Source organism: Algibacillus agarilyticus (assembly GCF_003286125.1).
Taxonomy (GTDB): Bacteria; Pseudomonadota; Gammaproteobacteria; order Enterobacterales; family Alteromonadaceae; genus Algibacillus; species Algibacillus agarilyticus.
In genome coordinates, this window is the sequence record NZ_QMED01000009.1 from 1 (window position 1) to 57,671 (window position 57,671).

The 57,671-nt window shown below is 38.4% G+C and carries 40 protein-coding genes and 2 tRNA genes (1 of these 42 running past the window's edge); 29 read left to right on the forward strand and 13 right to left on the reverse strand.

Annotated features, from left to right (window positions below; all coding sequences use genetic code 11):
• From DPX34_RS08870 to DPX34_RS08890, 5 genes are all read right to left on the reverse strand, one after another.
• On the reverse strand, window positions 1-2,264 hold a 2,264-nt coding region (locus DPX34_RS08870), incomplete at its 3' end, for a hypothetical protein (protein WP_232824696.1).
• 380 nt (window positions 2,265-2,644) lie between these two features.
• A complete protein-coding gene (locus tag DPX34_RS08875) occupies window positions 2,645-3,814 on the reverse strand; it encodes a 3-phosphoglycerate dehydrogenase family protein (protein WP_111978059.1) in 1,170 nt (389 codons plus the stop codon).
• A gap of 120 nt (window positions 3,815-3,934) precedes the next feature.
• Window positions 3,935-5,056, reverse strand: coding sequence for a phosphoserine transaminase (locus tag DPX34_RS08880; RefSeq protein ID WP_111978060.1), 1,122 nt, complete (start codon window positions 5,054-5,056; stop codon window positions 3,935-3,937).
• Window positions 5,057-5,280: 224 nt separating this feature from the next.
• Window positions 5,281-5,775: a DUF6702 family protein gene (locus DPX34_RS08885; RefSeq protein WP_111978061.1), complete on the reverse strand. Its 495-nt coding sequence runs from the start codon at window positions 5,773-5,775 to the stop codon at window positions 5,281-5,283.
• A 39-nt stretch (window positions 5,776-5,814) separates the two neighbouring features.
• Window positions 5,815-8,082 carry a M1 family metallopeptidase gene (locus DPX34_RS08890; protein WP_198673661.1) on the reverse strand — a complete coding sequence of 756 codons (2,268 nt, stop codon included), beginning with the start codon at window positions 8,080-8,082 and terminating at the stop codon, window positions 5,815-5,817.
• 489 nt (window positions 8,083-8,571) lie between these two features.
• On the opposite strand from DPX34_RS08890, the gene DPX34_RS08895 reads away from it, so the two are divergent.
• The 3 genes from DPX34_RS08895 to DPX34_RS08905 all read left to right on the forward strand — a co-directional run bounded on the left by DPX34_RS08895 (window position 8,572) and on the right by DPX34_RS08905 (window position 11,694).
• Window positions 8,572-10,827 carry a putative bifunctional diguanylate cyclase/phosphodiesterase gene (locus DPX34_RS08895; RefSeq protein WP_111978063.1) on the forward strand — a complete coding sequence of 752 codons (2,256 nt, stop codon included), beginning with the start codon at window positions 8,572-8,574 and terminating at the stop codon, window positions 10,825-10,827.
• 114 nt (window positions 10,828-10,941) lie between these two features.
• Window positions 10,942-11,018 (forward strand) — tRNA-Pro (locus DPX34_RS08900).
• A 202-nt stretch (window positions 11,019-11,220) separates the two neighbouring features.
• Window positions 11,221-11,694: a YchJ family protein gene (locus DPX34_RS08905; RefSeq protein ID WP_111978064.1), complete on the forward strand. Its 474-nt coding sequence runs from the start codon at window positions 11,221-11,223 to the stop codon at window positions 11,692-11,694.
• Between the two features lie 80 nt (window positions 11,695-11,774).
• On the opposite strand, the gene DPX34_RS08910 is transcribed toward DPX34_RS08905, so the two are convergent.
• Window positions 11,775-12,326, reverse strand: a complete 552-nt coding sequence (locus DPX34_RS08910; protein WP_111978065.1) for a VC2046/SO_2500 family protein — start codon at window positions 12,324-12,326, stop codon at window positions 11,775-11,777.
• A 131-nt stretch (window positions 12,327-12,457) separates the two neighbouring features.
• Between DPX34_RS08910 and DPX34_RS08915 the strand changes: the two genes are divergently transcribed.
• The 3 genes from DPX34_RS08915 to DPX34_RS08925 all read left to right on the forward strand — a co-directional run bounded on the left by DPX34_RS08915 (window position 12,458) and on the right by DPX34_RS08925 (window position 15,328).
• Window positions 12,458-12,542, forward strand: a tRNA-Tyr gene (locus DPX34_RS08915).
• Between the two features lie 96 nt (window positions 12,543-12,638).
• On the forward strand, window positions 12,639-14,276 hold the full coding sequence (locus DPX34_RS08920; RefSeq protein WP_111978066.1) for a response regulator: 1,638 nt from the start codon (window positions 12,639-12,641) through the stop codon (window positions 14,274-14,276).
• Window positions 14,277-14,338: 62 nt separating this feature from the next.
• Window positions 14,339-15,328 (forward strand): ion channel, encoded by a 990-nt coding sequence (locus DPX34_RS08925; RefSeq protein ID WP_111978067.1) that lies wholly within the window; start codon window positions 14,339-14,341, stop codon window positions 15,326-15,328.
• A gap of 349 nt (window positions 15,329-15,677) precedes the next feature.
• Here the strand turns inward: DPX34_RS08925 and topA are convergent, their stop codons facing one another.
• Window positions 15,678-18,344, reverse strand: coding sequence for a type I DNA topoisomerase (topA, locus tag DPX34_RS08935; RefSeq protein WP_111978068.1), 2,667 nt, complete (start codon window positions 18,342-18,344; stop codon window positions 15,678-15,680).
• Between the two features lie 204 nt (window positions 18,345-18,548).
• Here topA and astB point away from each other — a divergent pair, with 204 nt between their 5' ends.
• Window positions 18,549-19,877 (forward strand): N-succinylarginine dihydrolase, encoded by a 1,329-nt coding sequence (gene astB / locus DPX34_RS08940; RefSeq protein WP_111978069.1) that lies wholly within the window; start codon window positions 18,549-18,551, stop codon window positions 19,875-19,877.
• 77 nt (window positions 19,878-19,954) lie between these two features.
• On the opposite strand, the gene DPX34_RS08945 is transcribed toward astB, so the two are convergent.
• A complete protein-coding gene (locus tag DPX34_RS08945) occupies window positions 19,955-24,010 on the reverse strand; it encodes a hypothetical protein (RefSeq protein WP_111978070.1) in 4,056 nt (1,351 codons plus the stop codon).
• A gap of 221 nt (window positions 24,011-24,231) precedes the next feature.
• On the opposite strand from DPX34_RS08945, the gene DPX34_RS08950 reads away from it, so the two are divergent.
• The gene (locus tag DPX34_RS08950; RefSeq protein ID WP_111978071.1) at window positions 24,232-25,533 is read left to right on the forward strand and encodes a dicarboxylate/amino acid:cation symporter; all 1,302 of its coding nucleotides are present in this window, start codon (window positions 24,232-24,234) and stop codon (window positions 25,531-25,533) included.
• 94 nt (window positions 25,534-25,627) lie between these two features.
• Here DPX34_RS08950 and trhO read toward each other — a convergent pair whose 3' ends face one another.
• A complete protein-coding gene (trhO, locus tag DPX34_RS08955) occupies window positions 25,628-26,551 on the reverse strand; it encodes an oxygen-dependent tRNA uridine(34) hydroxylase TrhO (RefSeq protein WP_111978072.1) in 924 nt (307 codons plus the stop codon).
• Window positions 26,552-26,702: 151 nt separating this feature from the next.
• Here trhO and DPX34_RS08960 point away from each other — a divergent pair, with 151 nt between their 5' ends.
• The gene (locus tag DPX34_RS08960; RefSeq protein ID WP_111978073.1) at window positions 26,703-27,935 is read left to right on the forward strand and encodes a glycosyltransferase; all 1,233 of its coding nucleotides are present in this window, start codon (window positions 26,703-26,705) and stop codon (window positions 27,933-27,935) included.
• A gap of 66 nt (window positions 27,936-28,001) precedes the next feature.
• Here the strand turns inward: DPX34_RS08960 and DPX34_RS21885 are convergent, their stop codons facing one another.
• From DPX34_RS21885 to DPX34_RS08970, 3 genes are read right to left on the reverse strand one after another with little or no spacing between them, the layout of a single operon-like run.
• Window positions 28,002-28,154: a DUF5989 family protein gene (locus DPX34_RS21885; RefSeq protein WP_198673662.1), complete on the reverse strand. Its 153-nt coding sequence runs from the start codon at window positions 28,152-28,154 to the stop codon at window positions 28,002-28,004.
• On the reverse strand, window positions 28,154-28,564 hold the full coding sequence (locus tag DPX34_RS08965) for an SxtJ family membrane protein (protein WP_111978074.1): 411 nt from the start codon (window positions 28,562-28,564) through the stop codon (window positions 28,154-28,156). The genes DPX34_RS21885 and DPX34_RS08965 overlap by 1 nt, the downstream gene beginning before the upstream one ends.
• 4 nt (window positions 28,565-28,568) lie before the next feature.
• Complete coding sequence (locus DPX34_RS08970) at window positions 28,569-30,443, reverse strand: carbamoyltransferase family protein (RefSeq protein WP_111978075.1); 1,875 nt, start codon at window positions 30,441-30,443, stop codon at window positions 28,569-28,571.
• 283 nt (window positions 30,444-30,726) lie between these two features.
• Here DPX34_RS08970 and DPX34_RS08975 point away from each other — a divergent pair, with 283 nt between their 5' ends.
• The 3 genes from DPX34_RS08975 to DPX34_RS08985 all read left to right on the forward strand — a co-directional run bounded on the left by DPX34_RS08975 (window position 30,727) and on the right by DPX34_RS08985 (window position 35,115).
• Window positions 30,727-32,595 (forward strand): SGNH/GDSL hydrolase family protein, encoded by a 1,869-nt coding sequence (locus tag DPX34_RS08975; protein ID WP_111978076.1) that lies wholly within the window; start codon window positions 30,727-30,729, stop codon window positions 32,593-32,595.
• A 3-nt stretch (window positions 32,596-32,598) separates the two neighbouring features.
• Window positions 32,599-34,413 (forward strand): tetratricopeptide repeat protein, encoded by a 1,815-nt coding sequence (locus DPX34_RS08980; RefSeq protein ID WP_111978077.1) that lies wholly within the window; start codon window positions 32,599-32,601, stop codon window positions 34,411-34,413.
• Between the two features lie 498 nt (window positions 34,414-34,911).
• A complete protein-coding gene (locus DPX34_RS08985) occupies window positions 34,912-35,115 on the forward strand; it encodes a hypothetical protein (RefSeq protein ID WP_438938513.1) in 204 nt (67 codons plus the stop codon).
• Window positions 35,116-35,117: 2 nt separating this feature from the next.
• Here the strand turns inward: DPX34_RS08985 and nosR are convergent, their stop codons facing one another.
• The gene (nosR, locus tag DPX34_RS08990; RefSeq protein ID WP_111978079.1) at window positions 35,118-36,401 is read right to left on the reverse strand and encodes a response regulator c-di-GMP phosphodiesterase, NosR family; all 1,284 of its coding nucleotides are present in this window, start codon (window positions 36,399-36,401) and stop codon (window positions 35,118-35,120) included.
• A 172-nt stretch (window positions 36,402-36,573) separates the two neighbouring features.
• Here nosR and DPX34_RS08995 point away from each other — a divergent pair, with 172 nt between their 5' ends.
• The 17 genes from DPX34_RS08995 to DPX34_RS09080 form a co-directional block, all read left to right on the forward strand.
• Window positions 36,574-37,116: a heme NO-binding domain-containing protein gene (locus tag DPX34_RS08995; RefSeq protein WP_157964673.1), complete on the forward strand. Its 543-nt coding sequence runs from the start codon at window positions 36,574-36,576 to the stop codon at window positions 37,114-37,116.
• Window positions 37,113-38,630 (forward strand): sensor histidine kinase, encoded by a 1,518-nt coding sequence (locus DPX34_RS09000; protein ID WP_111978081.1) that lies wholly within the window; start codon window positions 37,113-37,115, stop codon window positions 38,628-38,630. The genes DPX34_RS08995 and DPX34_RS09000 overlap by 4 nt, the downstream gene beginning before the upstream one ends.
• Window positions 38,631-38,959: 329 nt before the next feature.
• On the forward strand, window positions 38,960-41,050 hold the full coding sequence (locus tag DPX34_RS09005; protein ID WP_111978082.1) for an LruC domain-containing protein: 2,091 nt from the start codon (window positions 38,960-38,962) through the stop codon (window positions 41,048-41,050).
• A 14-nt stretch (window positions 41,051-41,064) separates the two neighbouring features.
• A complete protein-coding gene (locus DPX34_RS09010; protein WP_111978083.1) occupies window positions 41,065-41,616 on the forward strand; it encodes a hypothetical protein in 552 nt (183 codons plus the stop codon).
• Window positions 41,617-42,250: 634 nt separating this feature from the next.
• The gene (glmS, locus tag DPX34_RS09015) at window positions 42,251-44,080 is read left to right on the forward strand and encodes a glutamine--fructose-6-phosphate transaminase (isomerizing) (protein WP_111978084.1); all 1,830 of its coding nucleotides are present in this window, start codon (window positions 42,251-42,253) and stop codon (window positions 44,078-44,080) included.
• A 6-nt stretch (window positions 44,081-44,086) separates the two neighbouring features.
• Window positions 44,087-44,806 (forward strand): acyltransferase, encoded by a 720-nt coding sequence (locus DPX34_RS09020; protein ID WP_111978085.1) that lies wholly within the window; start codon window positions 44,087-44,089, stop codon window positions 44,804-44,806.
• Between the two features lie 40 nt (window positions 44,807-44,846).
• Complete coding sequence (locus tag DPX34_RS09025) at window positions 44,847-46,013, forward strand: glycosyltransferase (RefSeq protein ID WP_111978086.1); 1,167 nt, start codon at window positions 44,847-44,849, stop codon at window positions 46,011-46,013.
• Window positions 46,010-47,437, forward strand: a complete 1,428-nt coding sequence (locus DPX34_RS09030; protein ID WP_111978087.1) for a GumC family protein — start codon at window positions 46,010-46,012, stop codon at window positions 47,435-47,437. The genes DPX34_RS09025 and DPX34_RS09030 overlap by 4 nt, the downstream gene beginning before the upstream one ends.
• Window positions 47,438-47,446: 9 nt before the next feature.
• Window positions 47,447-48,559, forward strand: coding sequence for a glycosyltransferase (locus tag DPX34_RS09035; protein ID WP_111978088.1), 1,113 nt, complete (start codon window positions 47,447-47,449; stop codon window positions 48,557-48,559).
• Window positions 48,560-48,578: 19 nt separating this feature from the next.
• Window positions 48,579-49,784, forward strand: a complete 1,206-nt coding sequence (locus DPX34_RS09040; RefSeq protein WP_111978089.1) for a glycosyltransferase family 2 protein — start codon at window positions 48,579-48,581, stop codon at window positions 49,782-49,784.
• 21 nt (window positions 49,785-49,805) lie between these two features.
• Window positions 49,806-50,453, forward strand: coding sequence for a sugar transferase (locus DPX34_RS09045; protein WP_111978090.1), 648 nt, complete (start codon window positions 49,806-49,808; stop codon window positions 50,451-50,453).
• An 855-nt stretch (window positions 50,454-51,308) separates the two neighbouring features.
• Window positions 51,309-51,635, forward strand: coding sequence for an STAS domain-containing protein (locus tag DPX34_RS09055; RefSeq protein ID WP_111978092.1), 327 nt, complete (start codon window positions 51,309-51,311; stop codon window positions 51,633-51,635).
• Between the two features lie 9 nt (window positions 51,636-51,644).
• On the forward strand, window positions 51,645-52,514 hold the full coding sequence (locus tag DPX34_RS09060; RefSeq protein ID WP_198673663.1) for an OmpA family protein: 870 nt from the start codon (window positions 51,645-51,647) through the stop codon (window positions 52,512-52,514).
• An 8-nt stretch (window positions 52,515-52,522) separates the two neighbouring features.
• Window positions 52,523-54,670 (forward strand): SLBB domain-containing protein, encoded by a 2,148-nt coding sequence (locus DPX34_RS09065; RefSeq protein WP_111978093.1) that lies wholly within the window; start codon window positions 52,523-52,525, stop codon window positions 54,668-54,670.
• On the forward strand, window positions 54,670-55,413 hold the full coding sequence (locus DPX34_RS09070) for a P-loop NTPase family protein (RefSeq protein ID WP_111978094.1): 744 nt from the start codon (window positions 54,670-54,672) through the stop codon (window positions 55,411-55,413). The genes DPX34_RS09065 and DPX34_RS09070 overlap by 1 nt, the downstream gene beginning before the upstream one ends.
• A 13-nt stretch (window positions 55,414-55,426) precedes the next feature.
• Entirely contained in the window at window positions 55,427-57,574 is a 2,148-nt protein-coding gene (locus DPX34_RS09075; protein ID WP_198673664.1) for a response regulator, read from the forward strand.
• A 5-nt stretch (window positions 57,575-57,579) separates the two neighbouring features.
• Window positions 57,580-57,671, forward strand: the start of a protein-coding gene (locus DPX34_RS09080; protein ID WP_111978096.1) for a SpoIIE family protein phosphatase. Its footprint extends 1,462 nt past the window's final position; only the first 92 of its 1,554 coding nucleotides appear in the window; its start codon is at window positions 57,580-57,582; its stop codon lies beyond the right edge, outside the window.

Consider the following 57,671-nt stretch of genomic DNA (forward strand, 5'->3'; position numbering starts at 1 on the left):
GGGTTGACGGTATTGCCATCCGCATCAGTTACCGTATAAGTGCCATCCGCACTGTAGGTTTCGATGGTGCCATCCGGATAAGCAATACTGTAAGAGCCGTCTGCACTTTGCGTCGAGACCGTACCATCTGCACTCGTATAAGTACCATTACCTTGGCCATCCCATTCACCATGGCCGCCATCCGCATCCGTGTAACTTCCCGAACCATCAGCCGCCCACTCACCACTCGAACCATCTGCATTATAATAAGCACCATAGCCTTCAGCATCGCCGTAGCCATAACTGCCATCAGCGTTGTAATAACCATAACTACCATCAGCATTATTATAAGCGCCATTGCCTTGTGAATCCCACCAACCATTAGAACCGTCAGCATTGGAATAACTGCCATTACCCTGCGCATCCCAATTCGCATTAGAGCCATCCGGATACGAGTAACCACCACTTCCATCGGCATTGTATTGATACTCGGTTCCATCCGCGCCATGGTATTCATAAGACCCATCCGCTTTAAATGAATCACTTGACCCATCTGCGTATTGTGTTTCGACCATACCATCAGGATGAGTCGTGATCGTATTGCCGTAATCATCTGTTGCCGAGATTGAACCATCTGGGTTGACGGTATTGCCATCCGCATCAGTTACCGTATAAGTGCCATCCGCACTGTAGGTTTCGGTGGTGCCATCAGGATAAACAGTACTGTAAGAGCCGTCTGCACTTTGCGTCGAGACCGTACCATCTGCACTCGTATAAGTACCATTACCTTGACCATCCCATTCACCATGGCCACCATCCGCATCCGTGTAACTTCCCGAACCATCAGCCGCCCACACGCCACTCGAACCATCTGCATTATAATAAGCACCATTGCCTTCAGCATCGCCGTAGCCATAACTGCCATCCGCGCTGTAATAACCATAACTGCCATCAGCATTATTATAAGCGCCATTGCCTTGCGAATCCCACCAACCATTAGAACCGTCAGCATTGTAATAATTGCCATTACCCTGCGCATCCCAATTCGCATTAGAGCCATCCGGATACGAGTAACCACCACTGCCATCGGCATTGTATTGATACTCGGTTCCATCCGCACCATGGTATTCATAAGACCCATCCGCTTTAAATGAATCACTTGACCCATCTGCGTATTGCGTCTCGACCATACCATCAGGATGAGTCGTGATCGTATTGCCGTAATCATCCGTTGCCGAGATTGAACCATCTGGGTTGACGGTATTGCCATCCGCATCAGTTACAGTATAAGTACCATCCGCACTGTAGGTTTCGGTAGTTCCATCAGGATAAACCGTACTGTAAGAGCCGTCTGCACTTTGCGTCGAGACCGTACCATCTGCACTCGTATAAGTACCATTACCTTGACCATCCCATTCGCCATGGCCACCATCCGCATCCGTGTAACTTCCCGAACCATCAGCTGCCCAAGTCTCACTAGCACCATCAGGATAAGTCATGCTACCCGAACCATCAGCTGCCCAAGTCTCAACTCGGCCATCTTCGTATTCCACACTGCCAGAATCATTATTATCTTCTGAAAGTTCATTGTTCTCTATTTCAAACGCTGGTGCGGGAGGCGTTTCATCGCCACCAATTACAACCCCCTCTGGTGACGGTGGTGGCTCATTACCGTCCAATGACGGCAATGTCTCTGCTCCACTTAATTCACCTTCTGGAGGTGGCGGAGGCGGTTCGTCACCTTCCAGAGGTATCGGAGGTTCATCAGCTAATTCTTCTGATGGCTGCTCACCGCCATCTAACGGCGGTAATGTTTCAGCGCCACTTAATTCACCTCCAGGTGGAGACGGTGGCGGTTCATCACCTTCTGACGGTGGTGGTGGAGGCGGTTCATTAGCATCTAATGGGGGTAATGTATTAGCACCGCTTAATTCACCATTCTCAGGCTGTACTGTGAGGTCTTCAGTTTCCGGTGGCAGCGGTGGTTCATCACCTAATTCTTCTGATGGCTGCTCACCGCCATCTAACGGCGGTAATGTTTCAGCGCCACTTAATTCACCTCCTGGTGGCGGCGGTGGTGGCTCGTTTCCAGATAGATCATTGCTTTCTGGTGGCAGAGCTTCATTAGTCGGTGGCTCACTGTCTTCTGGTGGAGATGTAGTGTCTCCCACGCCTAAATCACCCGCGATCCCAGCTATCCCACCAGGAGCGATTCTATCTTCTAATTGTTCAATTTTAGTTGATATTTTTTTCTTTGATTTACCACTGCCATTTGAGCTTGCCATGCCAATTTCCTATTTTTTCATCGTCATTTAGTCAACACCCAAAGTGAGACGAAATACGATAAATAAATTAATAATAATTGAATCAATAAACCATTCAAAAACTATAGCAGCGATATTAAATAACAACCAACTGCAGCCTAATTTAAATACAATTAAAGCTGTTTTTTGTGACGCAGTAAAAAGATAACAGGGTTGGATCAAAGTGTAGTTTATCGAGAATAAGGCGTTGTGAATAAAAATGTAAAATATGTGAGGATGAATATAGTTAAGCGGTTAGTTTTGTATTCATTGTTTTATTGGGCGTTAAAAGGTAAAAAATACCCAAATAGATTGGGTATTTTTGCTCAGAATTCACAGCTAAGTCATAATATAAAATTTAATTAAACATGCCTAACGTGAAACACATGTTCAACATTCGAGACTGCATTTAATAACGCTTCGGTAGGCTCTTGCTCAATATCTAAAATGGTATAAGCAATGTCGTCTCGGCTCTTGTTAACTAAATCCAAAACGTTGATATTTAAGTCGGATAACACATTCAGTACCGTGCCTAACACTTTAGGGACGTTATCATTAGCAAAAGTGATACGGTAGCCTGTTGTGCGTTCCATCGTGATCGTCGGAAAGTTAACCGAATTAATAATATTACCGTTTTCAAGAAAATCAACGAGTTGTTGAGCGCCCATAATTGCGCAATTTTCTTCAGCTTCTTTAGTGCTTGCGCCCAAATGCGGGAATAAAATAGCGCTATCGTGTTTGATTAATGCCTCACTTGGAAAATCAGCAACATAGGTCTTTAATTGCCCCGAATCTAATGCCTTTATAACAGAGGACTCTTTGACTAATTCGCCACGAGCTAAATTGATTAAGTTTGCGCCCGGTTTCATTAACGCAAATGTCTCATCATTCAAAAATTCAAACGTTGAATCAACAACAGGAACATGTAATGTGATGTAATCAGAGTTAGCTAATAGAGAGTTTAAATTATCCGCTTTTTTAACTTGGCTTGATAAACGCCAAGCGGCTTCTACGCTTAACTTTGGATCAAAACCAATAACTTTCATTCCGAGTTCCAAGGCTAAATTAGCGACTTTTGCCCCAATGGCACCTAAGCCGACAACACCTAATGTTTTACCTTCTAATTCACATCCACCATATTGTTTTTTACCGGCTTCAACTTTTTTATGCAATAACGCGGCATCTTTCTCGTTTTCTAATGAGTCTACATAACGCATGCTCTGGGTAATACCTCGTGAACTTAACAGCAAACTAGCAAGAACAAGCTCTTTGACTGCATTTGCATTTGCGCCAGGGGTATTAAACACAACAATCCCCTGAGGGGTATAATCACCAACAGGAATATTATTAACACCCGCACCGGCTCTGGCAATAGCTAAAACCGAATCAGGCAATACCTCGTTATGTAATTTATGACTTCTTAATAATATGGCATCAGGTGATTCAATATCTGCAGCGACGGTATACGTTTCTTTTGGGAAATGGGCTAAACCGCGTTCTGATATGTTGTTATAGGTTTTTATTGTTTTCATTAGTGCTAATCCTTACGACTTTTATTATTTTTTATAATGAATTTTTACTTGTTGTTTTATAATTGAATACTTTTTATTAAGGTATAAAAAAACGGGAAATAAATTCCCGTTTTTATTTTATTATGCTGCGTTTACAACTTCGTTATAAGCCCAAGTTAACCAAGGTAATAACGCTTCAATATCCGCTTGCTCAACCGTAGCACCACACCAAACGCGTAAGCCTGCCGGCGCATCGCGATAAGCGCCAATATCAAAGGCAACTTGCTCGGTATCAAGTAATTTAATCATCGCTTTAACTTGAGCCGCTTCGGCTTTTAAAACAAAACAAACACTGGTATTTGAACAAATTTCAGGACGTTTCGCTAAAAAGTCAATCCAATCATTGTCAGCTACAAATTGATTAAAAACCGCTAAATTTGCAGCACTTTTTTCAACCGCCGCCGTTAAACCACCTATTTTATCAACCCAAGCTAATGCATCTAAATAATCTTCTACGCATAACATTGAAGGTGTATTAATTGTTTCACCTTTAAAAATACCGTCTATTAATTTTCCGCCTTTTGTTAAACGAAATATTTTAGGCATTGGCCAAGCCGGCGTATAAGATTCTAAACGCTCTACTGCTCTTGGACTTAAAATTAAAACACCGTGAGCACCTTCGCCACCTAAAACTTTTTGCCAACTAAACGTCGCTACATCAATTTTATCCCACTCCATATCCATCGCAAATACGGCACTCGTTGCATCACAAATGGTTAAACCTTCACGATCAGCACTGATCCAGTCAGCATTTTCTACTTTAACGCCAGACGTTGTACCATTCCAAGTGAAAATAGTATCGTTTTGCGGGTCGGCTTGACTAAAATCAGGCAACTCACCATATTCACCAGTGTAGCTATTAACATCATCTAATTTTAATTGTTTGACTACATCGGTTGCCCAACCTGAACCAAATGATTCCCAAGCAAAAATATCAACGCCACGCGGACCAAGCAAAGACCACATTGCCATCTCCATCGCACCAGTATCTGAACCAGGCACAATGCCAACTTTATAACCTTCAGGTAAGTTAAGCAGGCGGATCGTTTCATCAATTGCCAATTTCAATTGTTGCTTACCAATTGAACTACGATGTGAGCGACCTAAGCTTAAAGTGCTTAATGCCGATAAATCATAACCGGGGCGTTTGGTACAAGGGCCAGAAGAAAAATTCGGATTAGCCGGTTTAACACTTGGTTTCATTATATTTCCTTTTATTAAGCTCATGTAGTGTCATGAGCTTAGCTAGCTTTTAAATAAGAGAATAAATAGATCACTCAAACAAAACTTGTATATAAATATAAGTGAGAAAAACATTAACACACTATGCTGTTTTAAGTGTTCGAGCTTGGTTATTTAATAGTTAAAATTTGATGACAGATATTGCCTTAATTTATTTAAATGCTCAATAAGCACGTCGCTATAAATCAGGGCAATGGCCAAATTTTTTGTTTCAGTTTTTTACGTGTAAAGACCAGTGAATGATCTGCAGCATGTATTAATTTGACATGATTGATATAAGCGGGCTGCCAGCGTATTAATACATTATTTTGTAGATAAACCGTACTGGCATCTTTTAACGCCGCCGTAAAGTACAGCCACGCGCCTTCGTATTTAACTTCTTTACCTAACCAGCTTAATGCCAGTTTTTGTTTGTATTCATTGGTTAATAAAAAAGATTGTTTAAGGTAATTAAGCAAATATGTATCCGTTGTTTCATCGCCTTTTAAAACAAAAGTTTGTTGTTCAAGTTGGCTAATTGCGTTTTCTATATCTTCGGGGATGACTCTCAGTGCCACTTGTATATGTTTATTATCATCACTAAACGAGATTTCAGCATAACTAGCATGTTGCGGATGCGCTTTTACGATGTAAGTTAAGCCCATCAACAAACACATTAAACCAATCTTTATTTTTTTCACTTAACCGCCTTTATTCATGATGCGCATATAATTCGTTATTTATTTTTCAATACGTTGCATATGATTAGGTTGATTCGAATATTTAAATAATTCAAATTTGTGTTTAGTCACTTTATGTGGCCATGCATTATTACTCACATCGGTATCAGCGGTTTCTAGATGTGGATCAAATTCGATACTAATGATGGGCTGATCCGTTATGAATAATTTAGTGACTTTGCTGGCATCATAACGCCAAATTTCAGCGGGGATCATATATGACTCAACTTGCTGATCTTGGTAAGTTATTTTTAACGGTAATGGCATCACTAAACCACCGATATTTTTAAAATCAACGGCATAAAAGTGCTTTTCAATATTTAATAAAACACGTTCTTTATCTTCTAAACTTTTAATTAATGATTCATATTGCGCATAATCATAAGGGGTGACCGCAAACTCATCAAATTCGGTATAAAAATCTTTGAGTTCAGGGAACGCATCCACCCGCATTTTGTTATCAACATTATTTAATTGGCTGCGTGTTTTGGCTGATTCGGCTTTTGTGGCTCTTGCTCGGCCTTGCTCAATGTCAGGTTGCTGCGTATTTAAGGTATATTCACTAACACTTTCAATAGCGATATCAACATGATCTGTGCTGTAAAACCATCCACGCCAAAACCAATCGAGATCAACTCCAGATGCATCTTCCATTGTTCTGAAAAAATCAGCTGGCGTTGGACGTTTAAACTTCCATCGCTCGGCATACTCACGAAATGCATAATCAAACAGTTCTCGACCTAAAATACTCTCGCGTAATATGTTAAGTGCCGTTGCGGGTTTACCGTAGGCGTTATTTCCAAATTGATAAATTGATTCTGAATTCGTCATAATTGGAGTAACTCGACTGCTCGACATGTAGTGAGTTATTTTTTTAGGTTCGCCGCGACGTGAAGGATAATTGGGTTCCCATTCTTGCTCAGCAACAAACTGCAAAAAGGTAGTAAGCCCTTCATCCATCCAAGTCCATTGCCGTTCATCTGAATTAATGATCATCGGAAAATAATTATGTCCAACTTCATGAATAATCACCGAAATTAAACCGTATTTACTTCGAGCCCATGTATCATGCATTTTAGGTTGTTTAACATCCCAATAAGTTTTGTCAGCGTAGGGTCGTGGTTTGTTAAAACTAATCATTGGGTATTCCATGCCACCAACCGCACCATTTACCGAGATTGCGACAGGATACGGATAATCGAATGTATAACGAGAAAATACATCAATCGTATGCGCAATTGCGTGCGTTGAATATTGGCTCCACAGCGGCTCCGCTTCATTTGGATAAAAAGACATCGCTAATACGGTGTCTTTACCACTTTTAACCCCCATGCCGTCCCAGATAAATTTTCGTGAACTTGCCCAAGCAAAATCACGCACATTAGTCGCGTTAAAAATCCATGTTTTTTGTTGTTTACTTTTTTTAGTTTGATTTTGTAACGCTTCATCTGGGGTTACAATAAAAATAGGCTTTTTAGCTTTTTTAGCTTGTACAAAACGTTTTAATTGTTTTTTAGTTAAAACCTGCCGTACATTCTGTAATTCACCCGTCGCGGCAACAATATGATCGCTGGGTACGGTGATCTCAACATGGTAATCTCCGAGTTCAAGAGTGAACTCGCCATTGCCTAAAAATTGTTTATTATGCCACCCATCATAATCGGTATAAGCGACAACACGTGGGTAAAACTGCGCAATTTCATAGATATAATTATCTTCTTTTTTAAAATATTCATAACCACCTCGCCCCCACAACGTGGCATCATTGATATTATGTTGCCAACCAATATTAAATGAGAACGTTTCAAAAGGCTGTAACGGCTTAGGCAATTCGATTCGCATCAGCGTTTTATTAAGGGTGTATTCTAATTGACCTGCTTTATTTGAGACTTCAGTAATATCATAGCCGCCTAAAAAATCGTGTCGGGCCAATAAAACAGAAAGTGATTTATAAGGAAATTTGTCAAAATTAGGCGCCGTTTTAGTCAACATATCATCTGAATTAGGTTTGAAACGGTTTTGATCTAACTGAAGCCAAATATACTTTAAGTTATGTGGTGATAAGTTGTGGTAAGTGATAGTTTCATAACCTTGAATACGTTGTTTTTGATCATCCAGTTTAATTTTGATTCGATAATCAGCACGTTGTTGCCAATATTGTGGCCCTGGGGCACCACTAGCAAGTCTACTTTCATTCGGCGAGCGTAATAGATAATCTAATTGAGCAAATTTTTCGGGTCCGTTATCCATAGCCCAAGTTTGATTCATTATCATACTTAGACAAAACACACTCACCAATGTGTTTATGTATTTACGCATACTTATCCCTCAATTTGTTAATCAACAATTCACTAACCTAGATTGGTAAAACAGTGTTTAAATAACATAACAACACTTTATAACCATTAGGTTGTTGATTGCCTTATCTATTTCTAAGTAAATGATACAATCAAACGAGTTGAATAAAAACCTGAACCGACAAAGAATTAACTTTTTAATATCTTTTATGTAACAACAAACATTAAATCTGTTTGTTTTTTACACAATAATACTCGCGGTTATGTTTTATTTATTAATAAAGTGTTAATTCAATGCGGGTTTTATTGTAAAAAGACCATGACATAACTGGCAGAGCTTGCCACACATGATATAGTTAATTAGGCTTTATGCCTTAATTGGAGATAATGTGTGGTAATACGATTCATAACTTATGATACTGCGGTATTTAATTTAGATAAGGTCATTTGATAATAATTCATGCAATTTTTATTTAAATTTCAACTCACTATTATATGTTTTGTTGTTGGGCTCTCAATAACCGTTTTTACACATCAACAATTTAGTGTTGAAGAGGCTGATTTAATTGATCAAAGCTTAGCGTTGCAAACGCATAAAGTTGAGCGTGCTATCAAGCAATCAATCACAGGCCAAGTATTTACTTACAACTGGCTTGCAACACAATGGCTTAACTTTGGTCGCCCCACCGCCGACAGCTGGAATACACAAGTTTTACAAATAACAAACTCTCAAAAATTTGTAAAAACGATTTTATGGATAAACCCAAATAATGTCATTAAATGGGTCGAACCTTTCCAAACCAACGAACATTACTTAGGGATTGATTTGAAACAATACCCCGAAATAGCAATGACATTGGATGCAAGCCGTTTATACGGTAAGCAAACATCAAGCAATTTTCCAATTAAGCATAATGAAGATTATTTACACTTGATTACGCCTATCGGTATACATAATCAAAATCAAGGTTTTATCGATAGCGTAATCGACCCGGAAAAATTTCTACTTAAAATAGTCCGTAATACCATTGATGATGGGTATCAGCTCAATATTATTAACACAAAAACTGAACATGAAATACTGCAATTTTATGGCTCTAAGCCCGATAAAGCAGCACATCTAAAATCGGCCACAGTGACTATTTTTCAACATGAATGGCAAATTAATATTTGGCCAACCGAATACAAATTAAACCAACTCAAACGTAAAACATCACAGACTATTTTATTTGGCGGTATTTTAATTTCGTTTTTAGTGAGCTTTGTGACTTATTTATTAACAAAAAGCCGACACCAAGCTAAACAGGTAATCCAAACCAATATCGAACTGCAAAAAGAAATCACAGAGCGGGTAAAAGTAGAAGAGTCGCTGGCTTTTATGGTTGAGTACGACAACTTAACTAAATTGTTTAATCGCAGCGCAATCGAAAGGCATATTACTCAGTCGCTGTCCCAAAATGCTGACTCTAACGATCAAGAAGTCAATAAAATTAAACGTGTTTTAATATTACTCGATCTGGATAATTTCAGAGAAGTGAATAACGTGCTCGGGCATAACACGGGTGATAAATTAATCTTAAAAGTTGCACAAAGAATTAATCATCTATTACCGAAGGATAATAGCTTTTTAGCCCGCGTAGGCGGCGATGAATTTGCCGTTTACTTAGATGGACTGATCAGCGATGATGCCATTGAAGTCTATGCAAATAGAATATTAAAAGGCGTTGATTCTCGCTTTGTACTTGATGGATATGAACTGTATTTATCAGGCTCGATGGGAATAGCGGTTATAGATGAACACAGTATGTGTTATACCGATTTATACCGTAATGCTGATTCAGCCTTAAATCAAGCTAAAATAAAAGGTAAAAACTGCATTGAATACTATGATCCGCATGCCAGTGAAGATATTACCGAACGTTTAGAGCTACTCAAAAAGCTGCGTAAAGCGATTGAACGTCAAGAGTTTATTCTGTATTACCAACCTAAGGTCGATGTACACAACGGTAAGTGTATTGGTGCTGAAGCCCTCATTCGCTGGATCGATCCAGAATTAGGTTTAATTCCACCCGATAAATTTATTCCGATAGCAGAAGATACCGGCTTAATAGTACAAATTGGTGAATGGGTTTTAGATGAAGCCTGTCAACAATTAGCTCGCTGGCACAAACTCGGTTTTGATAATTTAAGTATAGCGATCAATTTATCGGGTCGACAATTGCAACAACCTGAATTAATTGAACAAGTTATTCATGCTCAAGTTAAAAATCAACTCTCTGCAACGGATATCGAGCTAGAGTTAACCGAACAAGTCTTTATAGAAAATATCGACGCGTCTAAAGAATTTATGCGCTTAATTCGTGAAAAAGGCTTTTCATTAAGTATTGATGATTTTGGGGTTGGTTATTCAAGCCTGTCATACTTAAAGCATTTTCCAGTAAATACTCTAAAAATAGATCGTTCTTTTATTAAAAACATTCCAGATGATATTGATGATGTTAATCTTGTTAAAACCATTATTAATTTAGCGCAAAATATGGATCTTAAAATTGTCGCGGAAGGGATAGAAAATATTCAGCAACTCGAATTTTTAGCCAGTCATGGCTGCCAAATAGCACAAGGATTTTTCTTTAGTAAACCGATACCAGGTGAAGAGTTCACTAAATTTTTACTTAGCATGCACGGAAATTTTGCCCCCTCTATTATGGGTGAGTAATCAGTATGTAATCAGTGAATAAAAAACAACCAGTTACGTAGTTTTCTGTTGTTTTTTTCTATTTATTAAAGGTTTAGCTTGCATTACACGTGTGTTTTATTATGATGCGCTTATCGGATTGTAGCGCAGCTTGGTAGCGCACCGGCATGGGGTGCCGGGGGTCGAGAGTTCGAATCTCTCCAATCCGACCATTCTCTTTTTACACCTTGTTAGTTCCATTCTTATTTTTACTCGACATCACTCGTTAGTTCATTAAAATAACCATTTGGCTTGTGCGCTCAAATACTAACAAAACTGATAGGCACGGCAAATAAAAAGTCCTGAGTGACAAACTCAATTTAACGATCCGACCAATGTGGCATAACCGCATTTATTTTACAGGATATATCGTGTATGTATTGCCCATGTAATAGCCAACTACCCTTCTCTCAATGTTGTGAGCTTGCTCATTTAAATCATGCGCACGTGCATTTGCCATCAGAATTAATGCGATCACGCTTCTCTGCTTATGCAGTAAAAAATTACTCTTTTATTCATGACACCTTGATAGAAAGCAAGCGTAACAAAAATGAGTTAAGTGAAATTAAATCGTTTGCCGATAGCGTAAAATTTATCGCTTTAACTATTATCGATACACACAATGAACAAAAAAATGACGATAAAGGTTATGTCACTTTTCAAGCTTGGTATCAAACACCCGATAACACATTTCATTGGATAAAAGAAAAATCAGAATTTGTTAAACAAGCATCACTTTGGTATTACGTGACCGGCGAAGTTGAAACCAATTCAATGCCAATAAAGTTAAATCGTAATGATCTTTGTTTATGCCAATCGGGTAAAAAATATAAGAAGTGTTGTCTGTAACATTGAAAAAGAAATATTGAAAAAGGAATGTGGTGAGAGAAAGCTAACAATTACTTAGTTTGAGCCGCATTAAGGCCAAATTAAAACAGTAAAGCGCGTGAACGTTCAGCGATCTCGCCTAGCTGAGAGATATCCGGTTGAGTGATATCAAAATCATCTGTTTCACTCATTGTTTCTTTCGTTATTTCTTTTGTTGTTTCTTTTATTGTTTCACTGGCTAAGATATCTAGCCGTCTTCTGGTGTGCATCGAACAATTATCAATAACATTATCTTCTATTTTTTTGGCATCGTTAAATTGACTAAGCGCATCGTTTACCATGCAGCGAGCTAGATTCATTGATGTTTGCCCGCCAAAATGCAAACCTTGGCTTATTTGACCCACCTTTTCATAATAACCATTATCTGCCTGTAAACGATGAGTGGGTTGTATACCTAACTCGCGTTTAAGGGCAAGTTCATCACGTGCTTCTTGATCGATGCTTTCTTTGTCTAATTGAAACTGAGCAAACTCTTGAGCCTGCTCAGTTAATAATGTCATTAATAATCTAAAATCAGCTCGGTCACTCTGTTTAAGTGAAGTGTTTAATTTTGATCCTAAGTGCAACTCATGAACAATTGTATTATTTTTCATCAATTTAGACGGCCTTAACAACAAAATCACTTATATTGATTAATATATCGCTTAAATTGCAAAAAACTTTAATTTATTTGATATTAGCTCTTTACACTGCCAGAAAATTTGATATTATGCGCGGCACTTGTGGAGGGGTTCCCGAGTGGCCAAAGGGATCAGACTGTAAATCTGACGGCTCCGCCTTCGCTGGTTCGAATCCAGCTCCCTCCACCACTTCTTTAGAGGTATTAGCAAGTATTAACTTGCTAATACCTGCTTTCAATTCGATACTAATACCAATCTAAAAAACATTACCACGGATATTTTTGCTTGCATTTAGCTGATAAAAAAATCTTAGTTGTTGATGATCAACGTCCATTCCAATTGATGCTTAAAGGCATTTTGCTTAGTCTAGGCGCACGCTTTGTTACTTTGGTATCTTCTGGTGAGTCAGCAATAAGCGCTTGTAAAAATAACGAGTTTGATTTCTTTTTTATTGATTATAATTTAGGGGCAACCGGTAAAAATGGACGGCAGTTATTAGAAGAAATAAAATGCCGAAAATTAATGAAACCCGATAGTTTATTTTTAATCGTTACGGGTGAAAGCCATCGGCCTATGGTTTTGGGCGCATTAGAAAATCAGCCAGATGATTATTTAATGAAACCCTTCTCACAAAACCTATTAAAAAAACGCTTAGAAAAGTCCTACACTAAAAAAGTATTTCATCGCGATATCTTTATCGCTCTGCAAGAAAATAATTTAACCCAAGCGATTACAGAATCACGTCGTTTGCTCGAAATAGGTTCTCGTTATCAAAATTACGGCATTCGTTTACTCAGCGAGCTTTTATGCAAAAATAAGCAATATAATGACGCTGAAAAAATATTAACGGCATCTCTTAAAAATAAACGATTAACTTGGTGTATTTTACAATTAGCACATGTTTATTATTTTCAAAAGAAATATGATAAAACAATAGAGCTCATCAATGAAGTCACCCTCGAATCACCTCTGCATGTTGAAGCGTACGATATTTTGGCTAAAGCCTATAATAAACAAGAAAAAACCAAACTCGCCTTTGACACCGTGACTAAAGCTTGTGAACTTTCACCTTATTCGATTAAACGCCAATACTTTTTAGCCGATATGGCGAGGCAATGTTCGCAATACGATGTAATAAAAAATTGTACTAAAACAATTTTAGATTTAAGTCGACGCGCATTTAATCAAAAACAACAACACGTTTTAAATTATGTTCGTTCTGCAGTGGATGCATCCGAGTTCGCCGAAGATAAAAACTCAAGTAACCGCTGCCAGCAAGAAGCGTCATTAGCGATACAACGTTGCAAAAATGAAGATGCTATTCGAAATAATTTTAAATATGATGATTTTGCTACCTTATGCAATGCGCGGATAGAAGCGCTTACCGGTCATCACTTTATTGCCAAAAAGCATTTTTACAATGTCGTTAAACAATATGGCGATACTGTCTCAGAACTACCAGTTGAAATGATGCCAGATGCCTTTACTTTACTCTTACAAATAGGCGATTTTGAACAAGCGGGTGAATTAATCGAACCACTTGAAAAATTGCAATCGGGTGATCCATATTTGGCTTCTTGCCTAGAACATAGAAAAGAATTAACTCAAGATAATAGAGAATCTTTCAATGTTCACAACACTGAAGGCATTAAAGCTTATACTGCGGGTCAATACGCGCAATCAATTGATTCTTTTGTTGATGCTTTACAATATGCACCTATGCATACCAGTGGCGCGTTAAACTTAATACAATCGATTATTAAACAACTCGATAGTCTTGAAAACGAAGACTACGACCTAGTTAAGTTACTTCATAAAACCACTCGGATTGTAGAAGGTATTAAATTACCGAATAAACAACACGACAAATACGATAAATTAAAACCTCAAATTAAAAAATATTCACCTAAATCAGTCTGTTAATTCGCAATTTCGCCAAGATACAGTAAAGTTAATATATAGAATAAAACAACCAAACTTTTAATATGAATCAAAACGAAAAATTTGGCAGTTGTAAATTTCATAGCGCCGATGGTTCTTATTGTACAGAAGTAGACATGGGGAACGGTTATTGTTTCTGGCATGACTCCAACTTTGATAAAACCGGTATGGACTTAACTGATAAGCTTGAGCGCTATGCAAAGTCAGGTGGACTCACTCAAGGTTTACAACTCAAACGGGCTAATTTAAGTGATATCAATTTAGTTAATCGCGGCAGCTCAGCCGGGTTTGATTTCTCAGGCTCTGATTTTTATCGAGCTAATCTGCGCGGTGCCCACCTATTTAACATCAAATTAAATGATGGCTCTTTAATGAAAGCCAATTTGTCTGAGGCTAATTTACATTGTGCTAAATTAGTTAATACCAATCTCCTTGGCATGAAGTTACATAATGCCAAAATAGATAATATGGAGATGGGCAAACAACTACAACAAGAGCAAATAGCACAATCAGCTGAAAAAAAAGGCAAATTGGATGTAGCTTGGGATAACTTTGAACAAGCAGAAGAGATATACCGTGATGTTCGAAAAGCCGCTGAAAACCAAGGCTTATTTGAATTAGCAGGTCATTGCATTCACAAAGAACTCACCATGCGCAGAATGCGCATGCCTAGGCTATCAGGCCGACGAGTTTTTTCTAAGCTCGTTGATCTATTTTGCGGTTATGGTGAAAGGCCATTAAACGTTATTCTATTTTCACTGGTATTAATCTTAACCTGCGCATTTTTGTATTTCAGTATCGGGGTTAATTTTTCAGGTGAAGTTATCCGATTTAGTCCATCCAACTCTTTTTTAACCAACCTGAATGATTTTTTTAGCGCGCTCTACTTTAGTGTAGTCACCTTTACGACACTGGGGTACGGTGATATTACCCCTTTAGGGATAGCCAGACTGGTGGCCGCTTTTGAGGCCTTTGTGGGCAGTTTTACTATTGCACTCTTCGTTGTGGTTTTTGTTAAGAAAATGACTCGATAATAACAAACAAAGAAAACGTTCAATTTTAAATGGCAGAATAAAAAAAAGCGAGCTAAATTTAGCTCGCTTTTTTTATGGGCAACACGTCAATTATACCAATTCATATAAATAAGTGATCTCTCAGAATACATCCAGCGGTTTTTGAACAAGGCGTCGGTGTACAGGAATGGTTGTTCCCTTTCAAATACCGATAACGCAGGTCAAAAGCCGCTGGGGCATTCCTTTCAGGCGAGTTTTAAATGCGCTTACTCTGTGTTGCTCGAACTAAAAAGAGCACCACTATTCTTTCATTTAAGCGCATTTAAGCGCTCGTTGAGTGGGCACTTATTATTACGGATTGGTATTACCACTACTCAGTATCTTTCTTTTTCTTTGCAACACGCTTTTTAGGCTTAGGTTTAGCTTCTTCTACCCACTCACCTTCACGATAAAATGCACTCCAGCCTGTTGCTTTGCCATCAACTTCACTCGCAATATATTGCGATTTAGTTTTACGGCTAAACTTCACAACCGATAAATTACCATCAGGATCTTTTTCAGGCCCGTCGGCTAAATAATAAAACTTACTTGAGATACGATCTCTGAAGCGTTTAAGTTCAGCTACTTTAGGCGCTCTGGTCTCACGAGATTTAGGGAACGTATGGGCAGCTAAAAAGATACCCGCAGCGCCATCACGAAGAACAAAATGGGCATCCGATTTTTCACACTCTAACTCAGGTAATTGCACAGGGTCTTCTTTAGGCGGCGCAGGTTGACCATTCGATAATAACTTACGAGTATTTTTACACTCTTCGTTAGTGCAGCCAAAATATTTACCAAAACGGCCACTCTTAAGCTGCATTTCAGATTCGCACTTGTCACATTCTAAAACGGGGCCGTCATAACCTTTAATTTTGAAGGTGCCTTTTTCAACTTCAATGCCTTCGCATAAAGGTGAATTACCGCAAACATGTAATTTACGCGTTTCATCAATTAAGTAGCTATCCATGGCTGTGCCACAAACATCACACCGTTTTTTAGCCATTAATGCATTGGTTTCAGCTTCATCGTCATTCGCATCAACGGCTTCTTCACCCGGAGTTAAATTTTTTGTATTAGTACAACGTTCTTTCGGCGGTAATTGGTAACCACTACAACCTAAGAATACACCGGTAGAAGCCGTACGAACCGTCATATGACGCTCACACTTATCACAGCTAATATCAGTTTCAATAGCTTGATTCGTTTTCATACCGCCTTCATCAGGTTCTTTTTCAGCCGTTTCAAGTTGTTGCGTGAATTCAGTATAGAACTCATTCAACAATGCTTTCCACTGCATCGAACCCTCAGCAATATCATCTAACCGCTTTTCCATGTTGGCAGTAAAATCGTAACTCATCAAATCAACGAAGTTTTCCATTAATCGGTCAGTAACAATCTCACCCATTTTTTCAGCATAAAAACGTTTTGTATCTAATCTTACATATCCACGATCTTGTATCGTCGATATAATAGAAGCGTAAGTTGAAGGACGCCCAATACCTTGTTTCTCAAGCTCTTTAACTAAAGCCGCTTCACTAAAACGCGCAGGTGGTTTAGTAAAATTCTGTTTTGGATTTAATTGTTCTAAAACTAAAGTTTCACCCGCTTTTACATCCGGTAATAATTGATCTTCAGCCCCTTTTTTAGAGACTGGCGGTTGCACTTTAGTCCAACCATCAAACACTAATACACGACCACGAGCTCTTAATTCAAATCGACTTGCACTCACGGTGATAGTCGAACTCGTATATTTAGCGGGTGTCATTTGACACGCAACAAACTGTCGCCAAATCAGATCATATAAGCGCTTGGCATCTTGTTCCATACTTTCAAGATGACCAGATAATACATTAACATTAGAAGGACGGATCGCTTCATGCGCTTCTTGTGCGCCTTCTTTACTGCCGTAAGAAATCGGATTTTCAGGGAAGTATTCTTTACCAAAGTTATCATCAATATAGGTACGCGCTGAAGCAACCGCTTCTGAACTCAAGTTAGTCGAGTCTGTACGCATATAGGTGATATGCCCGCCTTCATATAAACGCTGAGCTAACATCATGGTTTTTTTAACGCCAAAACCAAGACGTGTACTCGATGCTTGTTGAAGAGTTGATGTAATGAAAGGCGCAGACGGGCGACTTGAAGTCGGTTTATCTTCACGTTTATCAACAATAAGTTTAGCCGATTTGAGTTCAGCTAATGCAATATCAGTATCCGCTTTATTCGTTGGCCTAAAGGCTGAGCCATTTTCTTTGGCGACATTTAAACCAAGCGCAACCGACGACTCAGTAGTTGTATCCGCAGTGACTTCCCAAAACTCTTCAGGAACAAACGCTTTTACAGCGCGTTCACGCTCAACAACAAGCTTAACAGCAACAGATTGAACTCGTCCTGCCGATAAACCTCTAGCGAGTTTTTTCCAAAGTAATGGTGAAACCATAAAGCCAACAACACGATCAAGAAAACGGCGTGCTTGTTGTGCATTAACGCGATGTAAATTTAATTCAGTCGGGACAGAGAATGCTTGTTGGATCGCAGTTTGGGTTATTTCATTAAAAACCACACGTTTAAATTGCTCATCATCTCCGCCAATGAGTTCTTTCAAATGCCATGCAATCGCTTCTCCTTCTCTATCCAAATCCGTTGCGAGATAGATAGTGTCGGCATTTTTAGCTAGTTTTTGTAATTCGCTAACCACTTTTTCTTTACCGGGTAAGACTGCATATTCAGCATCCCAGTCATTTTCAGGGTCGATGCCCATACGCGCAAAAAGTGACTTTTTGTCTCTTTGCTTTTTATATTCAGCTTTGTCTTCAGGAGACATGCCTTTAGTCGCTTGGGCTAACGTTAAACCCGTTTTACCTTTATTGTTACTAGAGGTGGGCAAATCACGCACGTGACCCACGCTTGATTTAACGACAAAGTCATTACCGAGATATTTATTGATCGTTTTCGCTTTGGCTGGCGATTCGACTATAACTAAAGATTTTCCCATCTGTATTATTTTTCTGCTTAATAATTCAAGCCCAAAGGCTTTATTCAATACTTATTAGGTATATCTGCAAAATTGGACACTCGCAAGCTTTTTCTAATTTTAAGATCTAATTTTAAGATCTTGATACCGCTAGAAAAAAGGCTTATAGCGTATATAATTTTACGAATACCCTGCTTTTTTGTTCTATAAAATACGAGTCATAAAATGAAATATGTCGAAGTAAACTTTGATGGATTAGTTGGCCCAAGTCATAACTATGCAGGTTTATCTTTAGGTAATATCGCCTCAAAACAAAATGCAACGGCCGTTTCAAATCCAAAATTAGCGGCGTTACAGGGGCTAGATAAAATGCAATTATTACTCGACTTAGGCCTAACTCAAGGCGTTATTCCACCGCATATCAGACCCAATTTAGCACAGTTAAATGCACTCGGCTTTAACGGTTCGGTTTCACAACAACTTAAAAAGGCTTACTCCATTGCGCCGACAATACTAGCATCTTGTTACTCTGCGTCAAATATGTGGACAGCAAATGCAGCAACCGTAACCAGTAGCCTAGACGCAAAAGATAATAAAATACACTTCACGCCGGCAAATTTATTCAGTCAATTTCATCGCTCTATTGAGTCAGACGATACGGCAGCGTTGTTACAATTAATATTTAATCATGAAAAATATTTTGTTCACCATCCGCATTTACCCCATCACGCCTATTTTGCAGATGAAGGCGCCGCTAATCACACTAGATTAACCGAAGCTTACGATCAAACCGGCCTAAACTTATTTGTATATGGTTGTTCAGCCCAAAATAATCAACTAGCTAAACCCAATAAATTTCCCGCACGTCAAACACTAGAAGCTTGTCAGGCCATCGCCCGAATTCACCAATTATCAGATGACAACACCGTTTTTATTCAACAAAATCCGGATGTCATCGATCAAGGCGTTTTTCATAATGATGTCATCGCAGTGGGTAACCTTAATGTGCTTTTTTATCATGAGCAAGCATTTTGCAATACAAAACAAGTACTTGATGAAATAAACAGCAAATGGGCTAAATTAAGTACTAAAAAACTCCATTTGATAGAAGTGAAGAATAACGATGTAACGCTTAACAGCGCCATTAATAGCTATTTATTTAATACCCAGCTAATTCAATTAAATAATGGCGACACAGCGATGTTAGCGCCAACAGAATGCCAGTCGTTTACTGATGTTCAGTATTATTTGAATCAATTACAAAAAAAACAAACCCAAATTAAGCAAATATTATACAAGAACCTTAATCAAAGTATGCAAAATGGGGGCGGTCCTGCTTGCTTGCGTTTAAGAGTTAATTTAAGTGAGGCCGAACTCAGCGCTGTTAATCCACACTTTTTACTCACCCACAAAAAAATAGATCAACTCAAAGCGTTAGTTAACGAATATTACCCAACTCATTTAAATTTACAAACACTCAGTTCATTTGAAACATACCAACACATTCAACAAGCGAACCAAGCAATAAGCCGGTATTTCGGCTTAAACACTTAACCCAAATTCATGCACCCTAAAAACAAAAAACCACGCTAAATAGCGTGGTTTTTAATCTCAAATTGTTACGTTAATGATTAGCCATTATCTACAACGGTTACTTGTATAGCACTCTGAACACCACTTGGTGAAGTCACCGTAATGGTTAAAGGCGCACTACCAACACCATTTGCCTCTTCTTCGCGTTTCACACTTACAGAGAAACCGATCGGCCTAGCCGTACTCGTATTAGGGAAAGTGTAACTTGTTCCTCCTACCAACTCTCCATTAGCCGTTTCAAGGGTAACGGTTGTGCCTGCTGGCATCGGGTTATTATTTACATCAGTAATATAAACCGTAAATGTAGCTGATGAAGAACCCGTTGCCGTTGTTAAATCAACAGAGCTAATTTCCACATTGTTTTGAATAGCAATAAAGCTTGCGCTTGAACCTGACATAACAATCTCGCTTTGATCACGAATATGGACTAAGTTACGTGAGCAAACACCTCTTGCTTGTTCTGATTCGCTACACAATATACCTGAGAAAACACCGTCCTTTTTGTCAAATGTTTGATTGCTATTGTAATCAACAAATTCTTCATCATCGCCACCTAAACGACATAAAGAAGCATCGGTCTCAGCACCAGGAGCAGCAGTCACATTTGTAGAATCATCTAAACGTCCACAAAAATAGCCATCTAGGTTATGATCTAAAAACGCTTCGTCTAGGTCATCAAATTTTTCGCTTGCGGTATACACACCGTTACCATCTAAATCGGTAAAAGATTCACCGGCATCATAAACTTGATCACCATCCGCATCAATAAACGGTTCAGCACCTGTATAAAAACCATCACCATTGGAATCAACAAATGATTCTTCACCAACGGCATACGCTAAAATGGTGACTCGACCAGCTCTTGGATGCGCAAGCGGCACAGAAGAGCCATTGACTACACAAGGTTTATTGTTAGCTGCTGGCTCACCAGCATCAGCAAAACCATTAAAATTAGTATCACAGATGCCATTAGCTAAGCTATTACCCGCTAAGCCAGTATCGCCACCCGGTCGAGGGTTACTACTGGTCCACACAACCGAACAAGCACCATCTGACGTTACACATGAAGGGTCAATATCTGCACCTTCAGTTACAAATGTAACGGCGGTACCATCTGGAACAGGGTTATTATAGTGATCAGATAAGCGCACCGTCACATTGTCTTCTTGGTTATTTATGTTCCAAGCTTCAGGGTTTAACGTTTCGACCGAAAGCGTAATACTGTTTGAATCAGCAAGCCCCGTTGAAACCGTTAAGATATCCGACACACTGCGAACTCGTAAACTCGTCTCTGTGCTGTCATCTGCACATGTTCCATCCGATTTAGCTAATGAAGCAATCACACGAACAGGCGTTGGTACACTGCCACCTTTCACTACAACTTTAGCCGTACCGTCTGTTAAAGTAAAAGCAGAAGAAGGGCTAATCGATATCCCACCTACATCCGTCGTTAAGGCAAAACAAAGCTTTTCAGCTGCTGCTGGATTATTACCCGAATCAAGCGCTTTAAAAATGACATCAGCTTGTTCAGTACGGCCAGTGCCTGGGAACGTAATAATGCGAGCGCCTGCATCTCCATCAACACTAATCGACTCGAACTCAATTGATGTGGTCGCGGCTTCAGCATTATCAATTTGAGCTGTCGCATTTAATGAAACAGAACCGGCTGAAGCAGAAGCTGAAATTATATCAATGCCAGGGCAACCATCAGAACGATAAACGGCGGTAGCTTGACCTGCTACAGCAGTTACTTCATTATCAATAACGGCTCTAGGCGGTGTTTCAGATGCGCATGATGAGCTAAAGGTTACCGTGATTGGATCTTGATATAAATTGTCATTATCGTCTTGATTAATCACGCTGACTTTTAAAATAGCGGTTGAGTTAACGGCTAGCTTCTCATTAGCACCTAGACCCGTATCAATTTGATCAGCTACAAAAGTAGCACCATCCATTCTACCCATCGCGATACGGGCTGCACCAATTTCAAAATTAGCGTTTTGCGTTTTACCATTAGCTGCAACCGACACAGCTCCCGCACCAGAGCCTTCACCAGCCAAGACTCGTAATACCGCTAACCCATCTGAGTTAGTTAATACCGTGCCATTTGTCGGGCTTAACGTACCAATGCTAGTTGAAGATGAAACTAAAATATTAGAAACAGCTTCCGTCGAATTTTCTCGGGTTACTTTAATAACTAAACTGCCAGGGCTGGTTAATGAAATATTTGAAGTTGAACTACACGTAGCAGGGATATTACTCGGATCAGTAATTGTACAGCCGTATAAAGTTAAAGTAATATCAACAGGGTTCTCATCAACAGCTTCATCACCTTGTGAAGAAAAAGAAACGGAAGCAGTTTTATCTTGATAAGCGGCAGTGGCCGTACCGGCACCTTTAACAATACCCGGTGAAATATCTAACCTCGCTTCACCTAGATCATTCGTTAATGCTGTGCCACTAGCAGGGAATATTTCACCAAGGCTTGTAGTAAAATTAATAACTCGATTAACCACAGCCTCACCAGATCCGTTCACTAACGTAGCGATTAAAACACCATTTCGGCTTTCATTAACTGACAAATCCGATATTTCAGTAACCGGATCCCCTACATCAACGGCTTGGAATAATTTAAGTGATAAAGTTAAAACCTCAGGTTCATTGCCTAAATCGGCTACATAATCAATTGTCGAATTTAAACCAACGATGTTATCAACACTCACTGTAAATGTTTCATCTCCACCAGGTTCACCTAATTCAAATAATGCAATACCGCTAGCATTAGTCACAACGCGTTGATTATTCAAACCGCTACTAATGTCGATAGAGAAATTAGCAGCAGGCATTGAATCACGTAAATTAGTTAAGCTCGCTTTTAATACATAATGTTCAGCATCACCCACTATAATATTGTCTGAAATAACACAAGTCGATAATGTGGGATCATTTGCCGCAACCCAAGCTGCAGGGCAACGATTTAGAGTAGAAGATAGACGCTTGCTAAATTGACTAACATCAGCAGGTAAATTGGTATTAATAGAACCATAAGTCGCGGTTAACGTTTCAGTTGAATTAGTTGCATTACCAGTAACTTCAAATATGGCTTTACCTGAAGTATTTGTTAATAACTCGCCAATAAATGGGCTAAACGTAACGCTACCACCAGTACTAGATAAATTAACAACCGCATTAGCAACAGGCTGTAAATTTTCGGTAACTAAAATTTCAACATATGATTTTTCATCACCCAAAACCTTGTTACTTTCAATACAGTTTGTAAAACCATCAGCTAAAACCCACCCCGTTGTTGGACAACTATAGAGCTTTGCCGTTACAACAACATTAGTTTGATTAACGGTTTCAATAACAGAGGTAAATACAGCATTTTGATTTAACGTAATATCATCGATACTGATTGTTGCAATGACACGTCCTGCACCTTCTTGTGTGCCTGGATTGAGCGTAATTGTTGCTTTGCCTTCGTTATCAGTTGCAATATTACCTGCCGCCGGAACTAAAGCGCCTGTCAATTCAGTACTAAACGATATTATTGAGTTTTCAACTGGCTCGCCACCTTCAGTTAAAGTCGCGACAACCGTTATTTTATTGCTTTCAGATGTAACACGCTCAGCACTAGTCGTTAACTCTGCTCCAGCCGTATTAAACATTTGTAATTCTAAACTGTAGTCCCCCGTATCAACGGTATCAACAATAATAGATTCAAAATTAATATCTGTTGTTATCGTTTCACCATCAGGAATAGTATATGAAGCCGTTAAAGTACCCGCGCCGGCTGTAGTACCCGGCAATAAGTTTACACTTGCAAGGCCCGTACTGTTGGTAGCGGCTGTGCCAGATGCGGGAGAAACCGTACCCAATCCAGATGTAGTAAAAGTAACCACCTCATTAATTAATGGTGCGTTATTACGTGTTAACGTAACCGATGCCATTAGCGGATTATCAGCAGACGTTCTTGGCACACTATCTGTATTAGCTTCGCCACCCGTTAACACTAATTCAATTTTGTAAGAGCCGGTATCTGACTCCTCACCACCTAATGTTCCACCGCCACCACAGGCAGTTAAAAAAAGCATGAATATAGACGCCAACCAATAAAGTCGAAGATTGGGCATGTTGCACTCCATCGTTATAATTATAATCCGCGTTATTGTAACAACAACGTCAGTAATTGAGGTAATAAAGGGCAACTATAATGCTTCAACGTATATAATAAAAGTCTGGAATGTGCTTTTTTAACAAATACATGACATCCTACTGTAAAATATTCGTAAAATAATGATTTGAAGGGAGAATCATTTTGAAAATTAACACCAGTTCACTCACGTTTAAAATTTTTATGGCCATGGTGCTTGGCCTATTTGTTGGTTTATTATTAAGGCTTGGCGTTAGTGAAACCACCGATTTAGTCATCCCACTTGGGTTATTCGATTTCTCAGTCAAAGCCGTTATTGTTGATGGTTTTTTACATGCCGGTGGTCAAATATTTATCAATTCACTCAAAATGTTGGTTGTGCCATTAGTTTTTGTTTCTTTAGTGTGTGGGACCTGCTCATTAAGTGATCCTCAAAAATTAGGCCGTTTAGGCGGTAAAAGCGTTTTATTATATGTAGCCACAACAGCCATCGCTATTACAATCGCATTAACAATGGCTATTATTTTACAACCCGGTGTCGGTATCGATGCTCAGCCACAGTCTGGTTTTGTGGCCAAAGAAGCCCCCGCTCTGGTTGATGTATTTATTAATATTATGCCAACTAACCCCATCTCTTCGATGGCTAAAGGTAACATGCTGCAAATTATTGTATTTGCGTTGTTATTTGGTATCGCGGTCGCTTTGCTGGGAAAAGAAGGTAACCGTATCGTCACTTTCTTTGAAGATATAAACAAAGTCATCATGAAGATTGTATCAATCTTAATGAATTTAGCGCCATACGGGGTTTTCTGCTTAATGGCTAAATTGTTTACTTACATCGATTTAGGCGCTATTGGCGCACTCGCTAAATATTTTTTACTTGTTGTTGTGGTATTAATAATCCACGCGACGGTTACTTACAGCTTGATACTTAAAGCGTTTACGGGTTTAAGTCCTGTTATTTTCTTAACCAAGATGCGTGAAGCCGCGATGTTTGCATTTGGTACAGCCAGTAGTAGTGCAACGCTACCGGTTACACTTAACACCGCGACCAAAAAATTAGGCGCACATAATTCAACGGCGTCATTCACTGTGCCACTGGGGTCAACAATCAATATGGATGGGACCGCCATCATGCAAGGGGTTGCGACGGTATTTATCGCTCAATTTTTTGCGGTTGATCTAACATTAAATGATTATTTAATGGTAGTTATAACGGCGACGTTAGCCTCTATTGGCACTGCAGGTGTGCCGGGAGTGGGTTTAATTATGTTGGCCATGGTATTACAACAAGTTAATTTACCGGTTGAAGGCATTGCACTTATCATTGGGGTAGACAGGTTGCTCGATATGATCAGAACAGCGGTTAATGTAACCGGCGATTGTATGGTGACATGCGTAATAGCTAAATCAGAAAATGAATTAGATGAAACCGTCTTTAATGATACCAGCGCGACTAAATAATTAATTATCAAAACTAAAAAACCGGATGAAGCTAAAGCTTAATCCGGTTTTTTATTATGAGTTACAGTATTAATTCAAGATGCGATTACCGGTTTTATAAACCCACATCCGTTTTATCACCAATGTGCTGAGCACCACGTTCTTTAGCTAAATTGACTTGTTTTTCGCGTTCAATAAATCGAGCTTTGTCTTCATCGGTTGTTTTATCAATGCAATGATGGCAACTTACGCCTTTTACATATTCCGATTTTAATTTTTCTTCTTCCGTTATCGGCATGCGACAAGCATAACATTGGTCATATATACTTTTTTCAAGATCGTGGTTAACGGCAACACGCTGGTCAAAAACGAAACAATCACCCTGCCATTTACTCTCTTCTTTTGGCACTTCTTCTAGGTATTTCAATATACCACCATGCAAGTGATAAACCTCTTCAAAGCCCTGCTCTTTTAAGTAGGCCGTTGATTTTTCGCAACGAATACCGCCGGTGCAATACATCGCTACTTTTTTATGTTTCTCTGGATCAAGGTTATTTTTAACGTACTCTGGAAACTCTCTAAAATTAGTCGTTTTAGGGTCAATGGCATTTTCAAATGTGCCAATTTGAACTTCATAATCATTACGGGTATCAACTAATACGACTTCAGGGTCGTCTATTAAAGCATTCCAATCTTTAGGGGCTACATACGTTCCAACCACTTTGTTAGGGTCAATGCCTTCAACACCCATCGTCACAATTTCACGTTTTAACTTAACTTTAGTGCGATAAAAAGGTTGTTCTTCATGAATTGATTCTTTGTGATCAATTTCAGCTAAACGAGGATCCGTTTTTAACCACGCCAACACATTATCGATACCCGCACGTGGGCCAGAAATCGTACCGTTAATACCTTCACTTGCCAGTAAAAGCGTACCTTTAACCTCGTTTTCAACCATTACGTCATGTAAAGGCTGACGTAATGCTTCAAAATTTTCTAACCGGGTGAACTTATATAACGCTGCAACAATATAACTCATATATACCTCTTGTGGGTTGGATCGTAAATCCAATACAGTTTTAAACGGATAAGTAAAGCAACTAAAATTGCTTTTGAGCGCGCATTATACTGATTTTAGTTTTAACTAAAAGTACAATGGCTGATTGAAATATTGCCATTTGATTTAGATCATGAAAAAAATACTTATTATTGGTTGGGTTTGGCCTGAACCAAAATCAAGCGCAGCAGGTTACAACATGCAAGGCTTGTTAAGCACATTACAAGAACAAAGTTGGGAAATTACTTTTGCCAGCGCCGCTCAAGTAACCGATCACACTCTCGATTTAGCCAGCTTAGGCATTAACACTCAAACGATCCAAGTTAATTGCAGTCAATTTGATGAGTTCATTCTTGAGTTACAACCCGACATCGTCATTTTTGATCGTTTCATGATGGAAGAACAGTATGCGTGGCGAGTCGAAAAACATCTGCCCAATACCCTGCGTATTTTAAACAGTGAAGATTTACACAGCTTAAGAGATGCGCGCCAACAACACTTTAAACACCATAAACAAATAGATCCTGATCTTAACGATCCCGCATTTTTTGATACTGATTTGGCCAAACGTGAAATCGCGGCAATCTACCGTTCTGATCTCACTTTTATTATATCTGAAAATGAAATTCAATTTTTGACTGACAAATTTAATATTCAATCTGATTATTTATTACACATGCCTTTTATGCTTGAGCCTTTAAACTCAGGCTTACCCAGCTTTAATGAACGCATTGACTTTGTCACCATCGGCAACTTCAGACATCCACCTAATTGGGATGCCGTATTATGGTTAAAACAAGAAATATGGCCTTTGATCCGAAAGAAATTACCAAAAGCACAATTACATATTTATGGTGCTTATACGCCCCCTAAAGCCACACAGTTAAATAACCCCAAAGAAGGTTTTTTAGTTAAAGGCTGGGCAGAAGATGCCTACGAAGTCATTAAATCAGCTAAAGTCTGTTTAGCACCTTTACGTTTTGGTGCAGGCATAAAAGGAAAGATAGCCGATTCAATGATCTGTGGCACACCGAACGTGACCACCTCAATTGGTGCCGAAGGCATGTCTCATCAATTACCTTGGTCAGGCTATATAAGTAATGAAGCGGCAACATTTGCTGAGCATGCCGTTCAACTCTATTCAAGTGAAGCGGATTGGTTAAAAAAACAAGGTAACGGGTTTGATATTGTGCAACAACTTTTTGCCCCAGAGCCCATAAAGCAACGTTTAATTACAACAATAAATCAACTCAGCCAAAATTTAATCGCACACCGCCAAGCTAATTTTATTGGTGGTATGTTGAATCATCACCTGCATAAAAGTACAAAATATATGTCGCAATGGATCGAAGCTAAAAATAAGTAGTATTCAATTTTAGGGCGTGCTGAAATCATTTCGTTCACGCCCTCAATTCAATAAACCCACTCACCTTTAAAATAAGGTATAAATAAAGGTCGCTAAAGCAGATTGTTGAGTCATCACCACTAATGCCCCTAGCAAGGCAAGCACAATAATAATAGGTAAAAGCCACAGCTTTTTACGCATTTTTAAAAATGCGAATAAATCAGTTAAAAATTCCAACATTAAAAGGGGTTCTCCAATCGATTTTTATCCATTTTGTCTTCTCGTTTAATATAGTGCGAGGTACATTGACCCTTTTGAGGGCGCTTATAGTGTAACTTTCCCCGCCGGCGCATAATAAAACCAAACGGCATAATCATTAAAAAGAAAGTCCCACCCAATATAATCCGCGTATTTATCCAGCCTAATATGCCCGCAATAAACATCCAAAAGCGATAAATATAATAAATTTGTTGAGGTGAAACGACATATAACACCGCGAATAATGCGCTGATGACTAGCGGCCATAAAGCATAAGCAAAGTTAAAAAGCCAAGGAATAATCACACTAAAAAACAGCGGAAAAGCCCACATCATCATTAATGCAAAAGATTTAAGTTCTGTAATATTTTCTTTTTCAATTAATTTAACCATTGGTTTAATCCATTTCAAATTCGATAGCTTTGGCCGCATCAATCGCTGATTGCGGCTGCTCTGTTTTACGCAGCATAATATTTCCCATCACTAAATAATCCATCTCAGTCGCTAAAAAACAGCGAATAGCATCTTCAGGGCTGCATACTGGCGGCTCACCTCTTACATTAAACGATGTATTTATAAGCACACTGGTACCGGTTTTTTGTTTAAACGCCGACAGCAGCTGATGTAATTTAGGATTAGTTTGCTTATGCACCGTTTGTAAACGAGCTGAATAATCAACATGTGTGATCGCGGGTAAGGTAGAGCGAGCTTGGTTCAATTTATCAATACCAAACAAATCATCATTGGTTGCTATTCGCAAGTCATCTTTTATATCCGCAACGAGTAACATATACGGGCTACTCACATCTTGTTTAAAGTATTGGTTTATATCTTCGGCTAACACAATTGGCGCAAAAGGCCTAAAAGATTCGCGATATTTAATTTTTAAATTCATGGTTGCTTGCATCGCTTGATTGCGAGCATCACCAATAATTGAACGATTACCCAATGCGCGAGGACCAAACTCCATCCGCCCTTGAAACCACCCAATCACATTACCGGCTTCTATCCAAGAAGCCGTATCAACTAACAGCTCATTTGTATGTTCACTCGAATATCGATGATATGGTAACGCTCTACCTAATGCTTTTTCAGCCTCTAAAAAAGTAATAATGTCTTCATCTGTATACTCGCAGCCTAAATAGGCTCCTTGCATTAAATCATCACTACTTTCAGTTGCATTTTGTGATCGCTCACCTTCAAAATAATGATGCCAAACTAAAAGCGCGGCTCCTAAAGCGCCGCCCGCATCACCTGCTGCCGGTTGTATCCAAATATGATCAAAAGCACTTTCACGTAAAATACGGCCGTTAGCGACACAATTAAGCGCAACACCACCTGCCAAACATAAGTTTTTGCTTGGCGTTAAAGTCGCTAAATGATTCACAATTTTTAATACAATCTCTTCCGTCACAACCTGTATAGAGCGAGCCAAATCCATTTCTTTTTGACTCACTTCTGTTTTATCGTCACGAGGTTCACCGCCAAACAAGGCATGAAATTTAGCACTGGTCATGGTTAAACCCGTGGCGAAATTAAAATACGACATATCAAGCGCGAAGCTACCATCAGCTTGCACTTCAATTAAATGGTCTAAGATTAAATCGACGTATTTAGGCTCACCATAGGGTGCTAAACCCATCAGCTTGTATTCACCTGAGTTAACTTTAAAACCGGTATAATAAGTAAAGGCAGAATAAAGTAAGCCTAATGAATGAGGAAAATTAATTTCCCAAATCGGGGTTAACTTGTTTTTTTGACCTTGCCAAGCCGTAGACGTAGCCCACTCACCTACACCATCTAAACAAAGCACGGCGGCATCTTGATAAGGGCTCGGAAAAAAAGCCGACGCGGCATGTGATAAATGATGCTCGCTAAATAATAGCGTGGGCATTTTGGCTTTTTTATCAAGTCCGGCTAACTCGCGCAGCGCTCGACGCAACACCGTTTTTAAATAAAGCTTTTCTTTGAGCCACACAGGCATGGCATTAATAAACGATTTAACACCGCGTGGAGCGTTAGCTAAATAGGTTTCAAGCAAACGTTCAAATTTTAATAACGGTTTATCATAAAAAATAATGGCATCAAGATCAGTTAGTTTACAATTCGCAGTATCTAAACAATATTGAATAGCTTGGGCAGGAAAATCTGGATCATGTTTTTTACGGCTAAAGCGCTCTTCTTGCGCGGCCGCAACAATTACACCGTCATCGACTACGGCGGCTGCACTATCATGATAATAAGCAGAAATGCCTAAAATACGTTTTGCCATTAAAAATCCTCGGCAGTTACTTTAAATCTAACACTCTATTTATCAAGTAAAGCACATAAAAGATGAACTAAAAGTTAAATTGATGAATTCATTAAATAAATTGGGCAAATATGCATACTGTTTCTACACTAAAGGTGCTGAATCGAATAAACCCATAACAGATTACTAAAATAATCAAATGCAACAAGCTTGTTTGCTATTAATACGTATTCATAAAAAATAGCGAAGCAAAAGTAAACGCAATCAGTTATAACAAACGATTAACAACTTAAGCTTTTAAATTATGTCCGTATCTACAACGCCGAAATCAAAACGTTTTAGCTTTTATGTTATTGCGATCTTATTACCTTTTATCTTATTAGCACTATTTGAAATCAGTTTACGTGTTGTTGGGTACGGTAAAAACATTCCTTTATTTATACCGGCTCAAGGGTTTGCAGGGTATATGCAACCTAACCCTAATATTATCCATCGATATTTTGCTGACCCAAGCATTGCACCTTCTGTAAGCCCTGATACGGTTTTATTTAAGCAGCAAAAACCCAAAGATAGCTTCAGGATTGTGGTTCAAGGCGGGTCGACAGCCGCGGGGTTTCCTTATGGTCGTTGGGCCTCATTGCAAGGTATGCTCGATCAACGCTTTAAATTGCTTTATCCAAACAAAAATATTGAAGTGATTAATACCGCGATGGCTGCCGTTAATACCTACACACTTTTAGATTTTGTTGAAGAGATAATCGAAATCCAACCTGATTTAATCTTGATTTATTCTGGCCACAATGAATATGTTGGCATTATGGGAATAGGTTCTGCATTTGCGGCTAAAGGCGGATACGCAGCCACCTTAATCTATCTAAAACTCAAATCGTTCAAGGTATATCAGTGGGTTGAATCAATGTATTTTAAGTTGTTTACCTCACTCAACCCGATGAGTGATAATAAACGCAGCCTAATGTCAAAAGTCGCAAAAGAAAAAAATATCGGATTAAATAGCGCTTTATATCAAGCTGGCGTCGAGCAATTCCAAAATAATTTATCGCTTATTTTAGCCGAGTATCAAACGGCAAAAATTCCGGTGATGTTAAGCACACTAACCAGCAATGAACAAGATCAAACGCCGTTTTCAACCATAGGGACAACTGACTGGCCGCAATTTATCAATCAACAATTGCCGATAACGTCTTTAACGTCGCTCGAAGCTCAAGTAAAAAATACACCTTCTGCTGCAAATTATTATCAATTAGGTTTAAAGCAATTCGCCCTGAATCAATTTGATTTAGCGCAACAATCATTTCAACTCGCCAAAGATTATGATCAATTGCGCTTTAGAGCGCCTAGTGAATTTAATCACATTATTAAAAAACTGAGTAAAGAATATCATGCGACCTTAGTCGATACAGACGCGTTTTTTAGAGCGGATTCAACTCATGGCATAATCAGTAACCAACACATGCTAGAACATTTACACCCCAATATTCGGGGCTATTTTCTATTAGCAGAGGCCTTTGTTACGGCATTGCAAACACATAATTTTATCGACGAAAAACCAGAAAAAATAACAACTGAACAAGCGTGGAAACATGCCCCTGTTAGCCAAGTTGATCAAGCTTATGGTCAATTTAAAATAGATCACCTAACGAGCGATTATCCTTTCACCACTCAAGTTAAAAAAATCACGCCACCCACCCCAAATAGTTTTTTTAACCAAAAACTGGTTGATAGAATTAATGGCAAAGATTGGCTTACCATTCATACAGAATTGATGGCGCATTACCAACAAACAAATAATTTGTCGCAAGCCAGTTTGATTGCCGGTTTATTAAGCGATACCTTAACCAATAATCATGCTGCCGCATACAAAGCCGGCCAATTATATTTTAAGCAAAAACAGTTACTGCAAGCTCGGTTTTATTACCGCAAAGCCATCGCGTTAGCACCAGAAAAAATAAACTACCAACTAAATTTAGCGCATTGTTACTTTTTATTAAACGAGTTCGAACTTAGCGAATCGTTACTCAAAAACGTATTAATACTTGACCCAGACAATACAAAAGCGCCCTACTTTTTACAACATGTTCAACAAGCAAAACGCGCCACAAACACTCTCGACCCAAACACTCTCGACCCAAACAATGATAAAAATAAAGGATAAAACATGAATCGAGTCTGGATATTTAGGTTAATTGCTATTGCCATTCCATTTCTATTTTTTGCCATGTTAGAAGGTGGCTTGCGCTTAGCTAATTACGGTAGAGACGTCACTTTATTTATCGAGAACCCTCAAGCGCCTGAATTTTTATTACCTCGACCCGATGTCGTAAAACGCTATTTTGCTGAAGGTGTAGAAACCCCTAATGTAACCATCGAAGCTAATTTTTTTAGCAAACAAAAATCAGATGATGCTTTACGTTTAGTCGTGCAAGGCGGCTCAACCGCGGCGGGTTTTCCATTTGGTATTGGTGCATCAATAGCCGGCATGCTCGATTACCGATTAAAACAAACGTTTCCTGATCGTGATGTTGAAGTCATCAGCACCGCCCTATCTGCCGTCAACAGCTACACAGTATTAGATTTTGCCGACGAAATTATTGCGCAACAACCCGACGCGGTTTTAATCTACGCAGGGCATAATGAATATTTAGGTATTTTAGGTGTCGGTTCAGCCTATACCGCGGCGAACTCTCAAGCCGCAACACTCATGTATTTAAAACTTAAAAACTTAAAAATTTTTCAACTACTTCAAAACACTTATGCGCATTATAAAGGCCAAACCAAGCCGAGTCATAATCAAACCTCGCGCACCTTTATGTCAAAGGTCGCTAAACATAAAAATATTCCATTAAATTCAGCGCTTTATGAACAAGGTTTGACCCAATTCGAAACCAATATGCAATTGCTGCTAAAAAAATATCAAGCGGCGAACATTCCCGTTTTTATTAGTACGATAGCCAGTAATTTAGCCGATCAAAAGCCGTTTTCATCGGCCGCGTTAAACAAACAAGGTCAGGTTTGGTTAACTAAATTGCGTAACTACACGTTATTAACACATGATGAACTTGAACAAGCTCAAACCGTAGCAAGACAACAACAAAGTGCCGATCTATTTTATGCACTCGGTCAAATAACCTATGCAAAATCACAATACCCACAAGCCAAAACTTATTTTGAACAAGCACGTGATCACGATTTATTGCGTTTTAGAGCGCCAACTGCAATAAATGAACAAATAAAGCAACTTACAAAACAGCCTAACGTGACACTCGTCGATGCAGAACAAGCACTGACCAAACAAGCGATAAATGGCATCATCGGTCGTAAACTTATGCTAGAACATTTACATCCTACAATCGATGGTTACTTTTACATTGCAGATAGTTTTTATCAATCGTTACAACAATCCCCCGTGATCGACGACTTTCCGACACCGATTTCGACGGCACAAGCTAAGGCCGACTTACCCATTTTTGAGGCTGAAATATATTGGGGCAAAGCTAAAGTAGCGGGGTTAATGGCCGATTATCCATTCACTGATAAACCTCATTCACCCAAGCTTCCACCGCAATTAACCTGGCAGGACCAACTAGGTTATAAAGCGTATAAAAAACAGCTAGGCTGGATCCAGATAGCACAAGAGACCGCAAAACGATCGCAAAAATCAGATCCCATAACGTTTAATAAAGCCTTAAAATTATTAGCTGATGCCGTGCCTAACGACAGCAATTACAACTACCAAGCTGGCACTCAATTAATTCAAGCTCGTCGAGCTTCAGAAGCTTTGCGCTACTTAAAACGAGCAGTTGAGCAAAAACCCAAAGAGCCTAATTACCGTTTAGCTTTAGCACATGCTTACGCCATGCAGCAACGATTTAAAGAATCACTCCATTGGCTAAACAGCGTGCTCAAAATCGATAAACATAACAAGATGGCGTTATCGGCTATTGCTCAAGTAAATCAAGCCATGAATCAATAATCGACACTTAACTAAAAAAATAATAAAGCGTTCAGAAAACTATAGTCAAAGCGATCGGGTTTTAAGCGCAGGTTTCTCGTTCCAGACGAAACCTCAGTACTTACATGTGATTGGGGCGCGTAAGCGCTGACAATGAACCATAAAACCTGAGCGAGAAGAGTATAAATACACGGGTAATTGTATAAGGCTTTGGTTGATGCATTACGCAGATAAAAAATATAGGCTTACTTTAAGCATGGATATCAATAAAATAAGAAAGCATATTCAATCAAGACACCCCTAAACCTATTGTAAACACGTGTTATCATCTAACCGCTCTGAAAAACCTACGCTCATGTGTAAACGTTTTATCAGAGGCCTAATAAAGAGTCGCATTCGCATAGTAAAGCCTCTCTATTTGTAATATTTAAGTGTGTCTATCTACGTTTAGATAACTTAAATTTAAAGGCTTTATTTTTAACACCTAACGGACAACCTTGAAATTAGCGGTGAAAATTGATGACAAGTAGTATGATATTGTGGAGTGTGGTGTTCGGTAGTATCGGGTTTGCTTACTTCATGTATGGTAAAAAACAAAGAAAAGTCGTGCCGCTCATTTCAGGGCTCGTATTATGTATATACCCTTATTTTATGCCCAATAGTTTAATACTCGTTATTGTGGGTATTGCCCTACTCGCAACGCCCTATTTTATAAAACGTTAATATTAGTGCACAAAAATATTAAAGATATAATTCCAATCTCTTTCGAATTTTTTTAATTTATCAATTGTATTCTCGGTCAATTCACTGTCTTTAGTTAATAGCACGGTACCTTGTTTACTTAATAAATCTCTCGACAAGATCATCCCGGGCTCTAAAAAAGCAACCGCGGTACAAGAATCTAAATGATACTCTTGTGTATCAGTAATAAGCGCTAATGTATCAATATAAGCATTAAAAACCTCGGGATCATAACGTAGCTTAGCATAAGAAGATAAATGCACTAATGCTTGTTCTTTAGACATTTCTTTACCCGTAGTGCGCCCAATTAGCAACTTATCATAATCATTCACTATGGCTAAAACTCTTGATGCTATAGGTATAGCATCTTTAGCTAGGTGATCAGGAAATCCAGTTCCATCAAACCATTCATATTGATGCTTTATTGAAATCGATATCGACAATAAGTTGGGGACTTTAGCCAGTATTTCAGCTCCTTTTATCGCATGAGCATACTTGCGCTGTAAATCCGCTCTACCTAAATCATTTTCGATTTGATTCAACAGTGTATCTTCTAACGAAACTTTACCAATTTCATGCATTAAGCCGGCTAAATAACACAAAGTAACAGTCGATTTATTTAACCCCATACGCTCTGCCAATAAACGACAATGCGAAGCAACACGTTTTACATGTCCTGTATTATCGTCGGTCACATCTTCGATGATTAAGTTAATCATCTCAATCACATCTTGAAACATATTTCTATGCTGGTTTTGAGCCTTTTTTAAACCAGTGGCGAGCTTTTGCAACTTAGCCGTACGCAATGCGACTTTTTGCTCAAGCACTTTATTATTATATTGTAACAACTTGTTTTTTTCTTTTAATTGTCGCTCTAAACAATACACTGATTGTTTTAATTGATATTGCTCCGCTGCTTGGCCAACAATTGTTTTTAATTCAATATTTTGCCACGGTTTGGCAATGTAATTAGAGATTTTTCCCAAATTGATTGCTTTAGACGTATCCTCCATATCGGAGAAGCCCGTCAATAACAAACGAGGTGTATCAGGTTTCAAACTCAAGGCCTGTTGTAAAAATTCAGCGCCAGACATGATTGGCATTTTCATATCAGAAATAATAACCGCAAATTCAGAAACCCTTAAGGCATCTAGCGCATCTTGCGGGCGTGTAAAACAACTGACGGCATAATCTTTACGAAACAAACGATAAAGTGCATCAAGAACAGGTTGTTCATCATCAACAATTAATAACTTTAATGCACTCATAGTTCATCCACATATCTTAAAAAACATTAATATTGAGTTTACTCTATCATTTACAAATAAGAATAACGCTCAAACTAATAAAATTAATTTTTCTTTTATTAGTTTACGTAAGTTTACGCATTTTAGGCTAATCTATTGTTTAATAATATGAAATAAATCGAGGATGACCAATATGAAAGGTATTGTTTTTAATGTACTGCAAGAGTTTGTTGAACAAAATGTGAGTTATATTGCCTGGGATAATGCCATTTCAACACTATCGTTACCGTCTAACGGAGTTTATATTTCGGCGGATAATTATAATGACGAAGAATTATTTTCATTAGTTGGTTACTTTTGCGAACACTTAACGTTAGAACCTAGCGTCTTAGTTCGCCAATTTGGTGAATTTTTATTTGCCTCATTAATTGAAATGGCACCTGCAGAAGCACAAAATGCGACAGATTTACGTACATTTTTAAATATGGTTGAACACCTTATTCATGTAGAAGTGCTCAAATTATACCATGATGCCAATTTACCATCTTTTGATTATCCCAAAGCAAACGACAATGAATTAATCATGATCTATCGATCTCCACGCAAATTATGTTTTCTATCAGAAGGTCTTATTTTATCAGCTGCTAAGCACTTTAAAGAGCAAGTAAAAGTAACACAAAGCCAATGTATGCACCAAGGTGCTGATTGCTGCCAAATTCATGTTGAATTCTTATGAGTAACGAATCAGATGCGCAAATAAAAGCGCTAGAAAACATACTCAAACGTGAACGTGAAGCCAGAAAAAAAGTTGAAAAAAAATTAGAAACCTTTTCGCGTGAAATATACGAATCAAATGAACAACTACGCGCTCAAACCGCGCAAGCCGAAGACAAACAAACTCAGCTTTCTTTTTTAACCGGGCTCGCCGCAGAGACATGGAAAAAAGATAATTTCACCGAAATAATCTCTAATTATTTAGAGCGCTGCAGTGATTTTTTGTTTTACCCCGTCTGCGTTTTTTTACAATTAGAAGTCGATTACAAAGTTAATTACTTGCAAATAGTGCAATCAAAAAATATTGATAATCCGACTTATCAAACAGTAAATAATAAAGCGATCATACATTTATTTTCACAACTAGACGGATTCAAATTACGCGATGCTTTTCAACAAAGTCCAGAAAGCCAATTATTAAATTTAACCAACTACATGGATAACACCATGAAAGTAACCAAACTGCCCTTTTGCTTTTTATATGCAGTTCCATTGTATTATTTACAACAATCAGGTGAAAACAACATAGGTTTGGCTTGTTTCTTTTATCGTGATGATAAAAATATTAGTATTAATAAATTACAAACTATCGAATCATCACGTTCAACGCTCACCTTAGCAATTGAGCGAAAAAGAGCCGATAAAAAATTACAGCGACAAATCAAAGAATTAGAAGAAATCAACAACACACTCGAAAAAACACAACAACAACTTGTCGAAACGGAAAAACTTGCGTCATTAGGTATGTTATCTGCAGGTGTAGCCCACGAAATAAATAACCCAGTTGGTTACGTGAAAAGTAATTTAGAAACCATGCAGGAATACTTAGAAAGCTTAAAGCGAGTCTTAACTCCTTTAAACAACCAAGACACATTAGATCAAAAAGCGTTACTGGATCTCTGGGAAAAAGAAGAAGGGCAATTTTTATTGAACGATAGCGAAAGTATTCTAAGTTCATCATTAACCGGGTTGGAACGTATAAAAGAAATTGTATCGGCTCTACGCGCTTTTTCACGCATGGATAATCATGATTTAGAGCCTGTCGACATCAATGTGATTATAAAAAACGCCTTAAAAATGTTACAAAATGAACTTAAATATGATTACGAAATACTTACTGAATTACGAGCAGATAAGCAAATTTTAGGCAGTGAAGGTCAGCTACAGCAGGTTTTAATCAACTTATTAGTTAATGCAAAACATGCCATGCCAATGGGTGGTAAAATAACAATAAGCTCATATGCTGATAAAGCTCGCGTAGTCGTTAAAGTAAAAGATGAAGGTTGTGGGATCTCGCCTGAAAATCTAAAAGATATTTTTAATCCCTTTTTTACAACTAAACCGCCTGGTGAAGGCACTGGTTTAGGGCTATCTATCTCGTACAGCATATTAAAACAACATCACGCTAAAGTAGATGTGAATAGTGAAATTGATAGTGGAACCGAATTTACAATGTCATTTTTCGCCTTTGAATAAGTGACCTTAAAATCGGATGATAAATCGATACCTACTCTGTGCTAACCTAAGTCTATACCCAAATCTTTTCAAAATGCCCGTTCAGCGCCTCGGTGGGGTTTAAAAATTCTATAAACAATCCAGCTTGATTAGCTCTCTTAATCAGAGTTGAAATTAAATCACCTCAAAATGCGTTGTGCCATAATGCAAAAAACGTCCGTTTGCATTATGCGAATATAACGTTCAAAAAACACACCTAAATATCTTAACCTATTGTATTTAAATAACTTATAAAAATTGGCCTGCTATTTGTAACATCCCAATATACGTTAATTAAAGAGAACATCATTATGGTTAATAAAATATCTATTTGCCTCGCATTTAGCTTAGCGATAAACGCATTACCCTCCTTTGCCGCACCATTCGAAGAATGCCCTTCAAAAGCATTTTTAATACAAAAGCCCGATTCTATAACAAAAACCTTTGGTGTTGATTTAGTCACGGGTTCGTATTCCACTTTAGCCGAAAACATGCAAGCACAAACATCGTTTAATGCCGTCGGGTTTAATGATCATGATGAATACCTATATGGTTGGGATCATGCAACCAGCTCACTCGCTCGAGTCGGTAACGATTATTTGCTCCAAGCAATAACCATAAATAAAGATGTACAATCCAAATCAGCCGGCAACTTTGTTGCGGGCGATGTTTCTTCTATCGACAACATTTGGTACGGGTATCGTAAAGACAAAGGCCTTTTTAAAGTCTACTTAGAGGGCCAAAACATTAATCAAATGGAATACATCGAAGGCAGCGCAGAACGAGCTTTACATAATTTAACTGATTTGGCCTTTCATCCTACCGACGGCTTTATTTATGCAGTAACCAATGGTACAAGCAGTAAGCTATTGCGTATTGACGCAGAAACCGGAGAAATAACCGAATTAGGTACAATTTATGAAGGCGTAAAAGCCACATTCGGAGCACAATTTTTTGATGCTTCTGGGGCTTTATATGCCAGCAACAATAACAATGGGTATGTTTATAAAATAGATATTGATAATGTCAGCATCACAACAGATGTATTCGCTTATGGACCAAAATCGTCATTAAACGACGGAGCACGTTGTGCAAATGCGCCTGTAGAAATATCTGAAGCAATTGATTTTGGTGATGCACCTGCAAGTTATGGTTCAGCTTTTGAAGACAATGGAGCACGACATAGCTTGTCGAGTGATTTGCGACTAGGTTCGCTCGTGAGCACGAGCAATGCTGATGATGGCATTCAAATGCCGACAGGATTTGAATCAGGTAATCAAAGCATCATTACAAGCGAAGTATCAGGTTTATCAGGACAGCCTGCTTATTTAAATGGCTGGGTAGATTGGGATCAAGACGGTGCATTTGAAGCTGACGAGCAAGCGATAAACAACTTAAATGTTTCAAACAATAACAATATTGTGGTTGATGTACCGGCTTGGGCATCTGAAGGTGAAACATGGGCACGCTTTAGATTAAGCACAACAGAAAATATCGGTCCAACAGGGGGCGTTAGCGATGGAGAAGTAGAAGATTATCAAGTCACCGTAACGCAAGCAGGTGTCACACTCAACTACTATCCCAGCTCAGCGAGTTATACCACCTTCGCCTATGAAGATTTATACCCCAAAATGGGCGATTACGATATGAATGACGTGGTTATGCAAATGCAATACATAGAGCACATTCAAAACAATCAAGTCATCAAACTACAAATTAAAGGCCGGCTCACCGCAATAGGGGCAAGCTATCACAATGGCTTTGCAATACAACTAAAAGGCGTTGATACAACCGATATTCGCGAAAATTCAATCATTTGGAAAATTAATAATGAATCACAAACAACCAGCCCATTAAAGACAACACAACAAGCGATAATTGAATTCACTGACGATTTAAATAATTACGCGCCTTTGCAAACCGGTTGTTTGTATTTTAGAACCGAACTCAATTGTACCAATACCAATATGACAACTTGGGAAATTGATATTCCTTTTGCCAATCCAATTGACGAAAATAACATGCCTGAATTTCCGTACGACCCTTTTATATTTGCCACTCCGGGGTTATACCATGGTGATGAAGCCAACAACTTACTTGGAAAAAAACCAGGTCATTCATTAGAAATACACTTGAAAAATCAAGCCCCAACCGAATTATTTGATACCGCTTTTTATGGATATTCAGATGATGTATCAAACCCTAGCGACAACGTCTATTTTGTATCAGAAAACGGAATGGGCTGGGCAATTGAAGTACCGTATAACTGGAAACATCCATTAGCAGGTAAACGTTTAGATGATGCTTATCCAGAGTTCACACAATTCGCAGCGGATAGAACAGGTAAATCAAAACCGGCTTGGTATTTAAATGTAAACACAAGCAATGTATACGAAGATTAAGAGAGGCATAAACCATGAATACATTAAAAGCATTAATTACAATTAATACGCTATGCATTATATTAATAGGCTGTGGTGGCGGTGGATCGGAAACGAGTTCAGAAGGAAACTCAAAAGTCAGCACAACGGTTACTAAAACAACAGTGACCCAAGCACCAATCCCCCAAGAAAACACTGAAAATGTTAATTCTGAAAAAGAAAAACTCGAAACAACTGAACTCATTGTTCAATCTAAAAATACAAGGATTGAAGACATTAATGTCGAACCAAATAATACATTAAGTGCAACTTTTGAACTCACCGTCTCGATTTCAGGTGTAAGCGACAAAGTCTACGTGTCACTGTGTGATGAATTTACAGAGCAACAGAACACGTACTCAGTCCAATACGATTCGTGTTTATTTCGCACACCCGTATCAAGCTCTAGTTATTCACGCACTCTAAAAATAGCGAATCATAATACCGACTTAGTATTAGCCGTATGGCATTATGATGGCCGGGCGCCCCAGTTTATCAGATGGATTAAATCAAACGAACTTGCCAATAACTTAAATATAGCATTATAAATGCCAAATCAATTTTACTCGGAAAACCCATCACACTAAATGGGTTTTTCCGTCAATATGCAAATCGCAATATATTGTATACCTTCAATGCAAGTTACATTAGCCTTTATCCAATCACAATTTTCAGATTTCGAGCCAAAACGCCTGCAAAACCATACTAGACTCAAGCCACTTGAGTCTAGTATGGTTAAATTTAAGATTAAATTATCAATTTCGATAAACGCTTTAAAATACCGTTTGCTACGAATCAATACTTAGACATCGCTTCCACCCTTTGGCTTAATTTTATGTTTATATCATTTCGTTAATACGGCCTTACTCTCGTTAATAAGTAATATTGAAATTATTAGCGCTGCATTTAAACGATCAATATTTGCTCAAGCATTTACCTATTAGCGTTACAACATAGTGCCACCGTACTAATCTTTAATTTAAAATATCACGCCTTAATTTACGTATAATCAATTTGCGTTTTGTTATTTGCAATTCGCTTTGCAAATAACAAAGCGCAAATTAATTACCGTTTAAAAAAAACAAAAAAAATACAACTAACATTATGATTTAAAACAATTTAACCAAACTGGCATAGTCTTCGCTACATACCTTGTGAATCTAATTATTAAGGTGAATTATTATGTGTGGGATCTATGCAGCAGTTAGCAACAAATCAATACTTAGCGAATTAATTAATGGTTTAGATAATCTTTCTTATCGTGGGTATGACTCAGCAGGCATCGCTATAATGAATGGCGAACACATTGAACGTAGACGAGCTCAAGGCAAGATAGACAAACTATCTCATTTGCTTTCAACTAATCCACTCGATGGCCAAATTGGTATTGCGCATACACGATGGGCGACTCATGGTTTACCTAACGTGCAAAATGCGCATCCACACATGACGCCAAAAGTAGCCGTGGTTCACAACGGTATTATCGAAAATTACCCCGCATTACGAACTCTTTTACAAAACGCAGGCTATCAATTTGAAAGTGAAACCGATAGCGAAACAATCCCATTGTTAATCACTTTATATTTAGATAAAGGATTAACGCCAGAGCTCGCAATGATCAAGGCTCTGCAGCAACTTGAAGGCAGTTTCGCCTTAGCGGCCATATTTAAACAGTACCCTCTTGAATTATTTGCAGCTCGCCAGGGGAGCCCGTTAATTGTTGGTCAGTCTGTTGATGGGTTTTCATTATCGTCAGATCAAAATGCTATGCCAGAGCAAACCTTAAATACGTGTAATCTTGAAGATGGTGATTTAGCTCGGATTACACAACAACAATTAACGGTAACTAATTTATCAGGCGACCAAATACAGCGCAATTTAATTGCAAGACAATCCCAAGCTAATGACACAAGCAAAAATGGTTTCGCTCATTTTATGCTTAAAGAAATACATGAGCAGCCAAGCGTATTTAAAAGTACATTTGCACATTACCTTGAACATTCAAACACACAGCAATCTCAACAATTTAAGAAAATTAACAGTTTAACTAACAAAATAAGTCGTTTAACAATTGTGGCTTGTGGTACATCTTATTATGCGGGTATGGTCGCTAAATATTGGATTGAATCGATTGCTGGCGTGCCAGTTGATTTAGATGTGGCATCTGAATATCGCTATCGTAAAGCGCCAATCCAAAGACAAGCAGCTGCACTTTTTATTTCTCAAAGTGGTGAAACCGCCGATACACTAGCCGCGTTACGTCATGCTAAAAGCCAAGGTCAAGCTTGTTTCTCTATTGTTAATGTTACTAACAGTACAATGGCGAATGAAAGTGATGTGGTATTACCTATTTTGGCAGGACGAGAAATAGGTGTCGCTTCAACCAAAGCGTTTACGGCACAACTCGCGGCATTAATTTCAGTGACCTTAGTTTTAGCCAGAGAAAACAAACTCGTCACCTCAACGCAAGAAAACGAGTTTATTAAGCATTTAAACCAAGTTGATACACTCATAAACCAGGTGCTAAGCCATCAAAAAAACATCAAAGCGATTGCGAAAACGATCAGTCTAGCCAGTAACGCTTTATATATGGGTAGAGGTTCTGCTTTTCCACTGGCATTAGAAGGCGCATTAAAACTTAAAGAAATTAGTTATATACATGCTGAAGCTTACCCTGCTGGTGAGTTAAAACATGGTCCTATTGCGTTAGTTGATGAAAGTATGCCCATTATTGTTGTGGCGCCAAATGATGAGCTTTTCAGTAAAACATTGTCAAACCTACGTGAAGTGGCTTCTCGCGGTGCGAAAATTTGCTTGTTAAGTGATGAAAATGGCATTACACAAGCAAAAGATTTCATAACGCATCACATCACCTTACCAACAGTACCTGAAGCCTTACAACCGATTATTTACAATATACCTTTGCAGTTGTTGGCCTATTACACAGCAGTTGAACGAAAAACAGATGTAGATCAACCGCGCAATTTAGCTAAATCAGTAACCGTGGAGTAATGAACAATGATGCTTTCGATTCAACAAACTAAAAAATGGCTAAAAACCAGTAATACACCTTTTGCAAAATGCATTTTGCATTTTGCAAAATCGGTTATTTTATTTGATTTTCCAGCCCCTAAAACACCGTTTAAATTAATTTATGCAAGCCATATTACGCTTAAAAATATGTTCAGTAGCGTGATACGTATTTTATATTGGACACCTTTGTTTAAAAGCCAAACGGTAAAAACAGGTAAACATTTATATCTATATGGTGGCTTACCCTATTTATCAGGCGCGATAGAACTATCGTTTGGAGACAATTGTCGTGTTTCGGGTCAAAGCACATTTAGCGGCCGTATTCATGGGTTATACCCTGCACAGCTCAACGTTGGTAACAATGTAGACATTGGTTGGATGACAACAATAGCCAGTGGTAGCAAGGTGAATATCGGTAATAACGTACGCATTGCAGGTCGCGCTTTTTTAGCGGGTTACCCCGGACACCCAATTGACCCTATCGATAGAGCAAAAGGCTTGCCGGAACTGGACGAGCAAGTGGGTGAAATAAATATTAAGGATGATGTGTGGTTAGCGACCGGTGTTTCCATTATGGCAGGAGTTACGATCGGAAGAGGCACGATCGTTGCAGCAGGAAGTGTAGTGACTCATGACCTACCGGATTTTGTTTTAGCCGGTGGCGTGCCCGCTAAAATAATCAAATCACTGCCGAATCCCGTTTAAGCACGATTTCGATTTAACCTCAAACACATAGGAGAATATCATGACTAAAAAGCATCTGATCGTATTTGGTGAAGACTGGGGTGGGTTACCAAGCAGTACACAACATTTCATAAAACATTTAGCCTCTGATCATAAAATAATCTGGGTTAACTCAATTGGCTTGCGCCAACCAAACTTCACATTATCAGATGTAAAACGGGTTGGATTAAAAATAGGCGCTCTTTTATTTAAGAATATTTTAAAAACACATACTCAATGTAACGAAACAGGCGATAAAAATCCTTTTAAAGAAAATATCACATTCATAAACCCCATCACGATACCAGCGCCTAAATCAAAATTAATGCGCTGGTTAGCCCGTGGGTTACTAAAATTGCAAATTTTACCACAAGCTAAAAAGCAAAACTTTGAACAACCTATATTATGGCTTTCATTAGCCACAGCAGTCGATATGGTCGGTCATTTAAATGAATCAAAAGTGATTTATTATTGTGGCGATGACTTCTCTTCATTAGCAGGCGTCGATCATAAGACCGTACAACAAAGAGAGATAGAGTTAACACAAAAAGCAGATTTAATTGTTACCGCTAGCCAAACTTTAAAAGAGCGATTTCCGGCACATAAAACGCATTGTATTGAGCATGGTGTCGATATTGATTTATTTTCGACACCGACTATCAAAGCCGATGATTTACCCAAAGGAAATCGTCCTATCGCGGGCTTTTATGGCAGTATAAATACTTGGTTCGATATTGATTTATTAGTTAAAACAGCTAAAGCATTACCCAATTGGGATTTTGTTATTATCGGTCAAGTTCATATCGATGTAAGACGCTTAAAATTACTTAATCATGTTACATTTTTAGGGCCAAAACCTCACTCTACGTTACCGCGTTATAGCCAACATTGGACCGTTTCAATTTTGCCATTTGTGCTAAATGAGCAAATAGATGCGTGCAACCCACTTAAAATTACCGAGTATTTAGCCGCAGGTAGCCCAGTTATTTCGACCCGCTATAAAGCGGCCGAACATTACATGGGGTTTATTCACTTAATTGATAATCACCGTGACATGATTAAAGCCTTAAATGCAATCGCACAAGAACCCGCTTTACCGCCACTAAAGCGCAGTTTGCAAGCAAGAGTCAAACAACAGTCTTGGTATGAACAATCAAACAAACTCAATTTGTTGTTGGATGCGCTATGAATAAATTAAGTTATCAATTTTATTTTTTGCTGGCGGGCGCTTGGCGTCAGCGCTACATCATTGTTTTGCCAATGCTATTGCTCCCAATAATCGGTGCGTTCATTAGCTCAACAACCGGTAAGCAGTATCAAGCGCATACCAGCATGTTGATCCAAGAAACCGCCAAGATGAACCCGTTTTTAGAAGATTTAGCCGTTTCAACCATGCTGAAAGACCGGATGGCTGCGCTGAATACCCTATTACACAGCCGTCATATTTTACAAATGGTCGCCGAAGAAAGAGGCTTATTAAATGCCGAAACGACGGATATGCAACGAGATCAAGTTGTTGCTGAATTATCAAATCGATTAACCATGGCGATGGCAGGTAAAGATTTAATAAATATCCAACTAAAAGCCAATACCCCTGTCGGTATGAAAGAAACTCTCGAATCCGTTAGTCGGCATTTTGTTGATGTTTTATTAGCGCCAGAACGTTCGTCAATTAAAGATTCATCTTTGTTTTTAGCTGAGCACCTTGATGAAAGACGCGCAGAACTAAATACATCAGAAGCGGCATTAGCAAAATTTCGGAGTGAAAATGCTTTCGCATTACCCAATATGCATGCCAGCAACGTAACGAGGTTAGCTGAATTAAAAAAAGAACTCGCCGCAAGACAAGCTGAACTCGCCGGTAAAAAAAGAACGCTAGGCTCAATTAATCAACAGCTCTCAAGTACAAATCCGGTGATTGGTAGAATCGAAGAACAAATGATTCGATTACGAGGTGAATTGGCATTATTAAACACACGTTATACCGATAAGCACAGCCAAGTCATTGCAGCTCAACGTAAATTAAGACGTTTAGAAGCCGAAAGACAAGCCATTATGCAAAGCGCAACCGACAACATTAATACCGAGCAACTATGGGATATCGCCAGTAACACGCAAACTCAACCGGATGGAAATCAGCCTTTATTAATTAGTCAGCTTGAAATATTACAAGCAACAAGCAGTCGAGTACAAAGTTTAGATGAAGAGGGTAAATGGTTAATCAGTATGATTAACGACTTAGAGCCCAAAATTGCAGCTTATGGCCAACAAGAGCATAAATTAAAAAAATTAGAACGCGACATAACCGTGAAACAAGATTTATATGACGAGTTATTAAAACGCTATGAAATGGCACAAGTAACAGGTTCGTTAAGTAAATTTGAAGAAAACAAACGCATAAAAGTCATAGACCGTCCTTTTACGCCAACAACACCGATTAATTTACCACTTATATTATTTGTAATTGGTGGTTTTTTTGGTGGTTTATTCTTGGGTTGTGGCTTAGCCATCATGTTTGAAATGGCTGATTCGACCATACGACGTAAAGACGAATTAGAAGAATTAACCACACTACCTGTGTTATCACGCTTACCCAGTTTATCTAAATATTAGGAGCTAACAATGAAAACGACATTTCAAGTTGTACAAAAATTAAGCCCAGGAGGAATTGAAACAATGGCGCTTGATTTTGCTCAGCAAGCAACCCCCACAGAACAACACTTTATTGTTAGCTTAGAAGGCACATTACCAGCGTTAATTCATCATTGGCCTAGATTAAAACAAATTCAACATAAAATTATCTGTCTTGATAAGCCAGCGGGGATCAGCTTAAAAACAATCCAGCGTTTAGTTAAATTGATAAAAAAAATGAACGTTACCTGTATTCATACTCATCATATTGGTCCTTTACTTTATGGTAGCCTTGCCGCCAAATTAGCCGGTGTGCGTTGCATAATGCACACTGAGCACGATGCGTGGCACCTCGAGAATAAAAAAAATCGTTGGCTGCAACGGTTAATTATGAATATAACCCGCCCTATCTTCATCGCTGATTCTCAACTGGTTGCCGACAATGCAGCTCGATTTTTAGGCAATTATAAAATGCATGTTATTTATAATGGGATTAACACAGAAAAATTCCAACTAGGCGATCAAAAAAAGGCTCGAACAGTAATGAAACTGCCGCTGAATGTCACATTAATTGGTAATGCAGGCCGGTTAGAAGATGTAAAAGGGCAACGTGTATTAATTGAAGCGCTGATAAATTTGCCCTCTCATATTCATTTGGCCATTGCCGGGATAGGTTCGAATGAACAAAAATTAAAAGCACTAACTAAGCAATTAAAGCTAAGCAACCGAGTCCATTTTTTAGGTTTAATTGATAATATGCCAGCTTTTTATCAAAGTTTAGATGTGTTTTGCTTACCTTCATTTAAAGAAGGTTTTCCGTTATCGGCTTTAGAAGCCCAAGCTTGCGGTATCGCTGCCGTATTAACAAACACAGGTGCAAGCACGGAAGCGTTATGTCATCAATACGGTGAAATAGTTGATACGGGTGACAATATTGGTATGGCAAATGCAATTGCTAAGGTATGTGAGCGAATTAATCCTGTTAACCCGCATAACGGTTTGCAACCTGATTCGCATAACGCAATGATTCGCAATTTTGTAAAAACATTTGCAGATAGCGAACTAATGTTAAAAGCCTACAATGAGTTAAAGAATTCAACGTAGGCACCATAAAAGGTGATCTATGACGTCTATAATTTCGCTAATCACATTAAGCATGATGATATTAATTATTTATCATCATGCTATCTACCCTGCTTTATTGAGGAGGTTAGCTCAACATAAAAAAGACAAAAGAAGCGATATCGCTACAGCGATAAAAACGGATTTTAAGCGCTGTTATGAGGTTAATTCAGACGACGAATATTTACCTGAAATAACCTTAATATTACCCGCATTCAACGAAGAAGAAACAATTGCGGCCAAGATGGCAAACTTAGCTTGCTTAGATTATCCCGCAGAAAAATTATTTATAGTTATAGGTTGTGATGGTTGTACTGATAACACATTGCCTATTTTACTGCATTGTTTAGAACAGCCTGAATTAAAACACCTTAATGTTAAAGTTAATAATTTTGAACAGAACCGAGGAAAAATAGCGGTTATTAATGAGCTTATTAATCAATCAACAAGCCCAATTGTGGGTTTAAGTGATATATCAGCTTTGTTATCAATTGATGCACTTAGCCAAGCGGCTATTCAATTTACCGACCCTACGATCGGGGTTTTGACCAGTCAATATCAATTAACACCGGGCTGTTCGACGGGTGAAAAAAGTTACTGGCAATATCAAAGTTCAATTAAATACTGTGAAGCTGCGCTTGGCGCGACAATGGGGGTACACGGTGCGTTATATTTTTTTAGACGAACACTTTTTACCCCTTTAGCTTCGGACACCATTAACGATGATTTCATGATTCCTATGCAAATAGTGCAACAAGGCTATCAAGCGGCATATAACACAGAAATTAACGCTTTAGAGCTCGAAGTAGCAGATACCTCGCTTGATCATCTGCGTAGACGCCGTATTGCAGCCGGCAATTTACAACAACTTTGGCGATTAAAAGCGATGTTAATTGATAGAAAACAGATTGCGGTCGCTTTTAATTTTCTGTCCGGCAAGGCATTGCGCTGTTTAATGCCTTTTCTCTTCATTTTAACCTTCATCGCTTCGGCTTGGTTAAGTATTAATTCACCGTTATTTATGGGCTTGTTTATTTTACAAATTATTGGCTATGTAATGTGTATTTTTAGTTGTCTTTATGCCGACAAAATACACTCAGAACTTTTTAAAACATTGGCTTATATTGCCAGTGGCTACACCGCAAACCTAATTGGTTCAGTTCGTTATCTATTAAAATTAGATAAAGGCCATTGGACAAAAAGCTAAATGACAAGAGAGGTCTTCATTATGAAATTTACGACTATAAACACAATCAGCCCCACCACTTATTGGGCTAAAAGAATTTTTGATATATGCATCGCTATTATAGGATTAATCGTTGTTTTACCTTTATTTCCGGTGATCGCCCTGCTCATTAAAATGGAATCAAGCGGCGATATATTTTTTACTCAAATGCGAATTGGCTTGGCGACCCCCGACTTTACACATATGTTTAAAATGATTAAGTTTAGAACAATGGCGCAAAACGCCGAAAAAATATCGGGTGCTGTATGGGCAGGTAAAAATGACGCAAGAATAACCCGTGTAGGCCTCTTTTTACGTAAAACAAGATTAGATGAGCTTCCTCAACTCATTAATGTGCTAAAAGGTGATATGTCGATTATTGGCCCTCGTCCTGAACGTCCTGGTTTTTATAAAAAGCTCGATCTAGCGATCCCTTATTTTGCCGAAAGAACTTATTATGTTTACCCAGGCATAACAGGGTTAGCGCAAGTTAATCAAGGCTATGATACTTGTATCGAAGATGTCCGTCGTAAAGTGGGATTTGATCACAGTTATGCTATGGCCCTAACCCATCCGTTAACGTGGTTCAAAATGGATATTTGGATTGCTATTAATACCATCAAAGTGATGGTGCTAGGCCGAGGTCAATAACTGCGAAAAGTAATGAGTTTATGCCCAAGTCACTTGGGTATAAGTATAGTCAAAGCGATCGGGTTTTAGGGGCCGATTTCTTGTTCCAGACGAAAACTAAGTACTTACATCCATGTCAGCAAAGCCGTCAAAGCTACCGCGTCCTGCTCTCGCCCCTTACCTGCATCCATGCAGGCAAGCTTCGAGACGCCATGAGCATAGGCTCTACTATGTGATTGGGGCCGCCTAAATGGATTTAGGTGTTAGAACGACGCAGGAGCCAAAGTCGAGAGTAAGCACTGACAATGAACCATAAAACCTGAGCGAAAAGACTATACCTTATTTAAGCGCCCTATTAAAAACTAAAGAAAGTCTGGGTATGACACTCCCAGCACTCCATTCGTTGACAGACTCTTTTGTAAAAACCTTTAATATATAATGACCATTTGTATTTTAAACTAATACTCCACATGACGGAGGATACTTTAGTTGATTTCCAGCCATGATCCATTTTTATTTCTGTCTTTCCTTTTTTGCTTTCAATTTGCCTTTTCATTATACCCTTACGCCATGCAATATAATGTCTGTCTGTTTTACTTGCTTTATAGCAACCGACACGCAGAGACCATTTATTAGCGCTTAAATATTCCGGTATTCATTTTAAATGCAGAATATATTCAATAAATAAACCTCGAGTACCCTTAATTGCATTATCAGTTGCATATTGCGAATCGACATTTTCATCTCGATATAAAACGTTAAAAAAACAGTTAAAAAACACACTAAACCATTGATATTAAGCAATATTTTAACTTTGGAACACTACCTGCAGTACTTTCATTAAATCAGCATAGAAATAAAGCTTTGAGGTAGAAAATGAATATTACACAGCACATAAGTCCTAATAACGAACTAATCATAAATATTGAGGGTGAGTTTGATGCTATAGGTTGCCAAGCAACTAAAGCCGTTTGGGCGAGCTTAAGTGAACAAGCGGATCACCCCCATATAATTTTAGATTTAACATTAGTCAACTTCCTTGATTCATCCGGTGTTGGCGCCATTGTGTTTCTATTTAAACGTTTAAAAGCCAATAAACTAACAATGAGCATTGTCGGGGCTAATGGCCAACCACAAGAGTTATTAGAATTACTTCGAATCAATCAAGCTATTCCCATTTCTGTTTTAGCGGATGCACATTAGGAGTTAATAATGAATAAAAAATGCCTAACCATTGTTATGTTAACCGCGTTGAGTCAAACAGCTTGCATTACGACCCTACCTGACTTTGGTCAAGGCGGACTAGCAGAAAGATCGCCTAACAACTATCGAACCGTCAATGCTAACGAACCGTTAGGTCCTGAGCACGGTTTAAGGTTTGAATTAGAACTCGTCTCACGCCATTTAGATATTTTAATACTTGAAGGTGCTGAATTGTGTTTTCCTGCGACGGTTGTCCAAGCTAAACATCGCGAAATTCGTATTACGCGTCAGCTTGATGGAAATTTAGATTATGCAGCGGCTAGTGATTTACTTATTCAACGTCAACTTTTAATGCGATTAGAACACCAACTTGACTATGTTAAACAACAAGCGGTCTGTGAAATACCATTAGCCAATACTCATAACCAGTTTGACGGTCATGGCAATCATGATGATCACCAGCGTACTGAAGACCTATTTAGTCATTTGTCAGACTTACTTAACGCCGATAACCAGTTTGCCCATGACTCCGCTGAAATAAACCCTAAATATATCGCCAGATTAGCTCAGGCAGCACAGATATTAATTAAGAATAAAGACATTACTCTTCAAGTAACAGGCTATGCAGATGACACCGGCAATAATGAATACAATCAGCGCTTGTCTAAACAACGAGCACAAAAGGTCGCTCGATATTTAAAACTATTAGGTATTAATGCTTCAAGGTTAAGCATTAATGCGGTGGGTGAAACACAAGCACCGTACGAAGGAACGGAGCCACAAGTGAGACTAGTCAATCGTACCGTTAAGATAGAACTAAGCGATTCAATCGCAACCAATGTAGCAAGCAAACCAAACGTTTTTCAACAAATAAAATAAGGCGAATAATGATGATTAAACAAAAATTAATATTTCAATTGATATTCGTTATTTTGGTTTGTTTTTATAGTAAAGCGGCTCACGCTCAAACCTACACGGTGCAAGTAGGCGATATTATAAAAATTTCATTGCCTGGTGAAGAATCGTTAGATAAAACATTTGATGTAGATCGACAGGGACGTATTTATTTACCTGAAGTGGGTGTTATCACAATTGCCAAGCTAACTGAAGATGAAATGGAAAAACGCGTTAAACGTCTGCTTAGTAATGCATTTCAAGATTTATTAAACTTGAAAGTTTATGTTTATAAACGTCAAATAATGATCAATGTATTGGGTTATGTTGAAAAACCGGGCGAAATTATTCTTTCAGCCAATGCGGGGATCCAGCATGCACTAGGCGCAGTTGAAGGTTTAAGACAAGGCGCTCAGTTAGATAAAATCCAATTGAGACGACAAATAATTGCAGATGATTTAACCGTAAAAACAGAGACTCTCGTCTTTAACTATAAACAATACTTAGATACCGGTGATGAAAGTTTATTACCCACACTTCAATCGCTTGATGTTATTTTTGTGCCAGCGTCGCCTAAAACAGGAAATGTAGAAGTTGAATTTGATCCATCAAAGGTTGCCGACTCTGGTGATGCAGCTTCAGAACGAGATGCGATAAAAGTATTTGGCGAAGTCAATAGCCCAGGTAGTTATTCATACAAAGAAAACCTTTCGTTACTCGATTTATTGATGCGTTCAGGAGGGGTTACACGCTATGCTGGTGTTGAAAAAATAAGAGTGATCAGTAATAACAATCCCGAAGTATTTGACTTAAAAGGCTACCTTGATTCTGGTGATGAATCTCTTCTCCCTATTATTGCGGCAGGCACAACCGTTTTTGTACCCAAGCAAGAAGAAGAAATTAAAACGGGAGCCAAAATGGTATACATCATGGGGGAAGTCGCCAAACCTGGTGCTTATGAAGGTAATGATACGGTTACATTTATGGATATTTTAGCGAATGCGGGTGGCCCTACACGTTTTGCTGAATCACGCCAGATAAGAGTGATTAAAACAAATGGTGAAGTGATCCCATTTGATTTAGCCGCGTTTACAGAAGGCCTACCAAATACTGTGGTCCCCCAAATAGCTGCCGGTGACGCTATTTTTGTGCCTGAAAAAACAGATATGAATGAAAAATCATGGTTAAAGGTTGCCCCCTCAAGAGCGGTCAGAGTGATTGGAGAAGTATTACGTCCAGGTAGAATTGAATGGTCAGATGAAATGTCATTATTGGATTTATTAGCCCATGTTGGGGGGCCAACAGCTAGAGCTGATACCTCAAGTATAGAAATTATGACGCCAAATGAATTAGGTGGTAATAGTGTATATCGCTTTAGTTTTGATCAATATATGAAAAATGGGATGGCCGATAGTGAATTACCACAAATTCAAGCCGGCGCCACAATTCGAGTGCATGATTTACCGCAAGATCCGAGCGACAACAAGGCGCAATGGGTGAGACAAAGCTCTGAAAAATCGATTTATATTTTAGGACAAGTTGTCGCACCGGGTCGCTACATGTTTACCGACGAGATGCATTTTTTAGATATATTGGCGGCAGCCGATGGTCCAAATAGTGATGCCGATATTCACAATATTAGGATCAGTCACCGCAATAAAAAATACGCTAAGGTCAGCAAATTAAATTTAGCTTTATATTTTGAAACAGGCGATGAGAATTTATTACCTCGCGTAACGATGGGCGATACCATATATATTCCAGAAAAAAATAGAGAGTGGTTAGATAAGAGTAAAGAATCAACCATTCGTGTTTTAGGCGCGATTAATAAACCAGGCCGATATAAATTTAACGACACCATGACATTGCTCGATCTTTTAGCAGAAGCAGGCGGAACAGCCCCTGGCGCATATTTAGAAAAAATAACCGTTGTTAACTTAACCTGTTGCGAGCAACAATCTACGACATTTGATTTAACCGAATTCAGCAAAACAGCTAATTTTAAAGCGCTGCCTGTATTACGCGCCGGTGATACTGTTTACATTCCACAAGAAAGTGAAAGCACAATGGCTAAAGCTCGTGTGATATTAAGAGATGTAGTTGAAATAGCATCAATCGCTTTGTTATTTGGAGGTTTATAATGATTAGTCCACTGCACGCTGAAGTTGATATTATTTACAACCAAATTTTTATGCAGGATATTCAATCTGTGAGTATTTGTGCGAGTAATAGCGGTGAAGGTTGCACGTTATTATCGACTTTACTCGCTCAACGCTGCTTGCTCTCTGGGCGAAAAACCTTATTGGTTGATATGAATACACATAAACCCAGTATTCATAAATTATTAACCTTAACAACGCCATCACCTTGTCATAATGAATCAATGATTAATAATCAGGACACTAACGTCAATCAATTTGTATCGTTAACGCCTGAAATCGTTGAAGTAAATGAACATGCATTAGTTGGCATAACCGCACCACAACGAAAAGATGCCATTTTAAAATTAAGATCGCCTGATGTTTTAAAAGCATATATCGAACAATGGAAATTAGAATTTGAATGTATCATTATAGATACAACCCCTATTAGCCGATTAAATGTCAATAACATACCTGCCGATTTTGTGGCACAAGCCAGTGACGCTGCTATTCTAGTGGTACAAGCGGGTGAAACAACAGCTGAAATGGTCAATGCCAGCATAGACAAACTAAAAAAAAGCCAAGTGAATATCATTGGTACGGTTATAAATGACAAACATAATCCAACTCTAAAACAAGAACTACTCAGAAAAATAAAACAATCTCGCTTTTTACCTCGGTTTATTTCGCACTTTGTTGAAAATTCAATTATGCGTAATAAGTTAATGAATTTATCAATTTAAAAAGATGCCTCTCATGATTAATGAACCCGACATCACTCACATCTTACTTGTAGATGATGAGCCCGAAGTGCTTAATGCGTTAAGACGCTTATTTAGAGGGAAAAATTACCAAGTGTATTTGGCTAATTCAGGTGCTGAGGGTATCGATGTTTTACGCGAAAATACCATCGATATTGTTATTTCAGATGTGCGCATGCCCAAAATGAGTGGCACCGATTTTTTAAAAACCGTTTTTACTGAATGGCCCGAAGTCAAACGTATTGTATTGACCGGACATGCCGATTTTAGTGAAACACTTAAATTGGTCAATGATTGCCAATTGTTTCGTTATTTTCACAAACCATGGCAAAAAGATGACTTAAAAGCTGCAGTTGATCAGGCCGCAGAGCAAAGACGCTTATACAAAGAAAATATCGCACTACAAGCTTTAACTCAAAAGCAAAATGCACAATTACAAAAACTAAATCAAATGTTGGATGAAAAAGTAAAAAAAAGCACCAGTGAATTACAGATAACAACCGAAAAGTTAAATGATGAATTGTTAATTGAAAAGCAATTACGCCAAGCAAGGATAGAAGCCGATGAAGCAAATGAAGCGAAGAGTCGGTTTTTAGCCACGATGAGTCATGAAATTCGTTCTCCTCTTAATGCCATACTGGTGATGAACAACTTATTGCTTGAATCAACATTGAATGATGAGCAAAAAGAACATGCAAAATTAGCTCATCATGCAGGGCAAATTTTATTATCCTTAATTAACGATATTCTTGATTTTAGTAAAATTGAATCAGGTGAATTAAGTTTACATAATCAATGGTTTAATTTAAAAAACCTCGCCAACACTACGCACAAGATTTTATCAAGCCAAGCCGATATTAAAGGCATTGAATTCAAATTAAACCTTGATGATAATATAAATGGGTTATTTCATGCTGATGAGATAAGACTTAAACAAATATTAATTAACATGCTAAGCAATGCAATAAAATTTACTGAATCTGGTCATGTTGCACTCAATATATATAAAGAAGCGCCTAACTCATTATTGGTTATTCAAATTGAGGATAGCGGCATTGGTATTCCGCTGAAGCAACAAAATCGTATTTTTAGTGAATTTGTTCAAGTGGAAGACGACGCCAATAGACGATTTGGTGGTACAGGCCTTGGGCTCTCTATTGTTAAGCAGCTTGTCATAAAAATGGGAGGGGCTATAAAATTAATAAGCACACCAGGTATAGGCTCTACCTTTACGGTTACCCTACCTTTACCTCATAAAATCAGTACGGAAGAACACATAAATCCAGTAAAAGAAAAAGCCAAACTTTTAGACCAATACCATAATAAATCATCTATTTTATTAGTCGAAGATAGTCCGGCAAATGTCGCTGTGATACAAGCGTTGTTAAAAAAATATAATTTGGATATTACGATCGCTAATAACGGTCGAAAAGCCATAGAAGAATGCGTTAAGAAAACATTTGATATTATATTGATGGATCTTTCTATGCCCGTCATGGATGGATTAGAAGCTACCCGTATAATCAGACATAAGGCAGGTTTAAATCAAAACACCCCTATCATTGCGATGACGGCTAATGCGTTTATTGAAGATAAAATAAAGTGCTTTGAAGTGGGTATGAATGAGTATATTAGCAAACCTATTGATACCAATGTTTTTTTCAAAAGCTTAAATACGTGGTTAAGCAACAGCAAAATAACGACGCCAAACCAGCCCAAATCAGAAAGACCATTGTCAGGTAATTCAAATACGGAAGCCTGTGCTATATCGGAGGTAAATCATGAAGATGTACTCTTAGATACCACCACAATAAATAGACTGATCCAAGACGTAACACTTGATGCGACATTAACTATATTTGATTTATATACAACCGAAACACAGAGCCGCATTGAATTAATGCAATCGCTTTTAACAGATAAAGATTGGTCAAGCATTCAAAACGAAGCACATGCACTAAAAAGTAGCTCTGGCAGTTTTGGTTTAACTAAATTGCAATCAACAGCTAAAAGCATTGAACTGGGCAACACCGAGACGAATGGTCAAAAAATAATTAACCAAGTACAAGCCCTTTCAAGTATCTATAACGACTCAATCACAGCCATAAAGACTCATTTTTTGACCTTAAAAACGGCAGGTTAATCATTATGTTTAAACATCAAGCGCTACTCAATGTAAAAAGATCAAGCGAACTCAATAATGTAGCCGCTATGAGAAAAATTTTAGCTAAAACATTATT

Bases quoted from the DNA above. Each gene is read 5' to 3' on its own strand.
- astB (WP_111978069.1), top strand. From the start codon at position 18,549: ATGAAATATGTCGAAGTAAACTTTGATGGATTAGTTGGCCCAAGTCAT.
- topA (WP_111978068.1), bottom strand. From the start codon at position 18,344: ATGGGAAAATCTTTAGTTATAGTCGAATCGCCAGCCAAAGCGAAAACG.
- DPX34_RS09070 (WP_111978094.1), top strand. From the start codon at position 54,670: ATGATTAGTCCACTGCACGCTGAAGTTGATATTATTTACAACCAAATT.
- DPX34_RS08970 (WP_111978075.1), bottom strand. From the start codon at position 30,443: ATGGCAAAACGTATTTTAGGCATTTCTGCTTATTATCATGATAGTGCA.
- DPX34_RS08945 (WP_111978070.1), bottom strand. From the start codon at position 24,010: ATGCTTTTTTTAACTGCCTGTGGTGGCGGTGGAACATTAGGTGGTGAG.
- nosR (WP_111978079.1), bottom strand. From the start codon at position 36,401: ATGAGTGCATTAAAGTTATTAATTGTTGATGATGAACAACCTGTTCTT.
- DPX34_RS08910 (WP_111978065.1), bottom strand. From the start codon at position 12,326: ATGAAAAATAATACAATTGTTCATGAGTTGCACTTAGGATCAAAATTA.
- DPX34_RS08960 (WP_111978073.1), top strand. From the start codon at position 26,703: ATGAAAAAAATACTTATTATTGGTTGGGTTTGGCCTGAACCAAAATCA.
- DPX34_RS09000 (WP_111978081.1), top strand. From the start codon at position 37,113: ATGAGTAACGAATCAGATGCGCAAATAAAAGCGCTAGAAAACATACTC.
- DPX34_RS08880 (WP_111978060.1), bottom strand. From the start codon at position 5,056: ATGAAACCAAGTGTTAAACCGGCTAATCCGAATTTTTCTTCTGGCCCT.
- trhO (WP_111978072.1), bottom strand. From the start codon at position 26,551: ATGAGTTATATTGTTGCAGCGTTATATAAGTTCACCCGGTTAGAAAAT.
- DPX34_RS09020 (WP_111978085.1), top strand. From the start codon at position 44,087: ATGATGCTTTCGATTCAACAAACTAAAAAATGGCTAAAAACCAGTAAT.
- DPX34_RS09040 (WP_111978089.1), top strand. From the start codon at position 48,579: ATGACGTCTATAATTTCGCTAATCACATTAAGCATGATGATATTAATT.
- DPX34_RS08965 (WP_111978074.1), bottom strand. From the start codon at position 28,564: ATGGTTAAATTAATTGAAAAAGAAAATATTACAGAACTTAAATCTTTT.
- glmS (WP_111978084.1), top strand. From the start codon at position 42,251: ATGTGTGGGATCTATGCAGCAGTTAGCAACAAATCAATACTTAGCGAA.
- DPX34_RS09025 (WP_111978086.1), top strand. From the start codon at position 44,847: ATGACTAAAAAGCATCTGATCGTATTTGGTGAAGACTGGGGTGGGTTA.
- DPX34_RS08895 (WP_111978063.1), top strand. From the start codon at position 8,572: ATGCAATTTTTATTTAAATTTCAACTCACTATTATATGTTTTGTTGTT.
- DPX34_RS08890 (WP_198673661.1), bottom strand. From the start codon at position 8,082: ATGAATCAAACTTGGGCTATGGATAACGGACCCGAAAAATTTGCTCAA.
- DPX34_RS08875 (WP_111978059.1), bottom strand. From the start codon at position 3,814: ATGAAAACAATAAAAACCTATAACAACATATCAGAACGCGGTTTAGCC.
- DPX34_RS09075 (WP_198673664.1), top strand. From the start codon at position 55,427: ATGATTAATGAACCCGACATCACTCACATCTTACTTGTAGATGATGAG.
- DPX34_RS21885 (WP_198673662.1), bottom strand. From the start codon at position 28,154: ATGTTGGAATTTTTAACTGATTTATTCGCATTTTTAAAAATGCGTAAA.
- DPX34_RS08980 (WP_111978077.1), top strand. From the start codon at position 32,599: ATGAATCGAGTCTGGATATTTAGGTTAATTGCTATTGCCATTCCATTT.
- DPX34_RS08995 (WP_157964673.1), top strand. From the start codon at position 36,574: ATGAAAGGTATTGTTTTTAATGTACTGCAAGAGTTTGTTGAACAAAAT.
- DPX34_RS09035 (WP_111978088.1), top strand. From the start codon at position 47,447: ATGAAAACGACATTTCAAGTTGTACAAAAATTAAGCCCAGGAGGAATT.
- DPX34_RS08985 (WP_438938513.1), top strand. From the start codon at position 34,912: ATGACAAGTAGTATGATATTGTGGAGTGTGGTGTTCGGTAGTATCGGG.
- DPX34_RS09055 (WP_111978092.1), top strand. From the start codon at position 51,309: ATGAATATTACACAGCACATAAGTCCTAATAACGAACTAATCATAAAT.
- DPX34_RS09005 (WP_111978082.1), top strand. From the start codon at position 38,960: ATGGTTAATAAAATATCTATTTGCCTCGCATTTAGCTTAGCGATAAAC.
- DPX34_RS09045 (WP_111978090.1), top strand. From the start codon at position 49,806: ATGAAATTTACGACTATAAACACAATCAGCCCCACCACTTATTGGGCT.
- DPX34_RS09065 (WP_111978093.1), top strand. From the start codon at position 52,523: ATGATGATTAAACAAAAATTAATATTTCAATTGATATTCGTTATTTTG.
- DPX34_RS08925 (WP_111978067.1), top strand. From the start codon at position 14,339: ATGAATCAAAACGAAAAATTTGGCAGTTGTAAATTTCATAGCGCCGAT.
- DPX34_RS09060 (WP_198673663.1), top strand. From the start codon at position 51,645: ATGAATAAAAAATGCCTAACCATTGTTATGTTAACCGCGTTGAGTCAA.
- DPX34_RS09030 (WP_111978087.1), top strand. From the start codon at position 46,010: ATGAATAAATTAAGTTATCAATTTTATTTTTTGCTGGCGGGCGCTTGG.
- DPX34_RS09010 (WP_111978083.1), top strand. From the start codon at position 41,065: ATGAATACATTAAAAGCATTAATTACAATTAATACGCTATGCATTATA.
- DPX34_RS08975 (WP_111978076.1), top strand. From the start codon at position 30,727: ATGTCCGTATCTACAACGCCGAAATCAAAACGTTTTAGCTTTTATGTT.
- DPX34_RS08905 (WP_111978064.1), top strand. From the start codon at position 11,221: ATGTATTGCCCATGTAATAGCCAACTACCCTTCTCTCAATGTTGTGAG.